Annotated in this window: 50 protein-coding genes (1 of these 50 running past the window's edge); 41 read left to right on the top strand and 9 right to left on the bottom strand. The window is 63.0% G+C overall.

The window, feature by feature from the left end; genetic code table 11:
• Window positions 1-1148 carry the 5' portion of an L-aspartate oxidase gene (gene nadB / locus G3480_RS07210; protein ID WP_164653140.1) on the bottom strand. It extends 481 nt beyond the left edge of the window, so the window shows 1148 of its 1629 coding nt (coding positions 1-1148); the start codon lies at window positions 1146-1148; its stop codon lies off the left edge, out of view.
• Window positions 1149-1387: 239 nt separating this feature from the next.
• On the opposite strand from nadB, the gene rpoE reads away from it, so the two are divergent.
• From rpoE to serS, 16 genes are all read left to right on the top strand, one after another.
• Complete coding sequence (gene rpoE, locus G3480_RS07205; RefSeq protein WP_164653138.1) at window positions 1388-1966, top strand: RNA polymerase sigma factor RpoE; 579 nt, start codon at window positions 1388-1390, stop codon at window positions 1964-1966.
• A 110-nt stretch (window positions 1967-2076) separates the two neighbouring features.
• On the top strand, window positions 2077-2541 hold the full coding sequence (locus G3480_RS07200) for a sigma-E factor negative regulatory protein (RefSeq protein ID WP_164653136.1): 465 nt from the start codon (window positions 2077-2079) through the stop codon (window positions 2539-2541).
• Between the two features lie 313 nt (window positions 2542-2854).
• Window positions 2855-3868, top strand: a complete 1014-nt coding sequence (locus G3480_RS07195) for a MucB/RseB C-terminal domain-containing protein (protein WP_164653134.1) — start codon at window positions 2855-2857, stop codon at window positions 3866-3868.
• A complete protein-coding gene (locus G3480_RS07190) occupies window positions 3865-4368 on the top strand; it encodes a SoxR reducing system RseC family protein (RefSeq protein WP_240905641.1) in 504 nt (167 codons plus the stop codon). Before G3480_RS07195 ends, G3480_RS07190 begins: the two co-directional genes overlap by 4 nt.
• A gap of 22 nt (window positions 4369-4390) precedes the next feature.
• On the top strand, window positions 4391-5815 hold the full coding sequence (locus G3480_RS07185) for a DegQ family serine endoprotease (RefSeq protein ID WP_164653132.1): 1425 nt from the start codon (window positions 4391-4393) through the stop codon (window positions 5813-5815).
• 295 nt (window positions 5816-6110) lie between these two features.
• Complete coding sequence (gene lepA / locus G3480_RS07180; RefSeq protein WP_164653130.1) at window positions 6111-7913, top strand: translation elongation factor 4; 1803 nt, start codon at window positions 6111-6113, stop codon at window positions 7911-7913.
• Between the two features lie 124 nt (window positions 7914-8037).
• The gene (gene lepB, locus G3480_RS07175) at window positions 8038-8889 is read left to right on the top strand and encodes a signal peptidase I (protein ID WP_164653128.1); all 852 of its coding nucleotides are present in this window, start codon (window positions 8038-8040) and stop codon (window positions 8887-8889) included.
• A gap of 15 nt (window positions 8890-8904) precedes the next feature.
• Window positions 8905-9297, top strand: a complete 393-nt coding sequence (locus G3480_RS07170) for a DUF4845 domain-containing protein (protein ID WP_164653126.1) — start codon at window positions 8905-8907, stop codon at window positions 9295-9297.
• Window positions 9294-9971, top strand: coding sequence for a ribonuclease III (gene rnc / locus G3480_RS07165; protein WP_338114084.1), 678 nt, complete (start codon window positions 9294-9296; stop codon window positions 9969-9971). The genes G3480_RS07170 and rnc overlap by 4 nt, the downstream gene beginning before the upstream one ends.
• On the top strand, window positions 9964-10869 hold the full coding sequence (era, locus tag G3480_RS07160) for a GTPase Era (RefSeq protein WP_164653124.1): 906 nt from the start codon (window positions 9964-9966) through the stop codon (window positions 10867-10869). Before rnc ends, era begins: the two co-directional genes overlap by 8 nt.
• 27 nt (window positions 10870-10896) lie before the next feature.
• On the top strand, window positions 10897-11616 hold the full coding sequence (gene recO / locus G3480_RS07155; RefSeq protein WP_164653123.1) for a DNA repair protein RecO: 720 nt from the start codon (window positions 10897-10899) through the stop codon (window positions 11614-11616).
• Between the two features lie 220 nt (window positions 11617-11836).
• Window positions 11837-12586, top strand: a complete 750-nt coding sequence (gene pdxJ / locus G3480_RS07150) for a pyridoxine 5'-phosphate synthase (RefSeq protein ID WP_164653122.1) — start codon at window positions 11837-11839, stop codon at window positions 12584-12586.
• Window positions 12587-12689: 103 nt separating this feature from the next.
• Entirely contained in the window at window positions 12690-13901 is a 1212-nt protein-coding gene (locus G3480_RS07145) for a GlgC family sugar phosphate nucleotidyltransferase (RefSeq protein WP_164653121.1), read from the top strand.
• Window positions 13902-13903: 2 nt separating this feature from the next.
• On the top strand, window positions 13904-14548 hold the full coding sequence (locus G3480_RS07140) for an endonuclease III domain-containing protein (protein WP_164653120.1): 645 nt from the start codon (window positions 13904-13906) through the stop codon (window positions 14546-14548).
• Between the two features lie 52 nt (window positions 14549-14600).
• Window positions 14601-15194: a class I SAM-dependent methyltransferase gene (locus G3480_RS07135; RefSeq protein WP_164653119.1), complete on the top strand. Its 594-nt coding sequence runs from the start codon at window positions 14601-14603 to the stop codon at window positions 15192-15194.
• A 78-nt stretch (window positions 15195-15272) separates the two neighbouring features.
• A complete protein-coding gene (serS, locus tag G3480_RS07130; protein WP_164653117.1) occupies window positions 15273-16550 on the top strand; it encodes a serine--tRNA ligase in 1278 nt (425 codons plus the stop codon).
• Window positions 16551-16600: 50 nt separating this feature from the next.
• Here the strand turns inward: serS and G3480_RS07125 are convergent, their stop codons facing one another.
• Window positions 16601-17125, bottom strand: a complete 525-nt coding sequence (locus tag G3480_RS07125; RefSeq protein ID WP_164653116.1) for a hypothetical protein — start codon at window positions 17123-17125, stop codon at window positions 16601-16603.
• 581 nt (window positions 17126-17706) lie between these two features.
• Between G3480_RS07125 and gltS the strand changes: the two genes are divergently transcribed.
• From gltS to G3480_RS07110, 3 genes are all read left to right on the top strand, one after another.
• Window positions 17707-18918 (top strand): sodium/glutamate symporter, encoded by a 1212-nt coding sequence (gene gltS / locus G3480_RS07120; protein ID WP_164653114.1) that lies wholly within the window; start codon window positions 17707-17709, stop codon window positions 18916-18918.
• Between the two features lie 2 nt (window positions 18919-18920).
• Window positions 18921-20501, top strand: coding sequence for a TAXI family TRAP transporter solute-binding subunit (locus G3480_RS07115; RefSeq protein ID WP_240905639.1), 1581 nt, complete (start codon window positions 18921-18923; stop codon window positions 20499-20501).
• 1256 nt (window positions 20502-21757) lie between these two features.
• Complete coding sequence (locus G3480_RS07110; RefSeq protein WP_164653112.1) at window positions 21758-22699, top strand: hypothetical protein; 942 nt, start codon at window positions 21758-21760, stop codon at window positions 22697-22699.
• Window positions 22700-22995: 296 nt separating this feature from the next.
• On the opposite strand, the gene G3480_RS07105 is transcribed toward G3480_RS07110, so the two are convergent.
• The 4 genes from G3480_RS07105 to G3480_RS07090 form a co-directional block, all read right to left on the bottom strand.
• The gene (locus G3480_RS07105; RefSeq protein ID WP_164653111.1) at window positions 22996-23220 is read right to left on the bottom strand and encodes a pilus assembly protein HicB; all 225 of its coding nucleotides are present in this window, start codon (window positions 23218-23220) and stop codon (window positions 22996-22998) included.
• 340 nt (window positions 23221-23560) lie between these two features.
• Complete coding sequence (locus tag G3480_RS07100; protein ID WP_164653109.1) at window positions 23561-24397, bottom strand: SWIM zinc finger family protein; 837 nt, start codon at window positions 24395-24397, stop codon at window positions 23561-23563.
• A gap of 4 nt (window positions 24398-24401) precedes the next feature.
• Entirely contained in the window at window positions 24402-27521 is a 3120-nt protein-coding gene (locus tag G3480_RS07095) for a DEAD/DEAH box helicase (RefSeq protein WP_164653107.1), read from the bottom strand.
• Between the two features lie 315 nt (window positions 27522-27836).
• Window positions 27837-28271, bottom strand: a complete 435-nt coding sequence (locus G3480_RS07090; protein WP_164653105.1) for a YcgN family cysteine cluster protein — start codon at window positions 28269-28271, stop codon at window positions 27837-27839.
• Window positions 28272-28834: 563 nt separating this feature from the next.
• On the opposite strand from G3480_RS07090, the gene xerD reads away from it, so the two are divergent.
• The 4 genes from xerD (at window position 28835) to G3480_RS07070 (ending at window position 31863) form a co-directional block, all read left to right on the top strand.
• Window positions 28835-29731, top strand: a complete 897-nt coding sequence (gene xerD, locus G3480_RS07085) for a site-specific tyrosine recombinase XerD (RefSeq protein ID WP_164653154.1) — start codon at window positions 28835-28837, stop codon at window positions 29729-29731.
• Window positions 29732-29814: 83 nt separating this feature from the next.
• A complete protein-coding gene (locus tag G3480_RS07080) occupies window positions 29815-30297 on the top strand; it encodes a YajQ family cyclic di-GMP-binding protein (protein WP_164653104.1) in 483 nt (160 codons plus the stop codon).
• Window positions 30298-30308: 11 nt separating this feature from the next.
• Complete coding sequence (locus G3480_RS07075) at window positions 30309-31043, top strand: DsbC family protein (protein ID WP_164653102.1); 735 nt, start codon at window positions 30309-30311, stop codon at window positions 31041-31043.
• 37 nt (window positions 31044-31080) lie between these two features.
• On the top strand, window positions 31081-31863 hold the full coding sequence (locus G3480_RS07070) for a PP2C family protein-serine/threonine phosphatase (protein WP_164653100.1): 783 nt from the start codon (window positions 31081-31083) through the stop codon (window positions 31861-31863).
• Between the two features lie 280 nt (window positions 31864-32143).
• Here the strand turns inward: G3480_RS07070 and mutS are convergent, their stop codons facing one another.
• The gene (gene mutS / locus G3480_RS07065) at window positions 32144-34729 is read right to left on the bottom strand and encodes a DNA mismatch repair protein MutS (RefSeq protein WP_164653099.1); all 2586 of its coding nucleotides are present in this window, start codon (window positions 34727-34729) and stop codon (window positions 32144-32146) included.
• 155 nt (window positions 34730-34884) lie between these two features.
• Here mutS and G3480_RS07060 point away from each other — a divergent pair, with 155 nt between their 5' ends.
• From G3480_RS07060 to G3480_RS07050, 3 genes are all read left to right on the top strand, one after another.
• Entirely contained in the window at window positions 34885-35898 is a 1014-nt protein-coding gene (locus G3480_RS07060) for an OmpA family protein (protein ID WP_164653097.1), read from the top strand.
• 103 nt (window positions 35899-36001) lie between these two features.
• On the top strand, window positions 36002-36583 hold the full coding sequence (locus tag G3480_RS07055; RefSeq protein ID WP_164653095.1) for a hypothetical protein: 582 nt from the start codon (window positions 36002-36004) through the stop codon (window positions 36581-36583).
• Between the two features lie 362 nt (window positions 36584-36945).
• A complete protein-coding gene (locus G3480_RS07050) occupies window positions 36946-37746 on the top strand; it encodes a cytochrome d ubiquinol oxidase subunit II (protein WP_164653094.1) in 801 nt (266 codons plus the stop codon).
• Between the two features lie 115 nt (window positions 37747-37861).
• Here the strand turns inward: G3480_RS07050 and G3480_RS07045 are convergent, their stop codons facing one another.
• Both G3480_RS07045 and G3480_RS07040 read right to left on the bottom strand, forming a co-directional pair.
• Window positions 37862-39394 carry a fused MFS/spermidine synthase gene (locus tag G3480_RS07045; RefSeq protein WP_164653092.1) on the bottom strand — a complete coding sequence of 511 codons (1533 nt, stop codon included), beginning with the start codon at window positions 39392-39394 and terminating at the stop codon, window positions 37862-37864.
• A 349-nt stretch (window positions 39395-39743) separates the two neighbouring features.
• On the bottom strand, window positions 39744-40508 hold the full coding sequence (locus G3480_RS07040) for a TSUP family transporter (protein WP_164653090.1): 765 nt from the start codon (window positions 40506-40508) through the stop codon (window positions 39744-39746).
• Here G3480_RS07040 and G3480_RS07035 point away from each other — a divergent pair.
• From G3480_RS07035 to G3480_RS28265, 15 genes are all read left to right on the top strand, one after another.
• A complete protein-coding gene (locus G3480_RS07035; RefSeq protein WP_338114083.1) occupies window positions 40485-41045 on the top strand; it encodes an LEA/WHy family protein in 561 nt (186 codons plus the stop codon). The genes G3480_RS07040 and G3480_RS07035 overlap by 24 nt on opposite strands.
• 81 nt (window positions 41046-41126) lie before the next feature.
• Window positions 41127-42062, top strand: a complete 936-nt coding sequence (locus G3480_RS07030; RefSeq protein WP_164653088.1) for an ABC transporter ATP-binding protein — start codon at window positions 41127-41129, stop codon at window positions 42060-42062.
• Window positions 42059-42847 carry an ABC transporter permease gene (locus G3480_RS07025; RefSeq protein ID WP_338114082.1) on the top strand — a complete coding sequence of 263 codons (789 nt, stop codon included), beginning with the start codon at window positions 42059-42061 and terminating at the stop codon, window positions 42845-42847. The genes G3480_RS07030 and G3480_RS07025 overlap by 4 nt, the downstream gene beginning before the upstream one ends.
• 234 nt (window positions 42848-43081) lie before the next feature.
• The gene (gene mrcB / locus G3480_RS07020) at window positions 43082-45505 is read left to right on the top strand and encodes a penicillin-binding protein 1B (protein WP_164653086.1); all 2424 of its coding nucleotides are present in this window, start codon (window positions 43082-43084) and stop codon (window positions 45503-45505) included.
• Window positions 45506-45612: 107 nt separating this feature from the next.
• Entirely contained in the window at window positions 45613-46404 is a 792-nt protein-coding gene (locus G3480_RS07015; protein WP_240905638.1) for a tetratricopeptide repeat protein, read from the top strand.
• Window positions 46405-46450: 46 nt separating this feature from the next.
• On the top strand, window positions 46451-48427 hold the full coding sequence (locus G3480_RS07010; protein WP_164653082.1) for a DNA repair helicase YoaA: 1977 nt from the start codon (window positions 46451-46453) through the stop codon (window positions 48425-48427).
• 150 nt (window positions 48428-48577) lie between these two features.
• On the top strand, window positions 48578-49297 hold the full coding sequence (locus G3480_RS07005) for a VWA domain-containing protein (RefSeq protein WP_164653080.1): 720 nt from the start codon (window positions 48578-48580) through the stop codon (window positions 49295-49297).
• A gap of 4 nt (window positions 49298-49301) precedes the next feature.
• Window positions 49302-50060, top strand: a complete 759-nt coding sequence (locus G3480_RS07000; protein WP_338114081.1) for a DnaJ domain-containing protein — start codon at window positions 49302-49304, stop codon at window positions 50058-50060.
• A gap of 6 nt (window positions 50061-50066) precedes the next feature.
• Window positions 50067-50513 (top strand): SRPBCC family protein, encoded by a 447-nt coding sequence (locus G3480_RS06995; protein ID WP_164653078.1) that lies wholly within the window; start codon window positions 50067-50069, stop codon window positions 50511-50513.
• Window positions 50514-50635: 122 nt separating this feature from the next.
• Window positions 50636-52006, top strand: a complete 1371-nt coding sequence (gene radA / locus G3480_RS06990; RefSeq protein ID WP_164653076.1) for a DNA repair protein RadA — start codon at window positions 50636-50638, stop codon at window positions 52004-52006.
• Window positions 52007-52422: 416 nt separating this feature from the next.
• Window positions 52423-53865: a TldD/PmbA family protein gene (locus G3480_RS06985; RefSeq protein WP_164653074.1), complete on the top strand. Its 1443-nt coding sequence runs from the start codon at window positions 52423-52425 to the stop codon at window positions 53863-53865.
• Window positions 53862-55181, top strand: coding sequence for a metallopeptidase TldD-related protein (locus G3480_RS06980; RefSeq protein ID WP_164653072.1), 1320 nt, complete (start codon window positions 53862-53864; stop codon window positions 55179-55181). The genes G3480_RS06985 and G3480_RS06980 overlap by 4 nt, the downstream gene beginning before the upstream one ends.
• 192 nt (window positions 55182-55373) lie before the next feature.
• Window positions 55374-55820, top strand: a complete 447-nt coding sequence (locus G3480_RS06975; protein ID WP_164653070.1) for a BLUF domain-containing protein — start codon at window positions 55374-55376, stop codon at window positions 55818-55820.
• A 31-nt stretch (window positions 55821-55851) separates the two neighbouring features.
• A complete protein-coding gene (locus tag G3480_RS06970; RefSeq protein ID WP_164653068.1) occupies window positions 55852-56379 on the top strand; it encodes a DUF4124 domain-containing protein in 528 nt (175 codons plus the stop codon).
• A 396-nt stretch (window positions 56380-56775) separates the two neighbouring features.
• Window positions 56776-57671: IS630 family transposase (locus tag G3480_RS28265; protein ID WP_164653066.1), on the top strand; the 896-nt coding region annotated here is incomplete at its 3' end.

The following is a 57671-nucleotide window of genomic DNA, read 5'->3' as shown; positions in this document are numbered from 1 at the left end:
GCCCCGTGCAATCCCGTATAGGCCGTTTCGCCGCTGGCATAGAGACCGGCGAGGTCGGTACGTGCGTTGCGGTCGACGATGACGCCGCCGCAGGTGTAGTGCGCGGCGGGCACCACGGGGATCGGCTCCTTGGTGATGTCGATGCCGAGTTCTAGGCAGCGTGCGTGAATGGTCGGGAAGTGGTCGATGATGAAATCGGCCGGGCGGTGCGAGATATCGAGATAGACGCAGTCGGTTCCCAGTCGCTTCATTTCATGATCGATGGCGCGCGCGACGATGTCGCGCGGCGCGAGTTCGGCGCGCGCATCGAACCGCGGCATGAAGCGTTCGCCATCGGGCAAGAGCAGCTTGGCGCCCTCGCCACGCAATGCCTCGGTGATCAGGAAGGAGCGTGCCTCCGGGTGATAGAGGCAGGTGGGGTGGAACTGCATGAATTCCATATTGGCGACCCGACAGCCCGCGCGCCAGGCCATGGCGATGCCATCGCCGGTGGAGACGTCGGGGTTGCTGGTGTAGAGATAGACCTTGTTGGCGCCACCGGTCGCGAGGACGACGAAACGCGCCAGAAAGGTCTCTACGCGCCCACTGCCGCGATTCAGGATGTAGGCTCCCAGGCAGCGATGCTCCTTGGCGTCGGGAAGGTGCCTGGAGGTGATGAGGTCGACAGCGATGTGCTGTTCGTAAAGGGTGACGTTCTGGCGTGCGCGGACCTGTTCTTCCAGTGTTGTCGCCACGGCTCTGCCGGTCGCGTCGGCCGCGTGGACGACGCGACGGTGAGTGTGTCCACCTTCTCGGGTAAGATGATAGCCGCCTGCGGAGGTGTACCCCTCATCGCGCGTGAATTGAACGCCTTGATCGAGCAGCCAGCGGATATTACCTGGCCCATGCTCGACCACGAACCTCACCACGTCTGGGTCGCAGAGTCCGGCCCCAGCCTTGAGTGTGTCCTGGACATGGGATTCGATCGAATCCTTCGCATCGAGCACGGCAGAGATTCCACCTTGCGCGTAGAGTGTGCTGCCTTCGATCAGCTCGCGTTTCGAGACAACGCCGACCGAGATGTCGTCGCGCAGTCGCAGCGCTAGGCTAAGTCCGGCAGCTCCGCTGCCGAGGATCAAGACGTCGTGGCGGTAAGCGTTTTCGTGCATGAATCGACTCGTCATCTCAGTGTGCGTGCCATGGGGCGGGCCGTTGCGGTAATAGGTCGACATTCTGTGCATTCGCCCTCACCGTCTCAGGTAACCTCGTCGATTTGGCGATTTGGATCAAGGTTTTGTAAATCAGGTTGGAAAACCGCGTGCTGAAACGATGACGGTCAAGAACTTCCTCACAGGTGGATTGTCCATCCCAACTGAGCGCCGCAAAAGACGCGCGGCGGGTACCACGAATGTCTGAGCGTAGCGCAGATCAGGCACTGGTGGAGCGCGTGCAGGCTGGCGATAAGCGTGCATTCGATCTCCTGGTTCTTAAATACCAGCAAAAGGTAGCCAGCTTGATTTCGCGCTACCTGCGTGATCCGAGCGAAGTGATGGATGTCACCCAGGATGCCTTCTTGAAGGCTTATCGGGCGCTACCAGGATTTCGCGGTGAGAGTGCCTTTTACACCTGGCTCTACCGTATCGCGGTCAACACGGTCAAGAATCACCTGGTTGCACAAGGGCGACGGCCACCTGGCGATGATGTCGAGGCCGAAGTCGCGGAGCAGATGGACATGGGCGGGCGGCTGCGCGAGGACGCCACGCCCGAACGTCACTTGTTGCGTGATGAGATTGCGTTAAACGTGCAGCGTGCGCTAGACGACCTCCCCGATGACTTGCGCACGGCGATCGTGCTGCGTGAACTCGAGGGAATGACCTACGAAGAGATTGCCACGACGATGGAGTGTCCCATTGGCACCGTACGCTCGCGGATCTTCAGGGCGCGCGAGGCGATCGACAAGCGTCTACGTCCGCTCCTCGATGGCTGAGGGGCGATGCAGGGTGAAGAGGCGATCCATTGTGCATAGACGCTCGCAGAGGCCGCTCGAAGCCTTGAGGCTCGAGACCGACTATCCGTTCAACACAGCTCAGGCATGACATGATGACCGACGAGCATAGACAACGACTTTCCGAGCTTCTGGATGGCGAGCTCGGCGCGAGGTCCGCGCTGCGGGTCTTGGATGCAGTCAATGGCGGGGGAGAGCTTCGTGGCGCTTGGGAGCGCTATAGCCTGATCGGGCAAGCCATCCGAGCCGAGGCAATCGCCCCAGAGTACCGCGGTGTGGCGGACGGCGTTTGGGCGCGGCTCGAGCGGGAGCCCATACCCTTGGCAGCGAGCCGCAGCGGCACTCGGCACCGCTCGCGCGGGCGCAAGACCGCCGCCCTCGCGATGGCCGCCTCAGTTGCTTTCCTGGCCTTCTTTGCCGCGCCGACGCTTTTTCGCGACGCTGGCACGATTCCGGATGAAGGGGCGGCGGCCCCTCGGCTTGTCGAGCGCGAATCCGTTCCCATCAGCCGGTTGCAACTGGAGCGGCCAGCTTTGGCGAACAAGCTGGATCTCTAGGCGATTTCCGGAAATGATCTTACCCAAATAGATCCGGATCGGTAGGATGGGCAAAGTCCGCGCTCTGGGCTCGATCCTAGCCTCGACGCCAGACGGACGTGCCCATCTTGCAAGACGCTGAGCTGGGATGATGGGCACGCCCCGCGACCCTCGGCACTCCGAAAGAAGCGCATCGCCAGGGCTTTGCCCATCCTACGGGATCGAAACCGCAGGTATGTTGTTTCCCGGAAATCGCCCTATTTGGTGACACACCAGGCCACGGCGCCGGCGACTGGCGCCAAGGGCATGCTTCCTTATGCGACATTGGTTGGCTATGAGTCGGGTCGCTAGGCGCCAAAGGCCGGCCATTGCGCTGCTCGTCCTGCTCAGCTGGGCCTGTGTCATGGCTTCCGCTCATGCGGTGGAAGCTCAGCCGTCGGATGCAGGAAAGGGGATTGCGAAGCCGGTCGGCGCCGCCGAGTTGTTGGCGCGGATGGCGGAGGCCGTCCGATCGCTTAACTACGAGGGCACGCTCGTCTATCTGCACGAGAACCGACTGGAGGCCATGGATCTTCAGCATCAGATCTCGAATGGAGAGGTCCACGAGCGTCTCATCTCGCTGAGTGGGCCTGTCCGGGCGGTTGTGCGCGCGCAAGAGCGTGTTATGTGCGTCATGCCGGATGGTCATCCCATCTCGGTTGAGCAGAACGGGCAGAGTCGTTTTCTGGAAACCGAGGGGATCGATCCCGATGCGCTGGTCGACCACTACCAGGTGCGGATGCTCGGGGAGGCCCGCATTGCTGGTCGCGACACGGATGTCGTCGGCATTGTGCCGCGCGATGCCCTGCGTTACGGCTATCGGTTCCACATCGATCGAGAAACCGCGCTGCCGTTGAAGTCCGACTTGATCGATCAAGATCAGCAGCCGCTGGAGCAGCTGATGTTCACCTCCGTTGAGATCGGGCCGCCCGACGGGGCGCTGCCGGACGTCAAGGGGCAGCCGATTCGCAGTGCGCCGGCCACCTCTGCGGACGGCGAGTGGCGTTTCCGCGAAGTTCCGCTCGGGTTCGAACTGGTGATGCACGATGAGATGAAGCAGCCGGACGGGTCGATCATTGAGCACTACATGTTCACCGATCGCCTATCGGCTTATTCGGTCTACATCGACCAAGATACAGAGAATGGTCTCGAGGGCGTCGCGAGCATCGGAGCCGTGCATGCCGCCGGCCGTAGCCTGGATGGCTATCAGCTCATTGCCGTCGGCGAGGTTCCCATGCAGACGGTGCAGCAAGCCGTGGCTGGCGCGCGGCGCATGGCTGAGACTGAGGTGGAGGCTGGGTCTCGATGACCAATGACGGCATGCTGGAGGAGTCCGGGGTCGTCACTGACGTCTCTGGTGAGCGCGCGCGCGTGCGCACGGAGCGCAAGCGTGCCTGCGGAAACTGCGCTGTGAATGATGCTTGTGGCACTTCGCTTCTCGAGCATTTTTTCGGTCGACGCCCGGTCGAACTCACAGTCCTGAATCAGGTCGGCGCTCGGGTTGGCGATCGGGTGACCATCGGGATCAGGGAATCGAGCCTGCTGGGCGCCGCGGTCGCGGCCTATTTGGTACCCCTGCTTGCGCTGATGTTAGGGGCCGCGATCGGCCAGTCGCTTGGCGGCGCTTGGGCCGAGAGTGCGAGTTTGCTGGGCGCAGCCCTAGGCTTTGTGCTGGCATTGCTGTGGCTTCGCGGATACAGTGTTCGATTAGCCGGTCGGTCCGGGTATCAGCCGTCGATCCTGCGGCGTCTCGGTCCGACGTCTGCGGTTCTCGCCGCCCCATCGGCGCCTGCCGACGGATCCGCTTGATCTGAGCAACCCTGGAGCATTCATGCGAGCCACACCTAAATTGTCCATTGCTTTGACCGCACTGCTCTGCTGCGCCTTGGCCCCAGGTTTGGCCTCGAGTCGCGAGCTGCCGGATTTCACCGGCCTGGTCTCCGAAAATGGTCCGGCAGTCGTCAACATCAGCACCAAGCAGTCTGGATCTGTCTCACAGCGCTTGCGCGGTTTCTCCGTGCCCGACCTGCCCGAGGACAGTCCGCTGCAGGATTTCTTCCGGCACTTTTTCGACGAGGAAGGGGAAATTCCAGACGACAGCTTCCAATCGCGCTCGCTCGGGTCGGGCTTCTTCGTCTCGCAAGATGGCTTTGTGTTGACGAACTCACACGTTGTGGAAAGCGCTGACGAGATCATCGTACGCACCAGTGACCGGCGCGAGTTCGTGGCCTCCCTGATCGGTATCGACAAACGCAGCGACATCGCGTTGCTCAAAGTCGACGGCGAGCAGCTACCGGCGGCGAAGATCGGCTCATCGAAGGATCTCCAAGTCGGCGAGTGGGTGTTGGCGATTGGGTCGCCGTTTGGATTCGAGTCGTCAGCGACGGCAGGCATTGTCAGCGCCAAGGGGCGCAGCCTACCCTCAGAGAACTACGTGCCCTTTATCCAGACCGATGTCGCCATCAATCCAGGCAACTCAGGTGGGCCGCTGTTCAACTTGAAGGGCGAAGTGGTTGGCGTCAACAGCCAGATCTACAGCCGGACCGGCGGTTTCATGGGGCTGTCCTTCGCAATCCCCATCGATGTTGCCATGGACGTGGTGAGCCAACTCCAGACCAAGGGGCGTGTCAGTCGCGGTTGGCTGGGCGTGCTCATCCAGGATGTCACGCGCGAACTCGCCGAATCCTTCGGCATGGATCAGCCCAAGGGTGCGCTGGTTGCTCAGGTGCTTCCGAAGAGTCCGGCGGAGGCGGCGGATATGCGCCCAGGCGATGTCATCCTGCGCTACAACGGCAGCGAGATCCTCACCTCCAGCTCATTGCCTCCTCTGGTCGGCGAGACTGCTGTCGGTGCGACCGCGAGCATTGAGGTTCTGCGCAACGGCAAGCGGGTACAGCTCGAGATGACCATTGGCGAGCTGCCTGACGAGGAAGCGCTCGCGAGCACCGAGGGGGCGCCCAAGCAGGAAGCGGCAAACCGGTTGGGGCTCGTGGTGCGGGATTTGACGCCGGAACAGCGCAAGCAGCTGGGGGTTGAAAAGGGTGGCGTGCTGATCGGGGCGCTGGATTCCGGCCCGGCGGAGCAGGTGGGCCTGAACGTCGGCGATGTCATTCTCATGTTGGACAATCAACCCGTCTCGAGCACGGCCGATTTCAACCGCATCTTGGAAGGCGTCGAGCCCGGCCGCTCGGTCGCGATTCTCATCCAGCGCGGGGAGAATCGTATGTTCTACGCCATGAAGTTGCCGAAAGAATAAGCGCGTCGCTGTCCCCGCGCCCTTTGGGCGCGGGCCGCTCAAGACCTCTGGATTGGTCTGCCCGCTTCCCATTCGCGAATGCGCCAGACAACATGGCCGACCATGAGCCGGCCGCTAGTTTTGGTGAACTCCCAATCCCCTATCTGCTACCATTCAGGGTTGGCTTTCGTGTGCGGCTCGCGTTTTGGCCTCGCCGGATAGGCGTCTCTAACACGCCATCAGCTCGATCTGCCGTGTTCCGTCGAGAGCGGACGCCGCTCTGTCTCAATCTTTTTTGGCCAGCTCTAGGCACCCAATGACCGACCTCAGTCACATCCGTAATTTCTCGATCATCGCTCATATCGATCACGGAAAGTCGACGATCGCGGACCGATTCATCCAGATCAGCGGTGCCCTCACGGATCGGGAGATGTCCACGCAAGTGCTCGATTCGATGGACTTGGAGCGCGAGCGTGGTATTACCATCAAGGCGCAGAGCGTCACGCTGATCTATGTGGCGCGGAATGGGGAAACCTATCAGCTGAATTTCATCGATACGCCAGGGCACGTGGATTTCTCCTACGAGGTGTCGCGCTCGCTGGCTGCATGCGAGGGTGCGCTGCTCGTCGTGGACGCCGCGCAGGGGGTCGAGGCTCAGAGTGTCGCCAATTGCTATACGGCGATCGAGCAGGGCCTCGAGGTGCTGCCCGTGCTCAACAAGATCGACCTGCCGTCGGCCGAGCCTGAGCGTGTAATCAACGAGATCGAGGAGATCATCGGGCTCGAGGCCACAGACGCGCTCCGGGTCAGCGCCAAGACAGGGGAGGGCATCCCGGATCTGCTCGAGGCGCTGGTCGAAAAAATTCCGCCGCCGACCGGCGATCGCAAGGCGCCGCTGCAGGCGTTGATCATCGATTCCTGGTTTGATCCCTATGTCGGCGTGGTGTCTTTGGTCCGTGTCGTGAATGGTGAGATGCGCAAGCGCGACAAGATTCTCATCATGTCTACGGGGCGGACGCAGCAGGTGACTAACGTGGGTGTTTTTACACCCAAGAAGACTGAGCGTGACTCCCTGGGTGCTGGCGAAGTCGGCTACATGGTCGCCGGTATCAAGGAGATCGATGGTGCGCCAGTGGGTGACACCATCACGCTGCCGGATAAGAAGGCCGACAAACTTCCCGGCTTCAAGGAAATGCGTCCGCGCGTCTTCGCTGGGCTCTATACAGTCGTCTCTGACGACTACGAGGATCTGCGCGAGGCCCTCGGCAAACTGAGGCTCAATGACGCAGCCTTGCACTACGAGCCCGAGGTCTCACAGGCACTTGGCTTCGGTTTCCGCTGCGGCTTTCTTGGCATGTTGCACATGGAGATCATCCAAGAGCGGCTGGAGCGAGAGTACAACCTGGATCTGATCACGACGGCGCCGACGGTCGTCTATGAGGTCTTGCGCACGGACGGCGAGCTGATGAGGATCGACAATCCGGCCGATTTGCCGGACTCGGCCAAGACCAGCGAGGTGCGCGAGCCGATCATCGAGGCCCATATCCTCGTCCCGCAGGACTATTTGGGTGCGGTCATCAACCTCTGTATCGAGAAGCGTGGCGTGCAGAAGCAGATCCAATACCTGGGTGGACAGGTCCAAGCGACCTACGAGTTGCCCATGAGCGAGGTCGTCTTGGATTTCTTCGATCGGCTCAAGTCGTGCAGTCGGGGTTACGCGTCTTTCGAATATGAATTCAAACGCTTTCAGTCGTCTGATCTCGTTAAGCTCGATGTGCTCATCAATGGCGACAAGGTGGATTCGCTTTCATCCATCGTTCACCGCTCTGTTTCTCAGGGGCGCGGTCGCGATGTGACGGAGCGCATGAAGGAGCTGATTCCGCGCCAAATGTTCGAGGTGGCCATTCAGGCCGCGATTGGTTCGAAGATCATTGCCCGCACCACGGTGAAGGCGCTGCGCAAGAATGTGACTGCCAAGTGCTACGGCGGTGACGTCACGCGAAAACGCAAGCTCTTGGAGAAGCAGAAGGAAGGCAAGCGGCGCATGAAACAGGTTGGCAAGGTCGACATTCCGCAGGAGGCCTTCCTTGCCGTGCTTCAGACTGGGAAGGATAATTGACCGCTTGTCAGAGCGCATGCCCGCTATCTGTTGTCCCCGCTCGGCGCTCGGGTCGCACAAGCGTCGCAACGGCGGCTGATCGGCGACTTCTCGGCCCATCCATTAGGAACACTGACCACAGACCATGACTTTCGACTTTCCGGCTTTTCTGGTTTTGGCTTCCGCGGTAACCGGCGGAATTTGGCTGCTTGATGCCATTGCGCTTGCACCGCGCCGTCGTCGGGCAATGGAGGCCGCAGGCGTCGGCGGTGCGAAGACGGGCGAGGTCGATGCGTCCTACAAGGAACCGGTGCTCGTGGAATACGCGCGCTCCTTTTTCCCCGTGATCTTCGCGGTCCTCATCCTGCGCTCTTTCTTGGTGGAGCCCTTTCGCATCCCGTCAAACTCGATGATGCCGACGCTCCTGACTGGGGACTTCATTCTGGTCAACAAGTTTTCCTACGGGCTCAGGCTGCCCGTTCTCAACATGAAGTTCCTTGAGATCGGCGAGCCCAAGCGCGGCGATGTCGTGGTCTTCAGATTTCCGCTCGACCCGAAAACGGACTACATCAAGCGCGTCGTCGGATTGCCTGGGGACGAGGTGGCCTATCGTGACAAGACCATCTACGTCAATGGTGAGCCGATGCCGCAACTCCCCATTGGAGATTACCTGGGGGTTGGTTCGGGCAAGGAAATGACGGGCGCGCGTGAGGCCTTGGAGAGTCTCGACGGTGTCGAGCACTTGATCCTGAAACGCTCGGAGGCGCCCAATCTGCCCTTTGGTTGTCAGGTCTTGGCCTATGGACCCGTGCGGATCCCCGAGGGGCATTTCTTCGTCATGGGCGACAATCGGGACAACAGCAATGACAGCCGCTGCTGGGGATTCGTGCCCGAGGAGAATCTCGTCGGCAAGGCGTTTGCGATCTGGATGCACTGGGACGGGGAGCGTGAGGGTTTCCCGATCGCCTGGTCGCGTCTTTGGGATGGAATCGATTAATTGGAGGCTCTTGGCATGTACAGCATGGCTCGTCGTCACTCGGCCCAGCGCGGCATGGGGATGCTTGGATTTATCGTCATCATTGCGCTCGTGGCCTTCTTCGCGACCATCGTGCTCAAGGTCGGGCCGCTCTACCTGGATTTTTGGACGCTCAGGACGATCATGGAGGAGGTCAAGGCCAATCCTCAGCAGATCGAAGGTGGCGCCCGCGGGATCACCGCGGCCATCGACAAGCGGCTGAATGTCAATAGCGTCTATGGTCGGAAGGGCTCTGACTTCAAGGTCAAGAAGGTCGATGGAGGTCTCTATCGCGTGACCCTGGACTATGAAGATCGAGTACACCTCTTTTTCAACGTAGACGCTGTGGCGGCCTTCAAGCATGAAATCGAGGTCCAGTTGCAGCCGTGATCGCTGACCCTCGGCGTCTTGCGATGGGGCTGGGATATCAGCCCCGAGACTCGGGTCTCTTGGAGCAGGCGCTCACGCACCGTAGCGCAAGCGCGACCAACAACGAACGCTTGGAGTTTCTTGGCGATGCCTTGATCGGCTTCGTGATCGCGGAAGCCTTGTGGGAGCGTTTCCCAGAGGCTGATGAAGGCAGGCTCAGCCGCATGCGCGCTTCCCTGGTCAAGCGGGAGTCGTTAGCGAAATTGGCGCGCGGACTCCAGTTGGGCGACTACCTGAGGCTCGGCGCCGGCGAGCTGCGAACCGGCGGGCATGCGCGAGATTCCATCCTGGCCGATGCGCTCGAGGCTGTGCTGGGTGCCGTCTATCGTGACGTCGGATTCGATTCGGCACGCCGTGTCGTCTTGGATCTCTTCCGCGCTAGGCTTGAGCAAACCGATGCCTCGCGTGCCGGAAAAGATCCCAAGACTCGCCTCCAAGAACTGCTGCAGTCGCGCAAGCGTCCATTGCCGGAGTATGTCGTAGTGTCCATCGACGGTGATCAGCATGACCAGACCTTTATCGTCAGCTGCGTGCTGCAAGACGACGCGCGCAGCAGTCGAGGCGGTGGCACGAGCCGTCGGCGTGCTGAGCAGGCGGCAGCGGAGCTGATGCTGGAGCAAATTCAGGATGTCTAGCGCCGCTTTTAGCCGCTGCGGCTATGTTGCTATCGTCGGGCGCCCGAACGTGGGCAAGTCGACGCTACTTAATCGGATGCTGGGGCAAAAGCTCGCCATCACCTCTCACAAGGCGCAGACGACGCGGCATTCCATTCTTGGTATCAAGACGCTACCGCAGGGGCAGATCCTCTTTGTGGATACGCCTGGGATCCACCAGCGGGGCGGGAGTGCGCTCAATCGTTATCTCAATCGCACGGCGCTGTCGGCGCTTGGCGATACCAATCTCGTCTTGTTTGTGGTCGAGGCCATGAAATGGACCGAGGAGGACGCGCAAGCCCTGGCGGCCATTGCGCAATCAGGGGTCCCGGCCATCGCCGTGGTGAATAAGGTCGACCGCGTTCAGTCGAAGGATGCGCTACTCCCCTTTCTGCAAACCTTGGCCGAGCGTCACGAGTTCCTCGAACTCATCCCGGTGTCCGCGACCAAGGGGGATCAGGTCGATCGGCTCGAGCATCTGGTCGTGCAGGCCTTGCCGGAAGGCGAGCCCGTCTTTCCCGAGGATCAGATCACGGATCGCTCGCAGCGTTTCTTCGCCGCCGAGCTGGTTCGCGAACAGTTGATGCAAAGATACGGGCAGGAGCTGCCCTATCGGACGACCGTCGAGATCGAGCGGTTCGAGGAACTCGATGGTCGGTACAAGATTCACGCCCTGGTTTGGGTGGAGCGGGCGAGTCAGAAGGGCATCATCATCGGCAAGGGTGGGGAGGCGCTCAAGGCGGTGGCGACCCAGGCACGTATGGAGATGCAGAAACTCTTCGACTGTTCCGTCCATCTCGAAGTCTGGGTCAAGGTCAAGAAGAGCTGGTCCAGCGACGAGGCCGCCCTTTCGAGCCTCGGATATACGGATGAGCGCTGATGCGCAAACCCCAATCATCCTCTGACAGTGGCCCGTTCGGAAGCGCTATTCCTCGCCTTCGTCCTGCATCGGCGGGACTATAGCGATACCAGTCTGCTCCTTGAGGTGTTCGCTGTCGGAGAGGGCCGTTTTCCCGCCATTGCCAAGGGCGCCCGACGCAAGAAGAGCACGGCGAGCGCCCTCTTGCAGCCCTTTCAGCCGCTTTGGCTCGGGGCGACTGGACGCGGCGAGGTGCGAACCTTGACCCGCGTCGAAGGCGCTGGCGCTGCGATTGCCCTGCGGGCGCGAGCCCTGATCGGGGGGTTCTACCTGAACGAGCTGCTGATGCGGCTCCTGGGCCGAAATGATCCGCACGATGCCCTCTTCGCCTTCTATCAGGTCGCGCTGACCGCGCTGGCCGAGGGCCAGGACCTCGATACAGTCCTCAGGCAGTTCGAGCTGCGCTTGCTCGACGAGATCGGCTATGGCATGACGCTTGATCGGGCCGCGTCCGATGGCATTCCAGTGCGCTCAGATCTGTCCTATGTTTACGACCAGGAGCTGGGCGTGCGGCTTTCCGGGCTTTCCGAGCCGGGTCTGGTGCTATCGGGAGCAACGCTCTTGGCGCTGGCCGCTGGCGAGCCATTGGAAGCTGAGCAGCGGCGCGAGGCGCGCTCGCTCTTGCGTATCGCCCTCGCGCCGCATCTCGGGGGCAAGCCGCTGCAGAGCCGCGAACTCTATCGGCGGTGGTTCGGCGCGGATGGCTAGCGGCTGCGGTGCGTCCAGCGCTTGGGCGACGCAGTGTCTAGCCAAGCCCAGCGCGACCGTCGCTGAGTGAGCGCTTTCATGAGTGAGCGCCTTCATGAGTGAGCGCCTTCATGAGTGAGCGCCTTCATTCTTACGGCGCATCGAAATCCTTTGCGCGCTTGGCGCTCTGCAGGATTCATCTGCTTTTCTCAGGCATGCGTTCTTTTTCGAGGAATCCACGATGCAAAGAGATCCAAGGGATCAAGGCGAGATTCTACTTGGGGTCAATATCGATCATGTCGCGACCTTACGGCAGGCGCGCGGCACCCGTTATCCGGAGCCGATCCAAGCGGCGCTGGTCGCCGAGCATGCCGGAGCGGATGCCATTACGCTGCATCTACGTGAGGATCGCCGGCATATTCAGGATCGCGACGTCCGCATGTTGCGCGACATGCTGCAGACGCGCATGAATCTCGAAATGGCGGCGACGCCGGAAATGGGTGCCATCGCTTGCGAGCTTAAGCCCGCCGATTGCTGCCTGGTGCCCGAGCGGCGCGAGGAGCTGACGACCGAGGGTGGGCTCGATGTTGCCAGCCGACGCGATGAACTCAAGGACTTCTGTGCGCGACTGGCCGACGCCGGCGTGCGCGTCTCGCTCTTCATCGACGCGGAGCCCGCGCAGTTGGAGGCTGCCAAGGCCGTGGGTGCCCCGGTCGTGGAGATCCACACCGGCCACTATGCCGATGCGACATCCCCTGCCGAGCGGGACGCAGCCTTGGAGCGCATCCGTCAGGCCGTCGCTTTCGGGCTGGACCTCGGGCTCCAGGTAAACGCCGGACACGGCCTGGATTATCACAATGTCAAGGCGATCGCTGCCATTCCAGGTGTGCGCGAGCTCAACATTGGGCACTCCATCATTGCCCGGGCCGTTTTCTCCGGTTTGGACCAGGCGGTGCGTGACATCAAGCGCATCATGAATACGGCGCGCTGATCGCCTCTGGGGCCGTTTGGGTCAAGCGGTCCTGGATTTCCCGGATCTCTCGCGGCTAAACTGCGCGGCTTTCTCGACCCGCTACCGCTTAGGGCCCGCTGCTATGTCTGCCGATACCCTGATTCTCATTCTCGCCATCGATCGCGGCGTGGGTCCGGATGTGCTGACGCAGCACAGGACCAAGGCCGCAGTCCCCTTTGGCGGTAAGTATCGAAGCATCGACTTCACCCTGGCCAATTGTCTGCACTCTGGCTTGCGGCAAGTGCTGGTGCTGACCCAGTACAAGAGCCATTCGCTACAGAAGCACCTGCGTGATGGCTGGTCCATCTTCAATCCAGAGTTGGGTGAATTCATCACCTCACTGCCGCCTCAGATGCGCGAAAGCCAGGAATGGTATGCCGGACCCTTCGACGCCCTGCGGCAGAATCGCTATCTCATCGAGCGCAATCGCGCCAAGCAGATCCTGGTGCTGGACGGCGGCGCCGTCTATCGTATGGACTACGCCGAGCTGGTTCGAGCCCATAAGGAGGCGCAAGCCAAGGTCACGGTCGCGATTAGGCCGACATCCGCGCCTTACAGCGGGACGCAGGCAGGCGTCGAGCTTGATGAAGACGGCTACATCCGGGCGCTCTCTCCGGCGGTTCCCGTCGCGGAGGATGAGGACGGGGAGCGGCTACAAACCATGGGCGTCTACCTCTTCGATAAGGCCTTCCTGCTGGCTGAGTTCGATCGCCTTGATCGCGGGGAGCGCCAAGACAGCGACCTGGCCCTGGACGTGGTCGCGCCGCTGACGCAGGAGCAGCGGATTCTTGCCTATCGCTTCGGGCAGGCGCGCGGACGTGTCACACCTGACCGCTACTGGTGCGACCTGGCAACCATCGACGCCTATTATCGCGCGAACATGGAGCTGCTCTACGCCGAGCCGCCGATCGACCTCTATCAAGCCGACTGGAACATTCACACCTACCAGGGGCAATACCCCCCGGCGCGGACTGTGCCGGGGCCAATGAGTGGGAACGAGGGCGTTTTCGTCAACTCCATGCTGGCGGCGGGGACCGTGATCAGCGGGGGAGGGGTAAACCACTCCATTCTCTTCCCCTGTGTTCGCGTGAAGGATGGCGCCATCGTCGAGGAGTCCATTCTCTTCGATGGGGTCGAGGTCGGCGAAGGGGCGCACCTGCGCAACTGCATCGTCGAGAAGGATGTGGTGATCCCGCCCAATGAACAGATCGGTCATGATCTCAAGCTGGACCGCGAGCGCTTCACCGTCTCAGAGCAGGGTATCGTTGTCGTGTCGCGGGGGATCTGGGGGTAGTTATGGAGCCGGAGGCCGCACGCGGTGTCTTTCAGACGCTGTTCGGCGCCTACGGTCCTCAGCACTGGTGGCCTGCCGACAGTCCCTTCGAGGTCATGGTCGGCGCGGTGCTGACGCAGAATACGGCCTGGACCAACGTAGAGCGCGCCTTGCAGCGGCTGCGCGATCTCGATGCCCTCGCGCCTGAGGCAATCCTTGCGCTCCCCATGGAAGGGCTTGCCGAGGCCTTGCGGCCCGCCGGCTATTTCAACGTGAAGGCCCGCCGTCTGAGTGCTTTCTGCCAGCACTATGTTGCGTCGGGCGGCTTCGAGGCCCTGAGTGCGCTCGAAACCGCTGCGCTAAGGCGCTCCTTGCTGGATGTGAACGGCGTCGGGCCGGAGACCGCCGATGACATGCTGCTTTACGCCTTCGAACGGCCCGTGTTCGTCGTCGATGCCTACACGCGGCGCATCTTCAGCCGCTTGGGGCTCTTGGACGGCGATGAGGTTTATGAAGCGATCCGCAAGCATTTCGAATCCGCGCTTGGCCCTGACGTGCCTCTGTTCAACGAATACCATGCGCTCGTCGTGCGGCACGGCAAGGAGGTCTGCAAGACCCGGCCGAACTGCGCCGAATGCGTCCTGCGATCGCGTTGCCCAGCCGCCTGAGCGCGGCACCATGCGCGGTACTCGCAGGCAATTGAAGAGGATTTGATGCCCCATGCCGAAAGTCGACAATGAAGCCTTCTACCTCAGCTCGTTGCAGACACATGGCGAGACCGCCGAGGGTGTCCACTGGGCCTCGACGGAGACGCAGGAAGTCCGCTTTCGCGTGCTCTGCTCCATGCTGCCGGACAACTTCAGTGAGCTGAGCGTCGTCGACGCCGGTTGCGGTTTCGGCGATCTCTATTGCTACATGGATCGGCAAGGCTACAGACCGAAGCACTATCTGGGGCTCGATGTCATGCAGCCCATGGTCGAGGTCGCGCGCCAGCGGACGGATCAGGAGATTCGTGTCTGCAATATCTTGGAAGAGCACCTGCCCGAGGCAGACGTCTATCTTTGCAGCGGCGCCATGAACACCCTGACGCGCGAGGAGACTCGGCGCTTCATCGAGAAGTGTTTGGAGGCCAGTCGCTTGGGCTTCGTCTTCAATCTGCTCAAGGGTTGGAATACTTCGCCCATCTATAATCTCTATCTGCCGCGCGAGATCCGTCGTTTAGGCCAGGAACTGGAGGTCGACTACCAGATCCACGAGGGCTATCTCGCCGGTGATTTTACCGCCGCATTCTGGAAGACGATGGCTGAGGCCTAGCCCCTCGCTCGCTTTCAGCTGCGGCCGCGCCGACTGACCCGGCAGCCGAAGCTGCCGTTTGTTTGCCAAGGAGCTTCCATGCTAGATCCACGTTTGCTGAGAACCGATCTCGATCTGGTCGCCGCGCGGCTTGCGCGTCGCGGCCTGACCCTGGACAAGGATCGCTTCGAGGCCCTGGAGGCCGAGCGCAAGGCGCTGCAGGTCCAGGTTCAGGACCTGCAGCAGGAGCGCAATACCCGATCCAAGGCGATCGGTAAGGCCAAGGCGGCAGGGGAGGATATTCAGCCCTTGCTGACGGCCGTTTCCGACCTTGGAGATCGCCTCAAGGCGGCAGACGCGCGCCTTGGTGAGATCCAGCAGGAGGTCACCGACATCAGCCTCGGGCTGCCGAATCTGCCTGATGAGAGCGTACCGGACGGCCAGGACGAGTCCCACAATCGCGAGGAGCGCCGTTGGGGTGAGCCGCCCAGCTTCGACTTCGAGCCCAAGGACCATGTGGACCTCGGCGCCATGAACGGCTGGATGGATTTCGATCTGGCCGCCAAGGTGACGGGCGCGCGTTTCGTGGTGCTCTCTGGCCCCATGGCGCGTTTGCATCGGGCCTTGATTCAGCTGATGCTCGATGTGCATACCTCGGAGCATGGTTACACCGAGGCCTATGTCCCCTATCTGGTGAATGCCGATAGCCTGCGCGGGACCGGCCAGCTGCCGAAATTCGAGGCGGATCTCTTCAAGGTTCCCGGCGAGCGGGATTTCTATCTCATCCCGACGGCGGAAGTGCCCGTCACGAATCTGGCGCGCGATGTCATCATCGAGGCGGACGCCATGCCGCTAAAGTGGGTGGCCCATACGCCTTGCTTCCGCAGCGAGGCCGGCTCTCACGGCAAGGACACGCGTGGCATGATCCGCCAGCACCAGTTCGAGAAGGTCGAGCTGGTCCAGGTCGTGCGGCCGGATGAATCCTTGCAGGCCCTGGAGGCCCTTACTGGGCATGCCGAGGCGATTTTGCAGCGGCTCGGGCTGGCCTACCGCGTCGTCACCCTTTGCACCGGCGACCTCGGCTTCTCCGCGCGCAAGACCTATGACCTGGAGGTCTGGCTCCCCGGCCAGCAGACCTATCGCGAGATCTCCTCGTGCAGCAACTTCGGCGACTTCCAGGCCAGGCGTCTGCAAGCCCGGTGGCGCAATCCGGAGAGCGGGAAGCCCGAGCTGGCCCACACGCTGAACGGCTCAGGGCTTGCCGTCGGCCGCGCCCTGGTTGCCGTGCTGGAAAACTACCAGCAAGCCGATGGCAGCGTGGTGATTCCGGAGGCGCTGCGCCCCTACATGGGTGGTCTGGAGCGGCTGAGCGCCTAGCCCCGACCTGTCGAAACGCAGTGCGGAGTCATGGGCTTCTGGACTTGACCTCAGAGGGTTCTGCGCTTCTGGCGCGTGCTGCAGTGTGGGCAGACCTCGGCGGCCTCTGGCAGCAGTCGCTCGCAAAAGGGATTGACGCAGGGGCGAACGTCCTCGCTCGCGATGCTGGAGCGCATCTCCGCAGAGATCGGCGTCGATGGCGTCTTGAGCCAGGCGCTTTGACTGCGCGAGCGCTCCGGCGGGGTGGGGGGTGTCTGCGGTGGTGGTGGGCGCGTGGCCCATTGCAGCGGGCCTGCCTGCAGCAACCCTAGGATCTCGCGCGTTCGAATGGCACCCTCGACTGCAGCGCGAATAGTCTGCCCAGCGACGACCAAGAGTAGGCCTGAGGCGCAGCTCGCCGCGCCGATCACCAGGGTCTCGACATCCTTTCGCAGCCAGACGGCGAGCAGGCTCCCCGCGACGCCAAGCAGGGCGAGTAGCCATCCGATGCCGGCGAGCAAGCGACCACCGAGCCAAGCGGTGCGATAGCCTTTGTGCGACCACAAAAGCGCCTGTCTTTCCGAGCCCTCATCCATCGTCTACCTCAATCTCCGGCCGGCGCGGATTATGCCGCCGGCACCTGCGTCCCTCAAGCGACGCCCACCAGCCTTGACGCACGGTCTCCTGAGCCCAGCGCCCTCACCACCTATCGGTTTTATGTAGCCAGGGCTTCCAGCCCTGGCAAACCAGGCCAGGATGGCCTGGCTACGCAGGCTTGGAGCGGCTGTTCCGGTTGATTTCGGGAAACCGATAGGTATTGAGGCCCAGCGCCAGCAAGACTTGCGGGGAAGGCGAAAAAGGTCTTTCGCAAGAAAGTTTCTCGCAGAAAGCTAGGAGCCTGTCCGACTTGGGGGGATCGAAGCGAGGAAGTGGGAGAGCGAGGCCATTTCGTTCCGGTTTTGAGGCGCATAGTGGGCACTGGGATGTCTGCGCGCAGTCGCACCAGAGGCATTTCCATTTTGTGTCGCCGAACAGATTTATCCGATAGACTCTCAGCAATCAGCAAAGCTCGCTATCCTGCGCCAACTCCGGCAATCTTTGATTTCGCCGAGGTTGAATCGAATTCAAAAACATCACATACCGCGCTGAGCGCGGTTCAGACAAGGTGTCAGACGCCATGGCCATCGAAATCCCGCTGCCGCTGACCGTGGTGTTCGCCATCCTGGTCCTCTTGGTCGGCCGTTGGCTGATCGGGCGCATCGACTTCTTGGCGCGTTACAGCATCCCAGATCCGGTGGTCGGCGGACTGATCGTCGCCCTGGGGCTAACGCTGGTGCGGGTCGGTACCGGTGCTGAATTGTCCTTCGACATGGGGCTGCAAGCGCCGCTGTTGTTGATCTTCTTCTCCACCGTCGGGCTCGGTGCCGATGTGCGTACCCTGGGCCAGGGCGGGCGCAAGCTGCTGTTGCTGCTAGGTGTGGTGGTGGTGGTGGCGCTGGTGCTGCAAAACGTCGTCGGCGTGGCCATCGCGATCGGACTGGATCTGCATCCGTTGATGGGCATCCTCGGCGGCTCGGCGACGTTGGCCGGCGGGCACGGCACCGGCGCCGCCTATGGGCAGGTGTTCGGCGAGGTGAACGGTCTGCAGGGCGCCGTCGAGGTGGCCATGGCCTGCGCCACCTTCGGGCTGATCTTGGGCGGTGTCCTCGGCGGACCCGTGGCGCAATGGCTGATTCGCCGGCACCGGCTGCAGCCGTTAGCTCAGGCGTCGGCCCAACTCGGCCCCGGCGAGGTGCCGCGGGACGAACGCCGCGCCTTGAGCCCGGAATCCCTGATCGAGACCATCCTGATCCTGATGTTCTGTATGGGTGTCGGGACCCTGCTGGCCGAACATCTGGCCATCCCCGGCATCACCTTGCCGACCTTCGTCTGGTGTCTGCTGGTGGGAATCATCCTGCGTAACGCCCTGGGTCTGAGCGGGCTGTATCGCATCGACGGCCCGACCATCGAACTCATGGGCACCGTCAGCCTGTCACTGTTTCTGGCCATGGCGCTGATGTCGCTGCGCCTGTGGGAACTGGTCAATCTGGCCCTGCCGATCCTGATCATCTTGGTCGCCCAGGCCTTGCTCGCGGTGCTGCTGGTGGTGTTTCTGACCTTCCAGGTCATGGGCCGAAACTATGACGCTGCCGTGATTGCGGCCGGCCAGTGCGGTTTTCAGCTTGGTGCAACGCCCACGGCGATCGCCAACATGCAGGCCGTGACCAGTCGTCACGGGGTGTCGCCGATGGCCTTCCTGCTGGTGCCCATCATTGGCGCCTTCCTCATCGACATCTGCAACGCCCTGGTCATTCAGGGCTTCTTGGCGCTGCCCTGGTTCGGGTTTTGAACATGATGACATCAGCACAGATCGCAGTCAGGATCGCCGCCCGTATCGCTTTGGCGCGCATCACGCTGGCTCTCATCGTTGTCATGTTCGTACTGCTCATCGCCGGTTGCGTAGAGGGTCCGGACGAGTCCAGCGTCACCCAGGTGGTCGAGGAGCGCCTGACCCAGGCTCTGGGGGCTGACACCTTGGATCTCACCAGCCTGCGGCGTCTCGGTAGCGGTCCGCTGGATCCTGGCGCGGACGGACTCAAACGCCGCATCGTCTATTACAACGCCGTGTTGACCTTTGCCCGCGACTTGGATTTCTCGTCCTGGGACACCCTCAATGTTGCCGCTTTCAGCAACCTGCTTGGTGCCACCGAGCGCGGCATCGACGGCCTCGAACAGGATGGCAACAGCGCCGGTGACCAGGTCTATGTCCGCGGCAGTGTCAGCTTCGAGCGCGGTGCCGATGGCTGGGTGCCCGTGGATGTCTTTCATCCGGGGGTTGGTACAGCGACGGCGGGGCCGGCTGGCGCCGAGGAATCACGTCGAATCATCGAGCAAATCAATGCGCTGCTGGCCAAGGCCGGCGACCAATCGCGGGAGCGTGAGCGGATCATCACCGAGGTGTTGGACAGCGCCTACGAAGACATCACGCTGCGGCTCGATCGGCTGGAACGGGCGCTGATCATCGCCGGCGGTTCGCCGGACGGCGAATATGCCCGCGTAGCACAGCTCTTAGCCGATGAACTCATTGCCGAGGGAACGCCGTCGAACGCCGTGCAGAGTCGCGGCAGCCTGGAAAACCTGGAGCTGCTGCGTACCGGCAAGGTCGACATCGCCTTGGTGCAGAACAACGTCGCGGCGCAAGCCCTGATTGGTACAGAATCCTTCGCCGGCCTTGGCCCGCACTACGATCTGCAAGCCCTGGCCAGCCTCTTCCCTGAGCCGCTACACCTCATCGTCGCCGCCGACTCAGGGATTGCCAGCGTGCAGGACCTGGCCGGAAAACGGGTCGACATCGGTCATCCAGGCTCCGGCTCTTACCTCAATGCCGTCGCGCTGCTCGCCGCTGCCGGCATCGACCTGGCCGACCTCGGCGCTGTCCACGAGACCGGTCTGGCCGCTGGCTTGCAATTGCTCCATGACGGCGAGGCGGATGCCGTCATCGCCACCATCGGCGCCCCGGCCCGCGCCCTGCAGCGAGCAGCCGCCGAGGGCCGTGTTCGGCTGTTGTCGTTGAGCGAGGATCTGCGCGACCTGCTGACCCGAGAAGGCGCGGGCTATATCCCCATCGTGCTGCCCGCGTCCACCTATCCGGGCCAACAGGAGGCGGTCGCCACGGTCGCCGTGACCGCCCTGCTCGCGACCGGCGAAGCACTGCCGAAGGCAGATGTGGATCGCGTGCTCACGGCCCTGTTCGACCGCATCGACTTCGTCCGCGCCGGCAGCGCCGCAGGTTCGCTGATTACAGAGAACACCGCCGAGATTGGATTGACCATCCCGCTGCATCCGGCGGCCGTCGAGTATTACGGGCGATTCTTGCCGTCGTCATCACAGGAAACGGCCCGTCCGGCTGCCGATAGGCAGGAATTAAGGTAGCAACAGGCCGCCAGAGCTTCATCCGCCGACGGAGCATTCGCCAGACCTACTAGGAGCCTGTCCGACTTAGGATGAATCGGCTGCGGAATCGGGAGAAGGGTCACTTTCGCCCCGCTTTTTCGTTACATAGAACCACTATGCGCCTCAAAACCGGAACGAAATGGCCTCGCTCTCCCACTTCCTCGCTTCGATCCCCCCAAGTCGGACAGGCTCCTAGGCCGCCGATGATCGGAACCCCGCTGACCATCCAGTGCGCAGCGCAGTGGTCACAGGCCCAGCGCAGGGGTCAGTTCCGGGGTTGACGCCCGGAGAACTGCCCGAAATCACCAATGGCCGAACTGACCAACGGCCTCAACGAATAAAGTTATTCGTTAGGCGCCCTTCTCTTATTCGATTTCTTCGACGGACTTCCGGAGTTGAGCAAAGTGTCCCCCGGAAACCGAACCCTCAATCTTCGCTTTTTGTCGATACCCCAGGCAACCAGGCGTGCTTTCGGGGCAAATTTCCGGCCTCGATCATCCCTTCGCCCAAGTCGGCCAACGAATGCGTCGTCAGGCCAGCTATTACCGCTCAGAAAACAAAGAAACCATTGATTTCGAACTATATTGATCTTAAGGGTCTACGAAAGCATAATTTCCAAGTGACTGATAATAAGAGTATTTTGAAGTTAGCGGGGACCGCTGTAGTCAGGCCATCTTGGCCTGACAAAATCAGGGCTGGAAGCCTTGACTACGCAGGGATGGCCAGCAGCTGGACCGAACGATGATCAAGGTCAAATTTCCCAACCGAGTCTCTTACGCGGAAGCGTCGCAGAAATTCTGCATTAAGAGATCACGGCTGGCGGGATTTGTCAGATCCTGCTGACAGATGCTGTCACTGACAACGCCAACCAATGCCGCTTAGGGGATTCTAAGAGTCCGTCCAAACAGTGTTCTTAAACTAAATCATATGTTTGCGGTTGTGCTTGCCGCATGAGGCAAAAACCTGGTTTCCGTCGGCGCCATGTTCAGAAATGCTATGTAATTCAATCAGACCCTCTGAAACAGACTCAAGAAGACGGTCACAGGTTGCTTTGCTCCTTCGCTAGAGATTTCTAAATCGGCATCAATTTTGCAGCTAGCATCCTAAATAACCTGGTGCGTTTTTGACCCGTGTTCGGGTCGGGGTAAGACTCAGGATACCCCAAGGCCACGCTACTTGTGTCGATGAAAGATAAAACATGGGTTTCCCTCAGGGGTTGCCAGGAGCAGCGAGAGATGGTCCGAATCAAAGAGAGTATTGACAAGAAGGCTTGCCAGGCCAATACGTCTGGTTGCCGCATTTCTAGATCAGCACTTGGTGTGCTCACGCTTGCGTTGCTCTTGAGCACAAAGGGAACACTGGCTACACCTACGCCGCTGGGCGATTATGTTGTCGATTCGGATTATAAGGTAGGGACGGTTGACATCACTTTCCCTAGCGCGATTTCCGATCTTTTTCCGGCTGAATACGATTTGGTTCAGTTTTCTCTTGGAAACAACACTGTCATCCTCAGCGAGACAGTTTATGCGGGCGCTTTCGGAGGCTCGGCCAAAGCCGTTGGAGATGATCCCTTTGATCCCTCAACGCTTTATCGCAATGAAGACGATGTTATCTTCTACTGTGTTGACCTCTTCGAAAATCTAAACAAGGGCACAAGTACATACGACGTACTTAACGTTAGCCAGGATACCGTGGTAACACAAAAGGTAATAATAAATAACAAGGAGATAACGGTCCAGCGTGATTTTGGCAACGTTCTGGATTTCCTTGGAGCCCTCAATTGGGTTCTTGAAACCAAAGCCTACGGATTGAAATATGGCGATCAGAACTGGCTCAACCCCACGGATGGATGGATGAGTGGCGCAATCCAGGTCGGAATCTGGGAGAGTCTATACGATACGGGAGGGGAGATTGACAACGGTGATTTCCGGGTGTCCGGCACGGGTACTGGTAATAAGAACTTAAGCACAAAAGGTTCCGCGCTGCTCAAGGAAACATTCGACAGAATGGCTGAATCTGAGAATGTTTCGCTGAACAGCAATAAAGTCCTTTGGTTTCATCAAGCAGGCGGCCAGGATCTCTTGGGAGACCCCGTCCCGGTACCAGCACCCGGAACGCTTGTGTTGCTCCTGAGCGGTCTCTTTCTGCTCCAGCGCAATCGCATCAAGGTTCTATGATATTGGATGGTCTAAGAAGCTGTCTGGAAACTCGTAGGGGCGAATTCATTCGCCCTCGATACCTGCGCGATTGGGCGACTGAAGTCGCCCCTTGTACACCCGTCCATTCAGGCCTCGACGATGGTTTCCAGACAGCCTCTAAAGCCACGAAAAAATTCAGTGAATCAAATCTAGTGAATCAAATCTATTGGGCTCGTCGAATCGCCCTTCGATCAGGCGCTGGCGCTCGGACTGTTTCGGGATTGAGGCCACCATTTAGCTGACATCGATAAGAATCCGGCGCCGCTTCAAGACTCTTACCAATCCACCTCCCGCATCGGTCTCACCCGCGCTAGCGGAAGCGGTCGCCCTTCGGCCTTGAAGTGACGGATTACATCCTGCACAACCTCGCACAGCTGGCCATAGAGGACGATAGGATCGTCACCATGAATCCTAGTCATGAGATCAGGGCACTTTCCGATGTAGACCTGATCCTCCTCACACCAGTCGATCCACTTGTGGTAGCTGTCGAAGTCTTTCATGAGGGAGCGCCCTCGCAGTCAGATGTGACCTGCGAATCAAGGCGATTTCCGGAAACGAGCTTACCCAAATAGATCCGGATCGGTAGGATGGGCAAAGTCCGCGCTCTGGGCTCGAGCCCAAGCTCGACGCCAGACGGACGTGCCCATCTTGCAAGACGCTGAGCTGGGATGATGGGCACGCCCCGCGACCCTGGGCACTCCGAAAGAATCGCATCGCCAGGGCCTTTGCCCATCTACGGGATCGGGACTGCGGGTCTGTTGTTTGCCGGACATCGCCCAAAAGCATTCATCGTGTACGAGAAGCTAGCAAAACGAGGGCTTTCAACGTCCGCCTCCCTCCCTACAAAACCCCTTGGCGCTTCCCTCGCACCCTCCCATACAGATCCTCCATCACCTCCACAAACGAATGATCCCGCTCCCAAAACCCCGGGAAATCCCCCGCCTTCCGCACCAGAATCCCCGAAACGACCGGTGGGGTGGCTGGCTCGATCTCGGTCGGTAGTCGCTTTCCGCCAGTCCAGAAATCCCGATAGTTCGGTGCGGACTCGGCACCCTTTGGTCGGGTGAAGAAGGACTCTGCCGGCTCCGCTGCCTCCACTCGTTCGTCCATCATCGACACCAGCGCCTTCCCCAGTGGCGTCTCGCTCAGTGCCTTGTGCAATCGGTCCCGCGACAGGCCTCTCAGCTCGAACAGCAGGAAGGGATCGCTATCCAGCTGTCCCGCCAGTCGATAATAGACCCCGGCGATGTGCTTGCAGGGGTTGGCGTAATCGGGGCAGGAGCAGTCGGTGAGGGCGAAGTCCTTGCGGCTCTGCGGCAGCAGGTTCAGCTGCATGCCGGCGAAGACCTGGTCGATGCGCTCGGGCATCTCGCCCAAGAGCAGTTGCGAGACCAGTGCGGCGTTGCTGCCGAGTGTGGCGATGGCCTTGTCCCAGTCCTTGTCCGGGATGGGGGCAAGGCGGATCTGGGTCTTGTATCGCGGCTCTTTGTAGACGCCGAAATAGGCGTTGACATTGCCCCGCACCGTGGCGCTCACCAGCGCCTTCTCGATGCCGAAGCTCAGGATGCGGTTGTCGCCGCTGTAGCTGCGTCCGCGCTGCAGACGCCCGCGGTCCATGCAGCCTTCGAGCGCGGCGATGAAGCGCTGTCCCCACCAGGTCTTGCTCTGTTGTGCCATCTGTTCAGTCCACCACCGCGTCGCGATTGAGCCGGATGAGCGCCTTGAAGCGTTCGTTGTCGAGCTGGGCGAGCCAGGATTCGTCGTTGCCGACGATGGCGCCGGCGAGCGCCTGTTTGGCGCGAATCATCTCGTCGATGCGCTCTTCGAGTGTGCCCAGGGTGACCATCTTATGCACGAAGACGGTCTTCTCCTGGCCGATACGGAAGGCGCGGTCGCTGGCCTGGTCTTCCACCGCCGGGTTCCACCAGCGATCGAAGTGGAAGACGTGGTTGGCCTTGGTCAGGGTGATGCCGACGCCGCCGGCCTTGAGTGAGAGCACGAAGACCGAGGGCTCGGTCGCCGGATCCTGGAAGTCGGCGATCATCTCTTCGCGGCGTTTGCGCGAGGTGCCGCCGTGCAGATAGAAGCTGTTGAAGCGCCATTCCTGGCGCAGCAGCCGTTCGAGCGCGGCGCCGACCTCGGTGAACTGGCTGAAGATGAGCACGCTGTCGCCCTCGGCCATGACCTCTTCGAGCATCTCCTGGAGCCGTTGCAGCTTGTGCGAGCGCTCGGGGCTGAAGGGGCTGCCGTCCTGGAGGAACTGGGCCGGGTGGTTGCAGATCTGCTTGAGCCGCATGAGGGTGGAGAGCATGAGTCCCTGGCGCTCGATGCCTTCCTTCTCCTCCAGGTCGCGCTCGACCTGGCGCACCACGCCCTCGTAGAGCGCGGCCTGTTCCTTGCCCAGGTTGCAGTACTGGATCGCCTCGATCTTGTCCGGCAGGTCGCGGATGATCGCCTTGTCGGTCTTGACCCGGCGCAGGATGAAGGGCTCGACCAGGCGTTTGAGGGTCGCGGTCTGGACCGGATCCTGGTCGCGCTGCACCGGCAGTTCGAAGCGTTTGCGAAAGCGTGCCTGGGTGTCGAGATAGCCGGGATTGAGGAAGTGGAGGATGGACCAGAGGTCCATCAGCCGGTTCTCGACCGGGGTGCCGGTCAGGGCGAGTCGGTGGGTCGCGTGCAGTTTGCCGATGGCCTTGGTCTGAGCCGCCTTGGGGTTCTTGATGTTCTGGGCCTCGTCGAGTACCACCCGGTGCCAGTCGCGCGCGGCGAGCATCGGTTGATCGCGGCGTGCCAGGGCGTAGGAGGTGACGACCAACGCCTTGCCCGCCACCGCCTGCTTGAAGGTCTTGGCGTCAGCGGCCCGTCCGCTGCCGTGATGGATGAGTACCGGCAGTTGCGGGGCGAAGCGCTCGACCTCCTTCTGCCAGTTGCCGATGACCGAGGTCGGGGCGATCAGCAGGGTCGGAGCGGGCGCTGCGCCGTCTTCGCGCTCCTGGACCAGCCGGGCGATGACCTGGATCGTCTTGCCGAGACCCATGTCGTCGGCCAGGCAGCCGTTGAGCCCCAAACGCTCCAGGAGCCCGATCCAGCCGACGCCGCGCTTCTGGTAATCGCGCAGCTCGGCGTTCAGGTCGGGGAGATCGGCGATTGGCTCCAGACGGCTGCGGTCGCGCAGCCCTTCGAGCATCTCGGCCAGGGCGTCGTCGCGGTCGACCTCGAAGAGATCATCCGTGGCGGTGCGCTGCAGCAGCGACTGGAGATCCATCTCGGCGGTCTCCTGGCCGTGCTCGCGCCAGAAGGCGAGCATCTCCTGCATCTGGTCACGATCCAGCTCGACCCATTGGCCGCGGAAGCGCACCAATGGGGTCTTGGAGGCGACCAGTTGCTCCCACTCTTCCTCGCTCACCGTCTCGCCGCCGATACTGAGCTGGTAGCGATACTGGGTCAGCTTGTCGAGGCTGAGGATGCCGGTCCCGGCCGCGCTGCCCGATGCCTTCTCGCGCGACGTGCCGGAACGCAGCCGGATACGCACCCGCCGACGTCCCTTGGGTGTCCACCAGGCAGGGACGATGACCTTGAAACCGGCATCTTCCAGGATCCAGGCATCCTCCTTGAGGAAGCGGAAGGCGGCGTCCAGGTCGAGCGTGACGGATTGGGGTGTCGCGGTGTCGAGCCCCGCCCAGAGACTGGGCAGCATGCGGGCGGCGAGCCCCAGGTCGAGCAGCGCCTGGGTCTCGAAGTCAGCGCCGAGTTGGCGGCGCGCGGATTCGCGCTCAGAAGCGGAGAACGACCAGTAGTCCGCGAGCGGCAGGCGCTGCGAGGGATCGTCCTTGGGCACGGCGACGAATTCGAGCGTCCAGTCGTCCTCCGACTCGTCCAGCGGCTCGACCAGCCGGAAGCCGAGCGTGAAGGCGGCATCGCGTCCGCTGCCGAGGATACGCTGACGCCACTGGCGCCATTCACGGTAGCGGTCCAGTCCGGCGCCCGGCAGCGGCCAGGGACTCGGCGCCGACATCGGCGTGAGACAGGCGTCAAGCAGCGTGCGCTCGAGCTTCCTGCGGACCGTGGCGGGCAAGGCGAGCCCGCGCAGCAGAGCATCGAGCAGCACCTCGCTGACATGGCGCAGCAGCGACTCGGGCTCTGCCAAGCCCTCCATGCCGGCCGCGCAGGCCGCCGGCATGCACTCGGCGGCATCGGTGATGAGCCGCTCGTAGTCCTCGGAGGCCCACTCCCAGGCGCCATGAATCTCGTAGGGCGGTGCCTTGCGCTTGCCCTTGGGCGTCGGCGGCTGGCGGTAGATCAAGGCTGGAAGATACTGGTCGCGCACCAGCAGACGCTTGAGGTTCTGCGTCAGCCAATACCAGAAGAGAAAATCGCTCCCCGGCTCCAGCCCCTCGGCCTGATAGAAGGCGAGGAAGTGGATGTCGGAGAGCTGTTTGATGGGGCGGTCGAGTCGGTAGCACTCGACCTCCCAGGGCTGGAGGGCGGCCGGCTCGGTCTCGAGCGGCTCAGGCCAGGACTTGGCGAGCTGTGGCGAGGGCAGGGGGGCGTCCGCGGCGCTCGGCAGCCATAGGCGATGAGTTGTCAGGGCAGGCTCGCCCCGTCCGGACTTGGGCCTTAGGCCCAAGTCGTCCAGCAGCCCGGACCAGGCATCGTCCGACAACTGGAAGGGATGAGATGCCCCAGCAGGGGCGCGTCCAGGGCGGTGCGTTGGCAGGGTCTCTACCCACAGCCAGAGTGCGCCGCTTTGCAAAAAGGCATCGTTGGGCTCGGGGAGCCAGAAGGCATGTAGGATCTTCATCTCGTCCAAAGGCTATCCATCATAGTTGGCGCGATTTTGTCGATTGGCTCTCTTGGGCGCAAAGGATCACGGCCTGAAAATCCAGACAACCAGGCAACGGCCGGACTCAGCGAGGCCGCGTCGCTCAACCAGTCGTCTCAGTACGTGTCACTCCCGATCAACGACGCTGATCCCCGTCCGAGCCCGCCAGCGAGCCCCGGCACCGCGATTCACTGGGTCGATGGACTGAATTTGCACTCCGGCGGGACTTCGACGTCCAAGATCTGTAGGGCATCGTCGGACGCTATCATCTTATGCGTCGGTGTGGGGCGGGGGTCAGCGCACCCAGTCGATGAGCTGCATCAGGGGATTTTCCCCGGTCTCAGGGCCGATGACGCGGCCGCGGACACTCTGTCCGGCCTCGTCAACGCTGAGCGGGTCCCCTGTCTTCAGGGGATGCCAGTCTGGGAGCGGTTTGCCCTCGCTCAGCAGTCGATAGGCGCAGGTCTCGGGCAGCCACTCCGGGCGGTCGAGCACTTCGAGGGCCAGCGTGATGCAGTCCGGCATCAGGCGTGCTCGGTTGTGGTAGTCCCGACAGCGGCAGCTGTTGAGGTCCAGGAGCTGACAGGCGACCCGCGAGTAGATGATCCGCCCGGTGTCGTCGTCCTCGAACTTCTCAAGGCAGCACTTACCGCAGCCGTCGCAGAGGGCCTCCCATTCATCTGCGGTCATCTTGTCGAGGGGCGTGGTTTCCCAGAAGGCTTGCTTCATTCGTCTTGGCTCTATGGATCGCGGCAGATGCTCGGGCGCGAGGTACCCTCATCAGTGCTCCGAATTGTGAAGGAATGCCGATCGGCTTGCACGAGCGGTTGGCCCGGAGATCTTGTGGTCTCTCGCTGCGATCGATGTCGCCCGCTTGACATCATTAGCAACAATCGAACTGCCCAGGCTGAAGTTGTGCACAAGCTGGGATTCGCCGAGTCCCGAGCGAGCTGTTCGAGTGCTGTCAAGTCTCCTTTGATCGATTTCTTCGTATATCTTTGAATATTAATAAGTATTGCTTTTTCGTGGCGACTTTCTCGGCAAGTATCAATATTCTGGGGTTATTGGTTCAAGGCTCTGCTCAGGGCTTCATGCACAGACTTATCCACAGATTGACTCACAGGCGCGGGCGGTCCGCGCCCGGCTCAGGGCTATAATGCAACCGCTTCCGCACGGGACATGAGGGTGGTGCGGATGAGGCATCCTTTGTCGATGTGCCGATCCCGCCCTTGCTGCCGCTTTGGGCAATCGATCTTGAGCTTGGCTTGGCGCCGGGCGTCACTGAGGAACAGGTGTTGGACGATCGGGCTGTCATTGAGGCCTTTGCCGATGTCATCTGGATGGAGCGAGGGCTGAGTCAGAGCACGCTCTCTGCGTACCAGTCCGATCTTCGGGCATTCGCTCACTGGCTGAGTCAGGAGCGCGGGCAGGATCTGATCGGCGCGCGGCGGCTTGATCTGCTCGATTATTTGGCGCTGCTCTCCACGCAAGGGCGCAAGCCGCGCTCGAGCGCTCGTGCATTGTCCTGCTTGCGCCAGTTCTACCAGTACCTACTGCGTCGCGGGATGATCGGCGAAGATCCCAGTGCCCGCGTGGACGCTCCAAAGTTGGGGCGTCCCTTGCCGAAGAGCCTGTCGGAGTCCGAGGTCGAAGCCCTCTTGAGTGCGCCCGACACTGAGGATCCGCGCGGCCATCGGGATCGCACCATGCTCGAGGTGCTCTATGCGAGCGGTCTGCGCGTCAGTGAGCTGGTCGGGCTGACGCCGAGCCAGGTCAGCCTGACGCAAGGCGTGGTGCGCATCGTCGGCAAAGGCGGGAAGGAGCGGCTGGTCCCTTTGGGCGAAGAGGCGTGCGCTTGGCTTAGGGAGTACGCGCAAGGCCCGCGTGCGGATCTGCTCGGGGGGCGGGTCAGCGACTATCTCTTTCCGACCAACCGCAGCGACTGCATGACACGCCAGACCTTTTGGCTCCTGATCAAGCGGTATGCGGTTCAGGCCGGCGTCGTCAGACCCTTGTCACCGCACACCTTGCGCCATGCCTTTGCAACCCACCTGTTGAACCATGGCGCTGATCTGCGCGTCGTGCAGATGCTTTTGGGGCATAGCGACCTTTCAACGACGCAGATCTATACCCATGTCGCCCGTGAGCGGCTCAAGCAGCTGCATGCCCGCCATCACCCGCGGGGATGAGCCGTTCGACCATCCAAGCGCGAAAAATCATGCGCGAGCGGCTATAGTGGCGGGCTTAATCTAGGGAGCAACGAGATTCACGCATGCCTTCTTTCGATGTCGTCTCTGAAATCGACCTGCAAGAGGTCCGTAATGCCGTCGACCAGGGTAGTCGAGAAATCGGCACTCGATTCGACTTCAAAGGCGTCGATGCCTCCTTCGAGCTGAAGGAAGACCAGATCCTCTTGACCGGTGAGCAAGAATTTCACCTTCAGCAGATGATGGATATCCTGCGTCAAAAGTTGGTCAAACGTAAGGTCGACCTGGCCTGTCTTGATCCGCAAGAGCCGGTCGCGTCCCTGAATGCCGCTCGCCAAGAGGTCAAGCTCAAGCAGGGTATCGATTCCGATACCGCAAAGCGCATGGTCAAGGCCATCAAGGGCAGCAAGATCAAGGTGCAGGCCCAAATTCAGGGTGATCAGCTCCGCGTGACAGGGAAAAAGCGTGACGACCTTCAAGGTGCGATCGCGCTCCTGCGTGACGAGGACTGGGGCTTGCCGTTACAGTTCACCAACTTTCGAGATTAGAGAACGCCTTCATGAAGAAGATTCGCAACGTCGTCCTTGCAGCAGCCGCCTTGAGCTTGGCATCCAGTCTTGCCAATGCCTCCCCGGAAGACAGCATCCGCAAAGCCTTGGAAAAGGTCGTGCCGGGCATTGAGATCACGAGCATCCAGCCGGCGCCGATCGACGGCCTCTATGAGGTCATGGCCGGCACTGACCTCATGTACGTGACCAAGGACGGTCGCTATTTCATGAGCGGCCACATCGTCGATCTCAAAGATCGCAAAGACCTGACCGAACCACGTCTTGCCGCGGCGCGGGTGAAGCTGCTCGACAAGATCGGTAAGGACGAGATGGTCGTCTTCAGTTCCAACCAGCCGAAACACACGGTCACCGTCTTCACGGATATCGAGTGCGGCTACTGCCGTAAGCTGCATAGCCAAATCGCCGACTACGAGAAGGAAGGGATCAGCGTGCAGTATCTCTTCTTCCCGCGCGCAGGGAAGGGGAGTCCAGCTTACGAAGAGGCGGTCTCGGTGTGGTGCGCCGGTGATGACGAGGCCCGCCGCACGGCGATGACCAAGGCCAAGTCCGGTAAGAAAATCGAGGCCAAGACCTGCGATAATCCAATCGACGCACACATGGCCTTGGGGGAAGATTTGGGACTGCGCGGCACCCCTGCCATCTTGACTGACAGCGGTGAGCTGATCCCCGGCTACGTGGATCCCAAACGTCTCGCCGCGCGTCTCAACGGCGACGTGGGCAGCTAGCAAGGCTTTGAGTCTTAGTCGAGGGTGATCGAAGTTGATGGAACCGCAGCCGGTTAGCGCCTACGCGCTGGAGCTTGCTTGGCGAACCGACAAAGGGCGGATCCGTCAGCGTAACGAGGACTCGGTCGCGGTCGACCAAGATCGCGGTCTCTTGGTGGTAGCCGACGGTGTCGGCGGCGCGACTGCCGGTCATGTGGCGAGTCGACTCGTTGTCGAGACCATTCTGGAGCGCTTTCGCCGCCGCAAGACGGCGCGGTTGGATGGCGATAAGGCTCGCCTCTACCTCGAGGCCGCTGTCGAAGAAGCCAACATCGCCATCTGGCGGCACGCCAAGGAACACCCTGAGTTCGCCGGGATGGGAAGCACGGTGGTCGTCGGCGCGGTGGGCTGGGAGTGGCTCGCCGTCGCGCATGTCGGGGACTCGCGGGTCTACCGCCTGCGCGGCGAGCATTTCGAGCAGCTGACCCATGATCACTCCTTTATCCAGGAAGTGGTCGATCAAGGCTTTTTCAGCTCGCGCGAGGACGCCAAGCGTTACGGCATCGGCGACAACATCCTAACCCGGGCGCTCGGCTCAATGCCGAGTGTGGGCGTTGCATCCGACCTCTTTGAGATCGAGCCCGGCGATCTCATCCTCCTCTGCAGTGACGGTCTGACGGGCATGGTCCCCGAGGACTGGCTGCGGCAGATCCTCATTGCCGTTCAGGACAATACGCTGGACTCCGCAGCGGATGCCCTGATCCGTCTCGCCAACGAGCGCGGTGGTGTCGACAACATCACCCTGGCGATGGCCCGAATTGGCGATCGGCTTGCCGATTAGCGAGCTGCGGCGTCGAGCATCCTTCGGGTCAGTCGTCTTCTGTAGGCTGGACAAGCGCAGCGCAGTCCACCAACAACGGCGCGGGATTCGGTGGACTTCGCGCTCGCTCGTCCACCCTACCGGTCCAACTGATGGCCAAGTCCCAAGCCGCCAGCTCAAAGCTGCCTCGGCTGCGAGCGCGTCGTTCGCGGCCCCAGGCGGTCGCCCCTTTGAGCTGCGAGTTTTCTTCCGCCCAGTGGTTGAGGCCGTCCGGCCTGGCTGTCCAAACGCTGGCAGCTGCTTACCCCTCCAGCATCTTCTTCAGCCGGTAGACCAGATCGAGCGCCTTCCGTGGGCTGAGGTCATCCGGATTCTGCTTCCTAAGCTGGTCCAAGATCGGATGATGCACTTCCGCTGTGGTCGGAGTCGGAGCCTGCTCCAGTGGGAAGAGCGAGAGCTGCACCGCCTCGCGCTCGGCGTGGCGTCGCGCCGCTTCCTCGAGTTCGCCGAGCCGCTCCCTGGCGCGCTCGATGACCTTCGCTGGAACCCCTGCTAGGGCCGCGACGGCGAGCCCGTAGCTCTGGTTGGCTGGGCCATCGCGCAGGGCATGCATGAAGATGATGGAGTTGCCGTGCTCGACCGCGTCCAGGTGGACGTTGGCGATACCCGGGTATTCCTTCGGCAAGGTGGTCAGCTCGAAGTAGTGGGTCGCGAACAGGCTGTAGGCCCGGATGCGGGTGGCGAGTTCGACGCCGCAGGCCCAAGCGAGTGAGAGACCGTCGAAGGTGCTGGTCCCCCGTCCGACCTCGTCCATGAGTACCAGACTCTGCTCCGTGGCATTGTTGAGGATGTTGGCCGTCTCTTCCATCTCCACCATGAAGGTGGAGCGGCCTCCCGCCAGGTCATCGGACGCGCCGATGCGCGAGAAGATGCGGTCGACCGGACCGAGCTTGGCCGCCCGCGCGGGCACGAAGCTGCCGGCGTAGGCCAGCAGGACGATGAGCGCATTTTGGCGCATGTAGGTCGACTTGCCGCCCATGTTCGGGCCGGTGATCACCAGCATGCGGCGGCTCTCGCTCATCTGCAGGCTATTGGCGACGAAGGGGATGTCGATGACACGTTCGACGACGGGGTGGCGGCCATCCTCGATCTCGATCCGTGTCTCGTCGGTGAATCTGGGGCGGACCCAATCGAGGCTCTCGGCGCGCTCGGCCAGGTTCAGGAGCACATCGAGTGTGGCGACTCCCGACGCGGCGAGCTGCAGTGGACCCAGGGACTCGCCCAACCGATCGAGCACCTCGTCATAGAGCGCCTTTTCGCGGGCCAGTGCGCGCTCGCGGCTGCTCAGGACCTGGTCCTCGAACTTCTTCAGCTCCGGGGTGATATAGCGCTCCACGCCCTTGAGGGTCTGGCGGCGCACGTATTCGGTTGGGACCTGCTCGGACTGGGCGCGGCTGATCTCGATGTAGTAGCCGTGCACGCGGTTGTAGCCGACCTTGAGACCAGGAATACCGCTGCGCTCGCGCTCCCGGGTCTCGAGTTCCAGCAGGAAGCCGTCGGCATTGCTGGAGAGATCACGGAGCTGGTCCAGCTCGGCGTCGAAGCCGCGGGCGATGACGCCGCCATCGCGGATGAGCATCGGCGGCTGCTCGATGATGGCCCGCGAGAGTAGATCGACCACGGCCGGATGCGCGCCGACGTCCTCAAGCACCTCGGCGAGCAGCGGGTCATCCAGGTCCGCAAGCTGCGCATGCAGCACTGGCAGCACGCCGAGCGAATCGCGCAGCACGGCAAGATCGCGCGGGCGTGCCGAGCGCAAGGCGACGCGGCCGAGGATGCGCTCGAGGTCGCCGATGCCCGCGAGCTGCTCGCGCAAGTCCGCCAGGATGCCCGCCGCGATCAGCGCCTCGATCAGATCGTGGCGTGCGCGCACGGTCGCCTGGTCGCGCAGGGGGCGATTGAGCCAGCGACGCAGCAGGCGGCTGCCCATGGCGGTCGCCGTGCGATCGAGCACGCCGGCCAGGGTATGCTCATGACGGCCGCTCAGACTCTCCGTGATCTCGAGATTGCGCCGCGTCGCGGCATCCAGAATGAGGGCGTCGTCGCGCTGCTCCGTCGTAAGGCCGCGGATGTGGGGGAGGGCGGCGAGCTGGGTGTCGCGAACATAGTGCAGCAGACAGCCAGCGGCGCCGATCGCGAGGCGCAGTGCGGTGCAGCCGAAGCCGCTCAGGTCCCGGGTCCCCAGCTGTTGGCAGAGTCGTTGCTCGCCGCTGTCGGGATCGAAATGCCAGGCGGGACGGCGGCTCACGCCTTGCTCGATGCGCAGCTCGGCATCGAGCCGGCTGTCTTCGTCGAGCAGGACCTCGGCCGGCTTGAGGCGCTCCAGCTCGCTGGCGAGCGCCTCGCGCGAGCCGACCTCGAGCACCGAGAAGCGCCCGCTGGAAAGCTCCAGGGCCGCGATACCGCAGCCGTCCTTGCCTTCCGCGATGGCGACCAGCAGGTTTTCGCGCCGCTCCTCGAGCAGTGCGTCGTCGGTGAGCGTGCCAGGCGTAACGATCCGCGTGACCTTACGCTCGACCGGACCCTTGCTGCTCGCCGGATCGCCGACCTGCTCGCAGATCACCACAGAGACGCCCTTGCGGACCAGCTTCGCGAGATAGCCCTCCGCCGCATGGTAGGGCACACCGGCCATGGGGATGGGCCTGCCGGCCGATTGCCCGCGCTTGGTCAGCGTAATGTCCAGGAGCCGGGCGGCGCGCTCCGCGTCCTCGAAGAAGAGTTCGTAGAAATCGCCCATGCGATAGAAGAGCAGCTTGTCCGGATAATCAACCTTGATGCTTAAGTACTGCTGCATCATAGGTGTATGTTGGGAGAGGTCGATGGACATGCTGGCTTGGTTCGCTGAATCGTTGCAGAGATGAATCGGGGGTCGCTAGTCTAGTGCCCCAGAACACGATTGTGCAGGCGGGAGCCGCGTTGCAGTCGCCGCTTGGGGGACGCGCGCTGTTGTTTTGAACCGACGGAGTCGATAGGAGATCGTCGATGAAGACGTCTAGTTCGCTTGTTTACCTACTCTCCATGCTGTTGATGACGCTCGCCTTGCCGGGAATGGCGCGGGACCTGAGCAAGGATATGCCGGGGGCTCAGGACATTGCCGGGATTCCCCGCTTCGGCGGTTCGGTGATCATCGGCTACCGGTCCAGTCAGTTCGACGAGGCCGTGATGCCTTCCGGTCCTTGGGACAAAGGGCAGGGTGCATGGCGAGAATCCATCAAGGTTGAGGGGCGCCGGACGCGGATCATCTATCTCGCACCCGCCGATGCAAGCTCGTTGGAGGTCATGCGAAATTACGAGCAGGCACTCACGGGGGCGGGCTATGAGACGATTTACCAGTGCTCGGGATTCGCGGAGTGCGGCGAGAAGGTCGAGCAGTTCTATATCGATGCGTCCCAGGGCAAGAAGCTGACGGACAGCCACCTGCTCAAGTACGTGTTCTCTGACACCTCCGTCGAAGAGCCGCGCATCTATTCCGCGCGGCGCAGCAGTGCCGAGGGGGACTCCTCTGTCTTCGTCTTTGCGGCCTTCCAAGACAATTTTGCCGACTCGCAGGCCGGCGACCGTGTCGCCGTTTTTGTCGAGGAGGTGCTGTCGAAGCCCATGCAGAATCGCATGGTGCTGGTGGACGCCGAAAAGATCGCGCAAGGTATCAGCGCGGAGGGACGGATTGCCCTCTATGGCATCCACTTCGACTTCGACAAGGCAACCATTCTAGAAGAGTCGCGGCCCCAACTCGAGGAGATGGCGCGGATGCTCAATGAGCAGCCCGAGCTGGAGGTCTATGTCGTTGGGCACACCGACAATAAGGGCACGCTGGACTACAACATGGATCTATCGAGGCGGCGCGCGGAGGCTGTGGTGCAGGCCTTGATTCAGAGCTACGGCATCCTCGGCGCGCGTCTCACGCCGATGGGCGTCGCCAGCCTGTCGCCGCTCGCGACCAACACGACCGAGGACGGCCGCGCCCTGAACCGGCGGGTCGAGCTGGTCGCGAAGTAGTAGGAGCGCCGCCCCGGCGCGACGGGCGCTGCGGTTTCACAACAGCGGACTGTCGCAACCGAGGGTGAGGCGGGATTGCCGCGTGAGGGGATACAATGGCGCCATGAAACGCGATGACCTCAAACTCCCTAAGACGTACAAGACCGTCCTCATGCTGGCACTGGTCTTCGGTCCCTTCTTCTGGCTGGCCTTCACCGAGGACGGGCAGCGGCGCACGGACCTGGCCCTGATGTTTGTTTTCGGTAAGCCCGAATTCAACGCGGCGCTGGACACCTTTGGCAGCGACCTGACCGAGGCCAAGCTGCGCGAGACCTTCCACAAGCTCGAGCTGCAGTGCGCGGATGGCCGGAATCCTTTCGGTGATCGCATCTGCGGTGCCGAGATCGGTGCCTTCAACCAGATTCCGGCCTCTTCCCTGACACTCTTTTTCGAGCGCGACGGGCTGCGTGCCACCAAGGTGCAATACCGCCGCGCCTACCACGAGATGGTGCGGGGCTGGGTCAAAGAGCGCGTTGCCGCCAGGGAGCCGAGTCCATTGGCCGCCCGCTTTGCGGAGCAGGCCGAAGGCGTCATGGTTACGCCGGTCGAAGACGGTGTGCTCGTGCTCCGTGAAGGCGAGCTTGGTAAGGATGAGGAGCCGGCGCTGATGTGGCTCTCTCAAGCGGCGATCAATACACGCCGCTGAGTTCTGCAGGGTGCGATGAACCCGGACCGCCCAGTCGGTTGAGTCGGCACCGCGCATCCTTTAGGCAAAGGGACGTGGGCGCGGCGCCCCGCCGCGATCGTGCATCCGTCGCGGCCGGGCGCCGCTCCCACCGACCGCGTGTCTTGCTTCCCGGTTTGAGCATCAGAGGTTGCGCCGACGACCATCGCAGTCGCGTCTTGTGCGCGTTATCCCAGTTTCTTCCCAGCCGCGTGGCTAACATCCGCGTCACATGATCGGGCCGGCGGTTGCAGGCGCGCGGGTTGCTGAGGCCAGGTTCTAGAGCGATCTCCCCGTGCGCTTGTCCTCGGCGCGCCCTGATCTCCAATCGTCGGGAGGTTCGAATGGAGATACTCATCGTTGTCGTGAGCTTGGCTGCGCTCGTCAGCTTTCTCTGGCTCGTCGTGGTCGCCTTCAAGACGCACGTTCTTTGGGGGTTGGCCTGTCTCTTTCTGCCCTTTGCGACACTGATCTTCGCGATCTTGAATTGGGACCGGGCGGCCAAGCCGTTCCTCACGCACGTGGCGAGTTCCGCGCTCATTTTCGCGGTCGCTTGGTCCTACTTCGCCAGTGTCATGCCGATGCTCGACGCGGACGCCATGCAGCTCCAGGCCCAGAACATTCAGGAAGTCCAGCAGCAGATCCTACGCCGTGTTCAGAATGGCGAGATGACCGAGGATGAGGCCAAGGCGGAGATGCAGCTGGCGATGCAGGCAGCACTGAAGCATCAGCCCTATCGGCCTTCATTCATGGGGCAGGAACGGGCAGTGGCCGCAGTGAAGATCGAAGCCAAAGACCGTGCCGACATGACCCCGGAAGCCATCAACGCCAGGATCGAAGATGCCATTGCGCGCGAGGACGCGCGCCGCGCCCAGGCTGCGGCTGAGGCCGCCGCTGCCGTGCCCAAGAAGCCAACCTATGTGCGGCGCTTCGTCGCCAAGGATGTGTCCAGCGCCGGCCAAGACATCGGCAAGGCCGTCAGCCTGACCACGATCAATGGTCTTGAGCGCAGCGGCGATTTGGTCGACATCAGTCGCAAGGGTGAGCTGATCGTCGAGCAACGCGCGCATGGAGGCAAAATCCTTTACACCATTGGTCCTGATCTTGTCGGAAACTACAAGGTGCAGGAGTGGATTGAGCGCTGAGCGCAGGGGCGTCTCGCTCGGTCGTGATGCCGATGTGCTCAACAGGCTGAAGCGCGCAGCGCCAGGGGGGGAGTCGCGTCCCCACAAGGCTTGGCGCTGGTCGCGCTGCGCAGCCCTACCGATTCTCTCCGACCAAGAGGCCGGCGATGAGGCTTTCCACCGGTGCATAGTCGTCGGTGAGCATGGGTATCTCGCTCATCGGGACACCGACGCGGTCGACCATGTCGCTGACACGATGCCAAGCACGCTCGATTCCATGCTGGGCCACGACGCGGTCGGGCAGCTGATCGACGTCCGAGGCGGTGATGACAAAGGTCACGCGCTCGGCCTCGGGCGGTCCCTCCATCCAGATGTCGACCTGCTTGAATTCGGCGCGCAAGGTCTTGATGACGGCCTTGAGCAGCTTGGGATCCGGGAAGGTATCGACCAGATTCATGGCGTAGATGCCGCCGGGTCGTAAGCGCTGATGGACGAGCGCGACGAATTCGCGAGTCACCAGATGGTAGGGAATCGCGAGGTCGTGAAAGACGTCGCCGATGATGACGTCGAAGCTGTCGTCCTTCTGCTGCAGGACGAGGCGGGCATCCTGGTGCAGGATGCGCATCCCCTCTGTGCTTACGAACAGCCGATCACGCGCGGTCTCCGTGACCGCGGGGTCGAGCTCGGCCACCGTGATCTCTGCCTTGGGATTCATCGCCCGCACGGCGCGCGGCAGGGAGTAGGCCCCGCCGCCCGCGAAGAGCCAGCGCAGCGCGCGCGCGTCGCCGTCTCCGAAATGGGCACGCACCAGCTCGTCCAGCGCCTGGATGTAAGGGGCGATGAGCAGCTCGGGGAGTTCGGCGTGGTTGATGCCGTGGAGCAAGTGATCCAGCACCAAACCACGCGCTTCCCCGAAGGGCGCGTGCGCGCTGTGATCGGCGACTCGAATGCAGAAATAGGCGCTCTCGCGCTCGCAGCTCGAGGCAAGGCCGTCTTTCAATGCGACCACGCCAGCGGTGCCGACCGCGCCGCCCAGCACGGCGACGGCCAGGGCCTTTGAGCCGAGCCGCAGATAGCTCAGGCCCAAGGCAGTGAGTAGGGTTCCAGCCCCAAAGATGACAGTCCTGGTGCCAAAGGTCTGGATCAGCCAATAGCCGGCGAGGAAGGTCCCGAGGATGCTGCCGATGGCGGCCAGGGCGTGCATGCGGCCGACCACGTGTCCGGTGCGATCGTCCAGCCGCAAGGCGAGGGTCGTCAGCAAGGGCGTCACCACACCGATGAGTGCCGCCGGCGTCGCGAAGAGCACAGCCGCGAGTAGGAAGCTGGCGCTCAACAGGCTCAGCCCCCGGCTTTGTGCCGCATCCCCGACCAATGGCAGCAGCGCGAGGCTGAGCAGGCAATAGATCCCCGCGCCCGCCAGCACCAGGCCTGCTTCCCGCTCGCTCGCGCCGCGATCCGCCCAGACGCCGCCAGCCCAGTTGCCCAGCGAGAGCCCGGCCAGGATGACGCCGATGATGGATGTCCAGGTGTAGAGCGAGACCCCGACATAGGGTGCGATGAGGCGCCCCGCGACGATCTCCAGGACAAGGAGCAAGGCCGAGCTGAGGAAGATGGTTGCCGCGTACCCGAGCAGCCGAATTTTGCTGCGATTGGCTGCGAAGTTGCTCATTCCAAGTACTCCCCTGATTCAGAATTGCCCGAAGTCTGCCTGGTGCACCAGAACAATCAACGCGCCCGTCGCGGCGGGGCGCCGCTCCCACGTCGCTTTGGCTGAACCCTAGGAGCCTGTCCGACTTAGGATGAATCGGCTGCGGAATCGGGAGAAGGGTCCCTTTCGCCCCGCTTTTTCGTGACATAGAACCACTATGCGCCTCAAAACCGGAACGAAATGGCCTCGCTCTCCCACTTCCTCGCTTCGATCCCCCCAAGTCGGACAGGCTCCTAGGCGTTGACACCAGCCCCGCTCCGACTACCCTCGCTGCCAACTGCCAACTGCCAACTGCCAACTGCCAACTGCCTCACCCAAACTGCTCCCAAAGCAGCTTCCCCGAGATCAGCATCGACGAGATCACCAGCACGGGGCGAACCAGCGCGGCGCCGTGGCGCATGACCATATGGGCCCCGATCCAGGCCCCCGCCAACTGGCCGATCGCCATGGACACTGCGATGGGCCAGAGGATATGTCCGCCGGCCAGGAAGAACAGCAAGGCTGCCAGATTGCTGGTAAAGTTGAGTGCTTTGGTATGGGCGGTCGCGCGGCGCAAGTTGTAGCCGAGCAGGGCGACATAGCTCATCGCGAAGAAGGTGCCCGTCCCCGGTCCGAAGAAGCCGTCGTAGAAGCCGATGCCGAGTCCGATGCAGACGGCGAAGGCCGCGCTGCCGATGCGCTGATGGGAGTCCAGGTCGGAGACCCGCGGCGAGAGCCAAAAATAGAGCGCAAAGGCGATCAGCAGCACCGGGATGAGCCGCTCGAGAAAGGCGCTGTCGATTTGCTGCACCAAGAGGGCGCCGGCGGCGGAGCCCGCGAAGGTGCAGGCTACGGCAAGGGCAATGCCGCGAACCTCTAAATGTCCCCGCCGGATGAACTGCAGAGTGGCCATGCCGCTGCCGAAGACCGCTTGAGCCTTGTTGGTGGCGAGGGTCTGGATCGGCGACAGCCCGGCCCAGAGCAAGGCGGGGATGGAGAGCAGTCCGCCGCCCCCCGCCATGGCGTCGATCAGGCCGGCGAGCATGCCGACCGGAAGCAGGAGGAGGGCGGTGTGAAGCAGCTCGGTCTCGATCATCGGGTCTCTTGGTCCAAGGGCCGAGGACTGATGCGCATTCGCCTCGACAAGCTCGGCATTCTAATGATCATCGCCGCACTCGGCAGCGGTTTGGTCGGCTGCGGCAGCTTGCAGCCGTCTTGGGAGGCGCCCGAGGTGACGCTGGCCGCTGTGCGGCTCCAAGAACTGGGGGTGATGCGTCAGGTCTTCGTCCTCACCTTGGCTGTCAGGAATCCGAATGACAGGGCGCTGCCGGTTGAGGCCATCAGCTATCGGCTTCAGCTCGAAGGGCGGGAGATCGCTTCTGGACAGAGCAGGTTTGAACGACAGATTCCGCCCCATGCCGAAGCGCAGATCGAAGTCGATCTCATCGCGGATTTGGTCTTGCTCGCACAACGCCTGCCCGCGCTCTTGCGCAGCGACCGCCCGCTGGAGTGGGCGCTGAGCGGCACTGTCACGCTGGCCGGCGGCTGGGTGAGACTGCCCTACCGGCGCTCGGGTCGCCTCGACCCCGCCGAACTCGCGGCCCAGACTGGTCTAGCGCCGCGCAGCAGCTAGCTCGAAGCGGTTGCATCGTCTGTCGGTCGCACGCAGATGCTCCGCCTTGGGGGCGATCTAAAATTCACACTTGGGAGACCCATGTTCGCACTCGATGTCCAACAGCTCGCTAAGGTCTACAAGGGCGGCTTTCAGGCCCTCAAGGGCGTGGATCTTCAGGTAGACGAGGGCGACTTCTTTGCCCTGCTGGGGCCGAACGGCGCCGGAAAGTCCACTTTCATTGGGATCGTTTCCTCGCTGGTCCGCAAGACCTCCGGGCGTGTCCAGGTCTTTGGGCAGGATCTCGACGAGGACCCCGAAGGCGTCAAGTCGAGCATTGGCCTGGTCCCCCAGGAGTTCAACTTCAATCTCTTTCTCCCCGTGCTCGAGGTCGTCCTCAATCAGGCGGGCTACTACGGCATTCCGCGCCGCGAGGCCAAGGTGCGCGCCGAGCGCTCGCTGCGTCAGCTCGACCTCTGGGATCGCAGAGGCACCGAGATGCGCAAGCTCTCCGGCGGGCTGAAGCGCCGGTTGATGATCGCGCGCGCCCTGGTGCATGAGCCTCGGCTGCTCATCCTGGACGAGCCAACGGCCGGGGTGGACATCGAGATCCGCCGCTCCATGTGGTCCTTCTTGCGGGAGCTGAACGCCAAGGGCACGACCATCATCCTGACGACCCACTATTTGGAGGAGGCGGAGAGCCTCTGCCGCAACATCGCCATCATCAGCGAGGGCGCGATCGCCGAGCGGACCAGCGTGGCCAAGCTCCTCGGCCAGCTCCGCACCGAGACCTTCGTGCTGAATCTCAAGGGCTCCGTCTCCGAGCTGCCCGAGCTGGGCGGCTTTGTGCTCCAGCACCTGGACGACTGCACCCTGGAGGTCGAGATGAAGCGCGACCACACCATCAACGGGCTGTTCGAGGCACTGTCGCGCAACGGCATCGAGGTCATCAGCCTGCGCAACAAGCAGAATCGTCTCGAGCGCCTCTTCCTCGAGCTTGTGGATCAGCGTGCGGCGAACCTGGAGGGACGGGCGTGAGACGGCGATTGAGCGACTGGCAACGGTATTGGGTGACCTTCGAGACCATCCTGACCAAGGAGATCATGCGCTTCTCGCGCATCTGGGTGCAGACCATCCTGCCGTCCGTGATCACGACGACGCTCTACTTCGTCATCTTCGGACGGCTGATCGGGGAGCGGATCGGCACCATGGACGGCTTCGCCTACCTGGACTTCATCGTCCCCGGGCTCGTCCTCATGGGCGTGATCACCAACTCCTACGCCAATGTGGTCTCCTCCTTCTACAGCAGCAAGTTCTCCCGCTATATCGAGGAGCTGCTGATCTCGCCCGCGCCCAACTGGGTCATCCTGGCCGGCTACGTGTCCGGTGGGGCCGCACGCGGCCTGGTGGTGGGGACGGCCGTCATGCTGGTCGCCCTGCTGTTCACGGAGATCCAGATCCACAGCGCGCTGGTTACCCTGCTGATCTGCATCATGACGGCGGTGCTCTTTTCGCTCGGCGGCTTTATCAATGCCATCTATGCCAACAGTTTCGATGACATCTCGATCGTGCCGACCTTCGTGCTGACGCCGCTGACCTACCTCGGCGGGGTCTTCTATTCCATCGCGCTGCTGCCGGACTTCTGGCAGAAGGTCTCCCTGGCCAACCCCTTGCTGTACATGGTCAACGCCTTCCGCTACGGCTTGCTCGGCGTGAGCGATATCCCGATCGGCGTGGCCTTTGGCATGATCATGCTCTTCATCGTGGTCCTGACGGCCTTCAGCCTGCAACTGCTGCGGCGCGGGGTGGGGGTCAAGACGTGAATGCAGGGCGGGTGCGGCGATTTGCGCGAAAGTTTGGAGCAAGGGTGCAATCAAAGCGTCAAAGTACAGTGCTTGGTTGTATGGCCCTTGGCGAGATGCTAAATCAGAGCATAAGCGCCTGATCGGCGCCGACAAAAAGGCGCGTGCGCCCGTCCATGTGCGATAATCACGCATCCCATCGATCCCTACAGCCGAGGGTCTACCGCGCCGAGTCGCGGAGGCTTGAGAGTATTCGTGCCATCCAGTAACCGTCGACCTTCTTCCCAGCGCCGCAGGCGCGTCCCGAAGCCCAAGCGCTTTCGGCTCGGCCGTTTCATCTTCCGCTCGACCCTGGTCCTGACCCTTGTCGTCGGCGGTCTGATTGCGCTCTACGGGGCGCATCTCGACCGCGTTGTGCGTGATAAGTTCGAGGGCCAGCGTTGGGCGCTCCCGGCGCGCGTCTACGCGCGTCCCCTGGAGCTTTACGTCGGTAAGCCGCTCAAGGCCGACGACCTTCAGGCGGAGCTGGATCGGCTGAGCTACCACGAGACGGCGTCGCCGTCAGTGCCCGGCTACTTCCACCGTGAGGGCGACAGCATCCGCTTTCGCACGCGTGCCTTCCGGTTCTGGGACGGGCGCGAGCCGGATCGTTTCCTCGAGGTCAGTTTCGAGGACGGCAAGGTCGCTGGCATCAAGGAACTCGAGGAGGGGCGCCCGGATCCCGCGCTGGTGCGGTTGGACCCCATGCTCATCGCCAGTATCTATCCGACGCACAACGAGGACCGCGTCTTGGTGCGTCGCAAGGAGATCCCGGACCTCCTGGTGCGGACGCTGATGGCGGTGGAAGACCGCAACTTCTATCACCACATGGGCGTTGATCCCAAGGGCATCCTCCGCGCCGCCGTGAGCAACCTGCAAGCCGGCGCCGTCGTCGAGGGCGCCAGCACCCTCACCCAGCAGTTGGTCAAGAACTTCTACCTGAGCGCGGACCGGACCTTCGAGCGCAAGATCAAGGAGGCCTACATGGCACTCCTGCTCGAGCGCCGCTACAGCAAGGACGAGATCCTGGAGGCCTACGCCAACGAGATCTATCTAGGGCAGGACGGTAGCCGCGCCATCCACGGCTTCGGCTTGGCGAGCGAGTTCTACTTCGATCTGCCCTTGAGCGAGCTGGATGTCGCCAAGACAGCGCTGCTGGTCGGTCTGGTGCAAGCCCCGTCGGGCCTGGATCCGCGGCGTCACCCGGAGGCAGCCGAGCGGCGCCGCAACCTGGTGCTCGATCTCATGGTGCGCGACGGCGTTATCGAGCCCGAGGCGGCCGAACAGGCGAAGGCGCAGCCGCTCGGCATCCAGGACGGCGGCGGTCGCCCGGCGGGCGCTTATCCGCATTTCATCACCTTGGTGCGGCGGCAGCTGCAGCGTGATTATCGCGATGATGATCTCCGCTCCGAAGGGCTGAATATCTTCACCACGCTGGATCCCCAGGTCCAGAACACTGTCGAGGCGGCTCTGCCCAAGCGTTTGGCAGCCCTGGAGAAGCAGCGCGGCATGAAGCCGGGCACCCTAGAGACAGCGGCCGTGGTGACCTCGGTCACGCAGGGCGAGGTGCTCGCCGTGGCGGGTGGCCGCGAGTCTGGCTATGCCGGGTTCAATCGCGCGCTGGATGCGGTCCGTTCGATCGGCTCCTTGGTCAAGCCGGCCGTCTACCTGCGCGCCCTGTCCGAGCCCGACCGCTACACACTGACGACCTCCATTCAGGACAAGCCGGTCAGTCTGCCCGACGGCAATCGGCGCTGGGAGCCCAAGAATTACAATCACCGCGTCTATGGTGCGGTGCCCTTGTACAGCGCCCTGGTGCGCTCGCTGAACCTGGCCACCGTCAACCTGGGCTTGAGTGTCGGGGTCAGTGAGGTGGCGGATACGCTCTACGCCATGGGTGTGCAGCGGCGAATCCGCAAGGTGCCCTCGCTGCTGCTCGGCTCCGTCTCCATGTCGCCGCTGGAAGTGGCGCAGATGTATCAAACGATCGCCGCGGGCGGCTATCGTGCGCCGCTGCGCGCGATCCGCGAGGTGGTGGACCCCCACGGGCTGCCCCTCAACCGCTATCCCTTGGCGGTGGAGGCGGTGGTGGATCCCAAGGCGGCCTACCTGACCACGTGGGCCATGGAGCGTGTCGTGACGCAGGGAACCGCCAAGTGGCTCGGCGCAAAGCTGCCCGAGGGTATGAGCATGGCCGGCAAGACGGGGACCACCGATGATATGCGCGACAGCTGGTTCGCCGGCTTTAGCGGCGATAAGGTCGCCGTTGTTTGGGTCGGCAGGGACGACTACAAGCCCATGGGGCTTGCCGGTGGTACTGGTGCGCTGCGTGTCTGGGGCGATTTCATGCTCGCGATGGAGAACGAGCCACTCCCGGGCGATCCGCCAGACGGCGTCGTGCTCGCCGATGCCTGCGGGAACTCCAAGGTGCCCTACATCGGCGACAGTGCCTCACGGCCGGGCTGCGGCGGTGGCGGTGGCACGAAGAAGCGCGCCAAGCCCTCTGGAAAGAGCGAGAGCCGCGTGGCGCAGACGGGTCCGGATGCGAGCGAGTCCGCCGAGCAGAGGCCGCCGCCCCCACCAGCGCCGAAACCGCGCGAGAAGCCCGAAAATCATTTCATGCGTGATTTCTACAACTGAGGACTTGCTTCGCCCATTGAGCGCGAGGCGGATGCGATGAAGCGATGGATAGATCGAGCCGATTCTTAGTAACACTTGCGACTGCCGGAGCGCTCACGGCCTGTGCCATGGGTCCTCGCGAAGGGCCGCCGGCGCCCGTGGTGCGGGCAACCCCGCGGCAGGCGCCGCCGCCTGCCTACTCGCCTGAGCCAGAGGTCGAGAAGGCCCCGGCGCCAGCGCCCGCCGCGCCCAAACCGAAGAAGCAGGGGACCCAGGTCTATGCCTACAAGGACCCCAGCCGCGTTCCGGATCCCGCGCCGGAGCCGGACGCGGCCGCCGCGCCAGTGGCTGCGCCCGAGGCGCCGGCACAGCGCCAATCGACGGGGGTAGAGCCCAAAACGACTGGGCCGGAAACGCCGCCATCACAGACGGCTGCTGGGGTGGCCGATGCCAGCGGTGGAGCCGCGCCGTCCACTCCGAACGAGCAGATCGTCGCCAAGGCGGACACCAAGCCGCAGTTGCCTAAGACTGCCGAGCCAGCGCCGCCGCCAGCGCCCCCTGTCTCCAAGCTCCCGGAGTCCAATGTCGCAGCGCCCGATATGCCTCCGGCCGCCGCTGCCTTGGCCAGCCAGGCCGAGCGTCAGCGTCAGGCCGGCGACTATGCGGGTGCGGCAGCTTCGCTTGAACGCTCGCTGCGCATCGCTCCGCGCGAAGCCTATCTCTGGAACCGTCTGGCGCGCGTGCGTATGGAGCAAGGTCAATCCTCCCAGGCCGGCAACCTTGCGGCGCGCTCCAACGATCTCTCCGGTGACAGCGCGGATATGAAGAAGGACAACTGGCGGATCATCGCCGAGGCCAAGCGACGCGCCGGTGACATGGCTGGCGCCACCGAGGCCGAGAAGCGCGCCGGCCAGGATTGATCGCGCTCGCGGATCCATTGATGAGCCTTGGCATGGGGTGCGTCGCATGACGGATCTCGGTCAGGTGCTCGGGCCTGGCGGACTGCTCGCGAGCGAGGTCCCAGGCTTCAGCCATCGTTCCCAGCAACAGGCGATGGCCGAGCGCATTGCCGCCATCATGGAGGATGGCGGTGTCCTCATCTGCGAGGCCGGAACCGGCACGGGCAAGACCTACGCCTACCTGGTGCCGGCACTGTTGTCCGGCCGCAAGGTACTCATCTCCACGGGGACGCGGAATCTCCAGGACCAGCTCTTTCATCGCGATCTGCCGCTGATCCGCAAGACGCTCAATGTCCCCGTCACCACAGCGCTCCTGAAAGGGCGGGCGAACTACCTCTGCCGTCATCGATTGAGGCTTGCCCAAGAAGACCTCGGCGGTCTGGATCTTGGGCTGCGCGGGCACCTCAAGCAGGTGGTGGATTGGTCGAAGGGTACCAAGCGCGGTGACATTGCCGAGCTGCCAATTCCGGAAGATGCCGTGGTGTGGCCCCTGGTGACCTCGACCACCGACAATTGTCTCGGTCAGGACTGCGAGGATTGGCAGGCGTGCCATCTGGTGCATGCGCGACGTCAGGCTCAGGAGGCCGATGTCGTGGTCGTCAATCACCACCTCTTTTGTGCCGATCTCGCGCTCAAGGACGAGGGCTTTGGCGAGATCCTGCCGGGTGCGGACTGCTTCGTCCTGGACGAGGCGCACCAGCTCCCCGAGATCGCCACCAACTTCTTCGGCATCAGCCTAAGCGGTCGTCAGCTGCAGGACCTGGCGCGGGACACCGACCTCGAGATCAAGAAGGAGGCGAGCGACGCGGCGGACCTGCGGGAGCGCACGGCACGTCTCAAGCGAGCCGCTCAGGACGTTCGCGCACGGCTCGGCGACCATGATCGACGTGGCCCCTGGCACGAGCTGGCGCAGGATGCGGAGCTGCAGCGCGCCTTGGAATCAGTCGAGCGCCGGCTGCAGGCACTGATCACCGGACTCGCGGCCAGCGCCGGGCGCGGCAAGGGGCTGGATGCTGCGCATGAGCGTGCCAAGGACCTCCTCGAGCGGCTGAGTTCCCTGACCGCGCCCGAGACGCCGGACAGCGTGCGCTGGTTCGAGACACAAGGCCGCGGCTTCCGTCTCCACCAGACCCCGCTCGAGGTCGCCGACCTCTTTCGCGATCAGATTGGCCGCAAGCGCAGCGCCTGGGTCTTCACCTCGGCGACCTTGGCGGTGGGGCATGGCTTTGATCATTTCGCGCGACAGCTCGGCATCGAGGATGCCGAGACTGACCTCTGGGACAGCCCCTTCGACTATCCGAATCAGGCGCTCTGGTTCGTCCCGCGCGGCCTGCCCCAGCCTTCGGAACCGGACTACAACCGCAGCGTCCTGGATCTGGCCTGTGAGATCATCGGCTACAGCCGCGGCCGGGCCTTTCTGCTCTTCACCAGCCATCGCGCGCTCCGGGAGACGGCGGCCGGCTTGGAGGGGCGCATCCAATATCCCATCCTGGTCCAGGGTACGGCCCCACGCGCGGAACTCGTCGAACGGTTTCGCCAGCTCGGGAACGCCGTGCTCTTGGGGACCTCGAGCTTCTGGGAGGGCGTCGACGTTCGCGGCGACGCCCTCTCCTGTGTGCTCATCGACCGCCTGCCTTTTGCGTCGCCCGGTGACCCGGTGCTGTCGGCCCGTATCGATGCACTGCGTCAGCAGGGAGGCAATCCCTTTCGCGACCATCAGCTTCCGCGCGCCGTCATCGCGCTCAAGCAGGGGGCGGGGCGTCTGATCCGTGGTAACGAGGACCGTGGTGTCCTCGTCGTCTGCGACCCGCGTCTGTTATCCCGCTCCTATGGCTATACCTTCTTGGATAGCTTGCCCGCAATGGCCAGGACCCGCGACATTGCCGTGGTCAAGGCATTTTTCGAAGGGCCGGATACGGACCTCGCCTCTTCAGGGGCCGATGAAGCCCCTGATGGGGCCGGTCAATCGGGTCATGATGAGTGATCCTGGGCGCGGTCATTGGAACCGCAAAGGCGCAAAGGACACGAAGATAAGGTGTGGGACGCATTGACTCACGCCATGCATCCTACCGGAAGGCCATTTAGACTCAACTGCCAACTGCCAACTGCCAACTGCCAACTGCCAACTGCCCTCATGAGCGCCGACCGAAAAGACCTCGAGAAGACCGCCGCAGAACGGGCGGTCAGCGACTTTCTGAGCCAGGTCGCCGCGACGCCGAAACGCGCGTCTGGTGGCGCCGCCGGCCGTCTGATCTTCGCCATGGACGCGACCGCCAGCCGGGAGCCGACCTGGGATCAAGCGGCCGAGATTCAATCGAGCATGTTCCTCGAGACCCAGGCGCTCGGCGGCTTGGCGGTTCAGCTGTGCTTCTACCGCGGCTTTCAGGAGATCCATTGGTCCGAGTGGTATCAGGACTCAGACGCCTTGCTGAAGCGCATGAATGCTGTCTATTGCGCGGCCGGCTTGACGCAGATCGGATCTGTCTTGGCGCACGCCATCGATGAGGCCTCGCGGCAGTCCGTCGACGCACTCGTCTTCGTCGGAGATTGCATGGAGGAGGACCGCGACCGCTTGGCGGACCTGGCCGGCAGACTTGGGCTGCTTGGCGTGCCGGCCTTCGTCTTCCAAGAAGGCCGAGACCCTGCGGCCGAGCCTGTCTTCCGCGATGTGGCTCGTCTGACTGGAGGCGCCTGGTGTCCCTTCGATGCTGGCAGCCCGCAGCTCCTGCGTGATCTACTGAGCGCCGTTGCCGTCTATGCTGCCGGTGGCCGCAAGGCGTTGGAGCGCTATGGTCGTGAGCGCGGCGGGGCCGTTCTGCGGCTTACGGATCAAATGACGAGGAAGGGAGCTTGAGCGCGTGATCGTCCGACTCTTACTCTTGGCCGCCTTTGTCGGCGCGGTCTTTTGGTTTCTCCATTGGTTCCGCTCGACGCCGCCGGAGCGCGTCAGCCGGGTGCTGCGCAAGTCGGCCCTCTGGGGTGCGATGGCGGTCCTGTTGATCGCCGTGCTGAGCGGTCGGCTGAATCCCATTTTCGCCGCGATCGGCGCCGCGATCCCCTTGGCCCTGCGCGCCGCCAATCTGTTGAGACTGGTTCCCGCCCTGCAGCAGATCCTGCGCTCACTCGGTCTGGGCGGCGCACTTGGCTCGGCCAGCGCGGGGCGTGCTGGGCAAGCCTCGAACATTCGCACCAAGTACCTCGACATGCGCCTGGATCATGCGACGGGCGCGCTGGACGGCACCGTTCTGGAGGGGCCTTTCAAGGGACGCGAACTCAGCAGCCTCCAGCTCGAGGAGCTGCTGCGGATGCATGAACTCTACCGTGAGAGTGACGCGCAGTCAGTGGCGGTGCTGGAGGCCTATCTGGATCGCGAGCACGGCGACGATTGGCGTGATCGAGCGGAAACCGGCGCGGGCGCTGGTGGCGCTCCGAGCACGGGCGGCAAACTGAGCGAGGCGGAGGCGCGATCCATCCTGGGCGTCGAGCCAGGCGCGGATGCCGATGCCATAAAGGCGGCCCATCGACGCCTGATGCAACGCCTGCATCCGGACCGGGGCGGCTCGGACTATCTCGCCGCTAAGATCAACCAGGCCAAGCGCCGCTTGATAGGAGACTGATGGCTCATGGTGAAAGCTGAAGCCGAGGCGCTGATCGATTGCCCGGTAACCAAGGTGTTCGAAGTCGTTGCGGTGGACTTCGTCCGCAACTATCCGCGCTGGTCGCCGGAGGTCGAGCTGATGGAGGCCGTGACCGATGGCCCGATCCAAGTCGGCTGGGTCGGTCGGCAGGTTCGGGTGGACAAGGGACGCCGCACCCAGAACGAGTTTCGCGTGGTTGCCTTCGATCACGCCAGCCAGGTCTGCTTCGAGGGGCTCGATGATCCCTTTCGCATCCGCTATCGCTTCGCGCCCGAGGGAGAGCGGACCCGCGTCAGCTTCGATTTCGAGCTGGACCGCCTGAATCCGGCCGCGATGCTCTTCCTGGGCACGGTGCGCCGGGTCGTCCAATCGAGCGCGGAGCGCATGATGGTGCAGCTCAAGAGCCTCATCGAGGACGAAGTCGCCAGCTGATCTGGCTGGGCGACGCGCCGGACTGGGGCGATCTCGGCCGAGCCGCGCTCGCCGCTCCCCGCACATCGCCAGCGAGGCTGACCCGCCCATCCTCGACCCAGTCGCTACAAGGAATATGCCTGATGGCCTCACCCAAGCCCAAGTCGACCTATGTCTGCGGCGCCTGCGGCGCACGCCACCCGAAATGGGCCGGACAGTGCACCGATTGCGGCGCCTGGAATACCTTGTCGGAGCTGATGGAAGGCCGCAGTCGCGGCGTTCAGCGAGCCGGCGGCTACGCGGGCCTGACCGAGGGTACCACGGTCGAGGCCCTGGAGGACGTCAGCCCGGAGGAGCGCCAGCGCATCCAAAGCGGCATTGGCGAGCTGGACCGCGTCTTGGGCGGCGGGATCGTCATCGGCTCCGTCGTGCTGCTCGGCGGTGATCCGGGCATCGGCAAATCGACCCTCTTGCTGCAGGCCTGCGCGGCCTTGGCGGGCTCCCACCCCGTGCTCTATGTCAGCGGCGAGGAATCTCCGCAGCAAATCGGTCTCAGGGCGCGTCGCCTCGGCCTCGCCGGGGACGGGATCCGCCTGCTCGCCGAGACCTGCGTGGAGGTGATCCTGGCGCACGCCGCTAAGGAGGCCCCGCGCATCATGGTCGTGGACTCCATCCAGACCCTCTTCACCGAGCTGGTGCAGTCCGCGCCGGGCTCGGTCTCTCAAGTGCGCGAATCGGCGGCGCAGCTGGTCCGCTTTGCCAAGCAGCGCGACACGGTCGTCTTCTTGGTCGGCCACGTCACCAAGGACGGCGCGCTGGCCGGGCCGCGGGTGCTGGAGCACATGGTCGATACCGTGCTCTATTTCGAGGGCGAGCAGGGCGGCCCTTTCCGCATGGTGCGGTCCATCAAGAACCGCTTCGGGGCGGTCAATGAACTGGGCGTCTTCGCCATGGGCGATCACGGTCTGCGCGAGGTCAAGAACCCCTCCGCCATCTTCCTCTCGCGCCATGACCAGCCGGTGCCCGGCAGCCTGGTCATGGTCACGCGCGAGGGGACGCGGCCGCTGCTGGTCGAAGTCCAAGCACTGGTGGACGAGAGCCCGCTCGCCAACCCCAGACGCGTGGCCCTCGGACTCGACCAGAACCGTCTCTCCATGCTGCTCGCCGTTCTGCATCGCCATGGCGGCATCGGCATGTTCAATCAGGACGTCTTCGTCAACGTCGTCGGCGGTGTGCGCATCGCGGAGACGGCGGCCGATCTGCCGGTCATCATGGCGGTGCTCTCCAGCTACCGCGACCGCCCCTTGCCACTCGACCTCGCCGTGTTCGGGGAGGTCGGTCTCTCCGGCGAAGTGCGTCCTGTCCCCAATGGTCCGGACAGACTGCGCGAGGCCGTTAAGCACGGTGTTCGCCGCGCCGTAGTGCCCAAGGGTAATGTGCCCAAGGAAGGCGTCGAGGGCCTCGAGATCGTCGCCGTGCGAACCCTGGCCGAAGCACTGGACGCCGTGGCTTGAGTGAACGAGAGGAGTCAGAACGAGGGGGTCAGGTCTCGCAGAGAACGAGGGGGTCAGGTCTCGCAGTGTTGCGCGCCTGAAACTGCGATTTCGACGACTCTGACCATGAAGCGACGATGCTTCATGAATCGGGTTGTTACAAAGTGAGCCCCCAAGCGTCCTCACGCACTTGGGCGCTGTTTGCACCTGTCTGCGCTCACTGGAAGCGCGAGCCGCGCAGACGCAGAAACTCAGGCTGATATGTTTTGACCTGCAACGAGCTGTTTCGAAAGTGACTTCGGAACAGCTCTTGCCAAAAAATCAGACTTCATGTTTTGACTCGACAAAAGATCTGAAGCAGGTCAAAACATGTCGTCTAACACCATGCTGGCGGCTGACAGCGCTTTCTAGAATCACACCACAGGTAGCACAACCTCATGCAAGCATTGTCTGCGATTGCCGCGTCCTTTCGGTCCTGCGTACCGCCATGCACGGATTGGTCGCTGCGTGTCGTCGCCGAAGAGAGCGATCACCTCGAAGTGCGTCAGGATGTCGTTGAGCCGAGTGTGATCGGCACCTCGCTTGGCGCCATGGTCACCCTGATCGACGGCGCCGGGATTGGGTATGCCGCGACCAGTGACCTCAGTCCCAGCGGCTTGCGTGCGGCAGCAGAGAAGGCGCTGGACTGGGCGCGGGCGCACGCGCGGCACGGACTCTTCGATGCCGCAGCCTATCCGCGCAGTGCCCTTCGCGCCGACTATCGCACGTCGGTCTCTAAGGCCTGGGGGACGCTGTCCGTTGCCGACAAGCTCGGCTTGCTGCAGTCCGCCAACGCGGCGCTGGCGCTGGATGAGCGGATCGTCGATTGGGCGGCCTGGCTGACCTATCGACGCCGTGAGCAACTGCTGGTGACGAGCGCCGGGGCGGAGGTGTCTCAGGTGCTGGAGTATGTGCATCCCGGACTGCTGGCCGTGGCCAACGCCGGCAGCCAGACGCAGCGTCGACACGGCGGCGGCGCGGACGGGGGGCTCCAGGGCGGGCTGGAGAACATTGAGCTGCTGCGCTTTCTGGAGGATGCGCCACGGGTGGCGGAGGAGGCCATCGCCTTGCTGGAAGCCCCCGAGTGCCCGACGGAGGTGACCGATTTGGTCCTGATGCCGAGCCAGATGGTTCTGCAGATCCACGAAAGCATCGGACATCCGCTCGAGCTGGACCGTATCTTGGGCGACGAGCGCAACTATGCCGGCACCAGTTTCGTGACTCCGGAGATGTTCGGTCACTACGAGTACGGTTCGCGGCTGCTCAACGTCACCTTCGATCCGACGGTTTCCGGAGAGCTGGTCTCTGGCGCGGCGGACGACGAGGGCAGTGAGGCGACCAAGGCCTATCTGATCCGCAACGGCGTCTTGGAACGCCCGCTCGGTGGTGCGCTGTCTCAGGCGCGTGCCGGGCTGCCGGGTGTCTCCTGCAGCCGTGCCAGCGGTTGGGAGCGTCCGCCGATCGACCGCATGGGCAATATCAACCTTGAACCCGGTGAGGGGAGCCTGGCCGACTTGGTTGCGCGCGTGGAGCGCGGCGTGCTCATGGAGAGTAACCGCTCCTGGTCCATCGACGACAGCCGCAACAAGTTTCAGTTCGGCTGCGAGCTGGGTCGGCTGATCCAGGACGGTGAGATCAAGGGTCTGGTGCGCAATCCGGGCTATCGAGGCCTCTCAGCGAGCTTCTGGCGCAGCCTGGATGGCGTTGGCGGCGTCGAAACGCGGGAGGTGCGCGGGGTGCGCAATTGCGGCAAGGGCGAGCCGAACCAATCCGTCTATGTCGGCCATGCTGCGCCGCCTTGTCTGTTCCGCGATGTCGTGATCTTCGGAGGTGGCGAATGAATCCAGAGGCCTTCTTCGACCTGGCGGCGCGGCTGAACGGGGGATTGCGGGGCGAGGAGATCCTCTTTTGCAGCCTCGGCGGCGAGGCGTCGGATTTCGTTCGGCTGAATCGCAATGCGATCCGTCAGGCCGGTCATGTCCGTACCGCCGGGCTCGGGCTCAACCTGATCGATGGCGCTAGACAGGCGGAGGCTGTCTGCGACTTTAGGGGGTCGCCGGAGCAGGACTTGGACGTCGCACGCAGCCTGCTGGACCGGCTGCGTGAGCGGCTCGCCTTCGTCCCTGAGGATCCCTATCTCAACTACTCCAGGCAGGCCGGGGAGTCCATGCATCAGGTCGGCGACGGGCTTCCGAGCACCGCCGGGATGGTGGATGCGCTGATCCAGGCTGCCGATGGTCTCGACCTGGTCGGCATCTGCGCCAGTGGCGACATCGTCGAGGGGCTGGCGAGTTCGCTGGGTCATCGCTACTGGCATCAGAGCAGCAGCTTCAATTTGGATTGGAGCTGCTACCTAGGTGCCGACAAGGCCGTCAAGTCAGGCTACAGCGGGTTCGCTTGGGAGCCCGAGGTCCTGGGCGCCAAGCTGGCGGAGATGCGCGCGGCACTGGATGTGATGGCGCGGCCGGCCAAGGTGATCGAGCCAGGACGCTATCGGGCCTATCTGGCGCCCGCGGCGGTGCAGGAGCTGATGGACATGCTGGCTTGGGGCGGCTTTGGACTCAAGGATCACCGTACCAGTCAGACCCCCTTGCTCAAGCTGATCCGGGGCGAGCGCACCTTTGCCTCTGCGCTGACCATCCAGGAGCAGCATGACCGGGGCCTGACGCCTGGCTTCACCCCGGAGGGCTTCCTCAAGCCCGGCTGCGTCCCGCTCATCAACGCGGGTGCCTTCGGGCAGGCCTTGGTCGATGCGCGCAGCGGCAAGGAGTATGGTGAGGTGGTCAACGCGGCTGCGGACGCACCTGAGTCCCTCAATGTTGCGGCCGGAACGCTCTCCATGGCCGATGCGCACCGGCAGCTCGACACCGGGCTGAGCATCGGGAATCTCTGGTACTGCAACTGGTCGGACATGAATGAGTGCCGCATCACCGGGATGACGCGGTTCGGGACCTTCTGGGTCGAAGGCGGCGAGATCGTCGCGCCCCTGGATGTGATGCGCTTCGACGATAGCCTCTACCACTTGCTCGGTGACCGCCTGGAGGCCCTGACGCGTGAGCGCGAGCTGATGCTCTCGGCGGAGACCTATGATGGACGCTCGAGCGCGAGTGCGTTGCTTCCAGGTGTCTTGGTCTCCGGGATTGACTTCGCGCTTTAGAGCGCCGCGAGCTGGCTCGCTGTCAGGGCGGCATGCCAGCGACCTTGTCTCAAGCGAATGCGGGGCCTGTGCGATCCTGGCTCAGGCTGCTCGCGCTCATTTCAACGGTGTCATCAGCCTGCCTTCGGGGGCTAGAATGTCGGGAAAGGGCCCTGTGCATCAGGCCTGGCTCAACTCTTTACGGAGCCCGAAATGAATCACTGCAGACTCATCTATCGCAGCACCTGCACCGATAAGTTCATGGCCAACGAGGAGCTGCGCGATCTCGTCGAAAAGAGCGCCGAGAACAATCGTAAGCTGAGCGTCACTGGACTCCTCGTGCTCTCGGGCGACCAGTTCCTGCAGGTGCTCGAAGGTCCCGTCGCTGCAGTGAACGACCTTTATGCGCACATCGTTCAGGATAGTCGCCATCATCACCCGAGGCTCATCTCCTACGAGCCGACCGAAGAGATCTATTTCGATGATTGGGGGATGTCCATCGTCGACCTCTACGATCTGCCGAAGGCCGTCCGCGAGATCCTGATCCGCAAGTATTCCTCCAAAGAAGACGCCGTCGAGTTTCCCGAGCGGCTGCATGAGGTCTACGCTTTCTTGTTGGACGCCAAGATCATCTGCCAGGGGCGTCCCTGGGAAGGCTGAGGTCGCGGCTGCCGCGTCGGGGGATTGCGCCTTGCCGATCGGCGCTGGAAACCGTTTCATCTGCGCCGTTCTGCTCGCTGTCGGCGGGGCTGAGGCGCTTGCCCAACCGCTCTATCGCTGGACCCATGAGCAGGGTCTGGTCCACTACAGCGATCAGCCGCCGAGCCAACCGCATCGATCGCTCCATCTGGAACCCGCAACCACGGCCGCCAAGCCATCGTCGCGCGAAGATCCGGATACCTTCTCCGTGTTGAATCAGGCGCGGGTCATGGCGGCGGAGCGGCTGCAGCGCGAGCAGGCGCGTCAGGCGGCGGAGATGCAGCGCTTGGCCCGCGAGCATCAGCGTCTGGAACTGGAGGCGGCGCGGGCGCAAGCACGCCAGGCCGCGGATGGCGTCGCTGCGCGACCCTATTTCGTCCATCCGTTGCCGAGGCCGCCGCGTCCGCCGCTGCGGCCGCCCCCGCCCGGTCACCGTCCCAGCGATCCGTCACAAGAACCAGCCAAGCCGACCCAGATGATTCTGAAGCTGCCGCCGCGGTCGGTCCGCCTCACGCCTTGAGCTTAGGCGCGCCGGCGCTAAGAAAGTGTCCATCAACAACTTCCCCCCTTTCACAAAGGGGGGCTAGTGGGGGATTTCGGGCGGCATCGCTCGCATCGGGAAACAATTGATGGACACGCTCTTAGCATGAAGCTCGCGAATCATGTAACGATGCGAGAACTGACCCCAGTGCCTACTCTGTGAATCTTCAAATAGAACCTCTTTGCTGCTACTCCTGGCCAGGCTCACGGTGATCGGTTTTGTCGCAAAGCAGGCATTAGAAAGCGTCCATCAACAACTTCCCCCCTTTCACAAAGGGGGGCTAGTGGTCTTGAGTGAAAGTCCTAATACTGTTTCTGGGCGATCGATGGCATCCTACTCATCTGTCTTGAGTTTCGCCGATGAGTTGATGACACGATGCCACGCTGTACCCCGATTCCCATTTCCCTCACCGACAAAGAACGTACCCAGTTGGAGGCGTTGGTGCGTCAGCACACCACTGCGCAGCAACTGGCGACCCGAGCCCGAATCATTCTCGCCGCCGACGCCGGCACGGGGGTGCACGAAACGGCCGCCACGTTGCAGGTCAGTCGCTCGTTGGTCCAACGCTGGCGCCGCCGCTGGCGCGAGCGCGCGGATCACCCGGTGCTTGAGCGTTTGAGCGATTGCCCGCGTTCGGGGACGCCGCCGACCTTCACCCCCGAGCAGATCTGCGCCATCATTGCCCTGGCGTGCGAGCCTGCGGTCCGCGAGGGGGTGAAGCTGGCGCGCTGGACCCATGAGGACTTGGCCAAAGAGGCCAAGGCGCGTGGGATCGTCGACGCCATCTCCGCGCACTCCATCGGACGCTTCTTACGCGAGGTCGATCTCAAGCCGCATCGCGTGCAAGGCTGGATCAACACCCCGCGCGATGGTGATTTCGCCGAGCGCTGTCGGGATGTCTGCGAGACCTATCGCCTGGCCCCGGAACGTGCCGCCGAAGGCATTGAGACCCGCAGCATCGACGAGATGACCGGGGTGCAAGCGCTCGAGCGCGCAGCGCCGACCCAGCGTGCCCGCCCAGGGCGCGCCGAGCGGCAAGAATTCGAATACATCCGCCACGGCACTCTCACCCTCATCGCGACCTTCTGCGTGGTCACCGGGCAGGTCTTCTACCATCTTGGCGAGACCCGCACGAGCGAGGACTTCGCCGCTTATCTCGCCGCACTGCTTGCCCAGCGTCCAGCTCAGACCCCGTGGCATCTGGTCATGGACAACCTCAACATCCATTGCTCCGAGGCGGTTGTGCGCCTCATCGCCGAGGCCATCGGTTT

It is taken from the genome of Thiorhodococcus mannitoliphagus, assembly GCF_010915725.1.
GTDB classification, from domain to species: domain Bacteria; phylum Pseudomonadota; class Gammaproteobacteria; order Chromatiales; family Chromatiaceae; genus Thiorhodococcus; species Thiorhodococcus mannitoliphagus.
The sequence above is the reverse complement of the archived record's forward strand: the minus strand, read 5'-3'. Positions and strand labels throughout refer to the sequence as shown.

Excerpts from the sequence above, each read along its gene's own strand:
- rpoE (WP_164653138.1), top strand. The coding sequence starts at position 1,388 with ATGTCTGAGCGTAGCGCAGATCAGGCACTGGTGGAGCGCGTGCAGGCT.
- G3480_RS07200 (WP_164653136.1), top strand. The coding sequence starts at position 2,077 with ATGATGACCGACGAGCATAGACAACGACTTTCCGAGCTTCTGGATGGC.
- G3480_RS07195 (WP_164653134.1), top strand. The coding sequence starts at position 2,855 with ATGAGTCGGGTCGCTAGGCGCCAAAGGCCGGCCATTGCGCTGCTCGTC.
- G3480_RS07190 (WP_240905641.1), top strand. The coding sequence starts at position 3,865 with ATGACCAATGACGGCATGCTGGAGGAGTCCGGGGTCGTCACTGACGTC.
- G3480_RS07185 (WP_164653132.1), top strand. The coding sequence starts at position 4,391 with ATGCGAGCCACACCTAAATTGTCCATTGCTTTGACCGCACTGCTCTGC.
- lepA (WP_164653130.1), top strand. The coding sequence starts at position 6,111 with ATGACCGACCTCAGTCACATCCGTAATTTCTCGATCATCGCTCATATC.
- lepB (WP_164653128.1), top strand. The coding sequence starts at position 8,038 with ATGACTTTCGACTTTCCGGCTTTTCTGGTTTTGGCTTCCGCGGTAACC.
- G3480_RS07170 (WP_164653126.1), top strand. The coding sequence starts at position 8,905 with ATGTACAGCATGGCTCGTCGTCACTCGGCCCAGCGCGGCATGGGGATG.
- era (WP_164653124.1), top strand. The coding sequence starts at position 9,964 with ATGTCTAGCGCCGCTTTTAGCCGCTGCGGCTATGTTGCTATCGTCGGG.
- pdxJ (WP_164653122.1), top strand. The coding sequence starts at position 11,837 with ATGCAAAGAGATCCAAGGGATCAAGGCGAGATTCTACTTGGGGTCAAT.
- G3480_RS07145 (WP_164653121.1), top strand. The coding sequence starts at position 12,690 with ATGTCTGCCGATACCCTGATTCTCATTCTCGCCATCGATCGCGGCGTG.
- G3480_RS07140 (WP_164653120.1), top strand. The coding sequence starts at position 13,904 with ATGGAGCCGGAGGCCGCACGCGGTGTCTTTCAGACGCTGTTCGGCGCC.
- G3480_RS07135 (WP_164653119.1), top strand. The coding sequence starts at position 14,601 with ATGCCGAAAGTCGACAATGAAGCCTTCTACCTCAGCTCGTTGCAGACA.
- serS (WP_164653117.1), top strand. The coding sequence starts at position 15,273 with ATGCTAGATCCACGTTTGCTGAGAACCGATCTCGATCTGGTCGCCGCG.
- G3480_RS07125 (WP_164653116.1), bottom strand. The coding sequence starts at position 17,125 with ATGGATGAGGGCTCGGAAAGACAGGCGCTTTTGTGGTCGCACAAAGGC.
- gltS (WP_164653114.1), top strand. The coding sequence starts at position 17,707 with ATGGCCATCGAAATCCCGCTGCCGCTGACCGTGGTGTTCGCCATCCTG.
- G3480_RS07115 (WP_240905639.1), top strand. The coding sequence starts at position 18,921 with ATGATGACATCAGCACAGATCGCAGTCAGGATCGCCGCCCGTATCGCT.
- G3480_RS07110 (WP_164653112.1), top strand. The coding sequence starts at position 21,758 with ATGGTCCGAATCAAAGAGAGTATTGACAAGAAGGCTTGCCAGGCCAAT.
- G3480_RS07105 (WP_164653111.1), bottom strand. The coding sequence starts at position 23,220 with ATGAAAGACTTCGACAGCTACCACAAGTGGATCGACTGGTGTGAGGAG.
- G3480_RS07100 (WP_164653109.1), bottom strand. The coding sequence starts at position 24,397 with ATGGCACAACAGAGCAAGACCTGGTGGGGACAGCGCTTCATCGCCGCG.
- G3480_RS07095 (WP_164653107.1), bottom strand. The coding sequence starts at position 27,521 with ATGAAGATCCTACATGCCTTCTGGCTCCCCGAGCCCAACGATGCCTTT.
- G3480_RS07090 (WP_164653105.1), bottom strand. The coding sequence starts at position 28,271 with ATGAAGCAAGCCTTCTGGGAAACCACGCCCCTCGACAAGATGACCGCA.
- G3480_RS07080 (WP_164653104.1), top strand. The coding sequence starts at position 29,815 with ATGCCTTCTTTCGATGTCGTCTCTGAAATCGACCTGCAAGAGGTCCGT.
- G3480_RS07075 (WP_164653102.1), top strand. The coding sequence starts at position 30,309 with ATGAAGAAGATTCGCAACGTCGTCCTTGCAGCAGCCGCCTTGAGCTTG.
- G3480_RS07070 (WP_164653100.1), top strand. The coding sequence starts at position 31,081 with ATGGAACCGCAGCCGGTTAGCGCCTACGCGCTGGAGCTTGCTTGGCGA.
- mutS (WP_164653099.1), bottom strand. The coding sequence starts at position 34,729 with ATGTCCATCGACCTCTCCCAACATACACCTATGATGCAGCAGTACTTA.
- G3480_RS07060 (WP_164653097.1), top strand. The coding sequence starts at position 34,885 with ATGAAGACGTCTAGTTCGCTTGTTTACCTACTCTCCATGCTGTTGATG.
- G3480_RS07055 (WP_164653095.1), top strand. The coding sequence starts at position 36,002 with ATGAAACGCGATGACCTCAAACTCCCTAAGACGTACAAGACCGTCCTC.
- G3480_RS07050 (WP_164653094.1), top strand. The coding sequence starts at position 36,946 with ATGGAGATACTCATCGTTGTCGTGAGCTTGGCTGCGCTCGTCAGCTTT.
- G3480_RS07045 (WP_164653092.1), bottom strand. The coding sequence starts at position 39,394 with ATGAGCAACTTCGCAGCCAATCGCAGCAAAATTCGGCTGCTCGGGTAC.
- G3480_RS07040 (WP_164653090.1), bottom strand. The coding sequence starts at position 40,508 with ATGATCGAGACCGAGCTGCTTCACACCGCCCTCCTCCTGCTTCCGGTC.
- G3480_RS07030 (WP_164653088.1), top strand. The coding sequence starts at position 41,127 with ATGTTCGCACTCGATGTCCAACAGCTCGCTAAGGTCTACAAGGGCGGC.
- G3480_RS07015 (WP_240905638.1), top strand. The coding sequence starts at position 45,613 with ATGGGTCCTCGCGAAGGGCCGCCGGCGCCCGTGGTGCGGGCAACCCCG.
- G3480_RS07010 (WP_164653082.1), top strand. The coding sequence starts at position 46,451 with ATGACGGATCTCGGTCAGGTGCTCGGGCCTGGCGGACTGCTCGCGAGC.
- G3480_RS07005 (WP_164653080.1), top strand. The coding sequence starts at position 48,578 with ATGAGCGCCGACCGAAAAGACCTCGAGAAGACCGCCGCAGAACGGGCG.
- G3480_RS06995 (WP_164653078.1), top strand. The coding sequence starts at position 50,067 with ATGGTGAAAGCTGAAGCCGAGGCGCTGATCGATTGCCCGGTAACCAAG.
- radA (WP_164653076.1), top strand. The coding sequence starts at position 50,636 with ATGGCCTCACCCAAGCCCAAGTCGACCTATGTCTGCGGCGCCTGCGGC.
- G3480_RS06985 (WP_164653074.1), top strand. The coding sequence starts at position 52,423 with ATGCAAGCATTGTCTGCGATTGCCGCGTCCTTTCGGTCCTGCGTACCG.
- G3480_RS06980 (WP_164653072.1), top strand. The coding sequence starts at position 53,862 with ATGAATCCAGAGGCCTTCTTCGACCTGGCGGCGCGGCTGAACGGGGGA.
- G3480_RS06975 (WP_164653070.1), top strand. The coding sequence starts at position 55,374 with ATGAATCACTGCAGACTCATCTATCGCAGCACCTGCACCGATAAGTTC.